Origin of the sequence: Chitinophaga sp. MM2321, from assembly GCF_964033635.1 — a bacterium.
Lineage (GTDB): Bacteria > Bacteroidota > Bacteroidia > Chitinophagales > Chitinophagaceae > Chitinophaga.
In genome coordinates this window covers 1,268,769-1,326,439 of the sequence record NZ_OZ035533.1, presented here as the reverse complement: position 1 = coordinate 1,326,439, position 57,671 = coordinate 1,268,769, and the positions used below count along the sequence as shown (strand labels likewise).

Genomic DNA, 57,671 nt, shown 5'->3' with positions numbered 1-57,671 from the left:
GAGCGGGAGGCAGAAGACCTGATCGCCAAGTTTATGCAGCACCGGAAGATCTGTTGTTTTGAGATCACCGAAGTAAACCCTACGCTGGACCGTGAAAACCTGATGGCAGAAATTGCCTTTAATATTCTGCAACGCAGTGTGAATGTGCTGATGATGAACTAGCGGATTTTGAAATAGGCGATCAGCCAGCCGGTTACTTCGCTATAACTGCGGATACCCTTATCCTGTTTGTTGGCTTTCAGATACCTGTCGTACAACACAGCGGAATAATCTTCTACTTTACCGGTATACTGTTCATAGAACGCGATGATGTTCTTGTAATCTGTTTTTACACCGGGTACCGCCCTGCTCCACATTTCTTTGGCCAGCGTAGTATCGCGGTATGCCAGCTGGCGAACACTGTACAAAAACATATCAAAGTTGGCGGCATAACGGAAATGGCTATCCGGAATACTGGTAGCGGCGAGGTATCCTACAAAATTGGCATCTTCTTCCGGCGCATATCCCAGCTGATGGGCTATTTCATGACAGATCACAAAAGGCTGCAATACGGGGGGAGCGGTAGTATTTACCTGGGCTTCGCCGGTAAACGGGTTGAGATAGCCGGTAACGCCGGGGTAGTTGAGCCATTCACCAAACATAGCAGGTTTTATACTGGGCACCTGGTAACGGAAAGCAGGCCATTTGACGGCAGCAGCAGCGTAGGCTGTTACCGCTTTTTTAAACAGCGGAGTTCCCGTGCTATCCGGAACAGTAGCCAGGATAGTATCACCGAGATTGGCCTTCTCTTTGTTGACAAGTTGCAGCAGGGTATCGGATAACTGGTAAAGTTGCCGGGTGCTAAAACTGCCGGTAACGAGGCCGGTATCAAAGAGGGGGGCGTTGCGCTCGTAGTTGAATCCCCAAAGGATCAGGAATGCCAGGTACAGTTTAAAAATGAAATGAACACCCCTCAGCAGCAACAGGCCGGCATCTGCCCAGGAGAAGCGAATCAGTTTATAACATAGTTTTAACAGAAAAAATACAATGGTTACAATCCAGGCAATATATATTACGTCGCCAACACTGAATGGCACTATACCTGTTACCTGACGAAATGCCACACTACTCCAGTTATACCACCTATGGAAGTAGAAATCGATGAAGCGAGTGCTCCAGGCGAATAATCCTTTCAACAACAGTATAGCCGCAAGTGTTAGTACAATACGGATAATCTTCTTTTTAATTTTGGCTTTCGTTTCCATATAAGCGGCGAAACATGATAGATGAAATTTTACAACAACAACTGAGCGCGGCACTTTCCGGACAATTAAAAGTGAAAATACAGATTAATGAGGCAAAAAGTGTGCACGGTGGCGATATTAACCAAACATTTCGTATAGCCACCAATGAAGGTTATTATTTCCTGAAGTTGAATGACGGTATCCGTTATCCTGATATGTTTTCGCAGGAATATGCAGGTCTTGAACTCCTGCGGTCCGCCCAGGCTTTGATGATACCCAGGCCCCTGGCTTACGGCACGGTGCAGGGCAAAGCCTACCTGGCGATGGAGTATGTGGTAAAAGGAAATGCCGTGAATAATTTCTGGGAAGACTTCGCCGCTTCGCTGGCGCGGCAACATCGCAATAGCCAGCCTCATTTTGGCAGTCCTGCCTCCAATTATATCGGTTCTTTAAAACAATTCAATACACCCTATAGCAACTGGCCGGTGTTCTATGCCTTTAACCGGTTGTTACCCTTGGCCAGGATGGCCTATGATCAGCAGCTTATTGAAAAAGGTATGGTGCAACAGGTAGAGCGGCTTTGCAAGCAGCTACCGCAGTTGTTTCCGATTGAAGTACCGGCATTGCTGCATGGAGATCTGTGGTCGGGCAATTTTATGATTGGTGCGCACGGGAAGGCCTGTGTGTTTGACCCTGCGGTATATTATGGTAACCGGGAGATGGACCTGGCAATGACGCGGCTTTTTGGCGGTTTCGACACCCGTTTTTATTATGCTTATCAGGCTGCCTATCCGCTGGCGCCGGGATGGCAACAGCGGATAGGCATCTGCCAGTTATATCCATTGCTGGTACATATGGTTTTATTTGGCGGCAATTACTACAATAGTGTCCGGGAAGTATTGCAGGCGTATTGATTATTGACCGGCAGCATCGGTAAATTCACGCATCCTTTTATATTCTGTTGCTACCAGGGGATAGAATTTATCTACATCAGCAGTTATTTCGCTAAACAAGGACATGATGATATCCATGTCCTGTGGCTGGCCGGTACGCAGTTCATTTTCCAGGGTCTGCATTTTATTGCTGATCCAGGTGAGACCAACCATGGCGAAATTCGGTTTGAGCTTATGTACCAGGAATTTCACTTTATCCCAGTCCTGGTTCATGAAAACTACCCTTAACTTTTCAACTTCATCCCTGATCGTCTTAACAAAAATTTCAAATAAGTCGGCTGCATAGGAGATATTGCTCTCATAGAGGGCGGTAAGGTATTTTACATCCAACTCAGGATGAAATTCATATCCGCTGACATTCTGTACTTCTTCCATTAGTAGTTCTGTTTCTTCTTCGTTGAGATATTTATTAAAAATCTGTAAGAGCTGATCGGGTGTGTATGGTTTTATCAGGACATCGGTTATGCCGGCAGCCCTGACTGTGCTGGCGGTACTTTCCATAGCAACGGCGGTGGTGGCGATAATTGGTGTGGCCACGTTGGGCTGCTCCTCATCAGCTCTTATTTTTTGTGCCAGTTCCAGGCCGTTCATCCCGGGAATGCGGATGTCCATGAGGATTAAGTCGTATTGCCGTGATTCCAGGAACCAGGTGGCATCTGGCCCATTGGTAGCCAGCTGGTAGTTGATCTTATATTTTTCGAGCAGGCTCATCATGTAGCGGAGGTTCATCGGATTGTCTTCCACTACCAGCACGCGGGCTGCTTCAAATGTACGTTGTTTAAGTTTCCGGTGTTGCTTCCCTCCTGCTGACAGTGGTTTCCGGCTGTCCATAAAGGGCAGGTTGAAGCTGAAACAGGTAGCGAATCCGGGCGTTTCTTCCACCTGGATGGTACCGCCCTGCAGTTCCACCAGCCGCTTTACGATGGCCAGTCCCAGGCCGCTGCCGCCATAATTCTGGCGGATATCGCCTGCTGCCTGTTTATAGTCGCCGAAGATGAGTTCCAGTTTATCCTTTTTGATTCCGATTCCGGTATCGCATACGTGGAAGCGGATCCAGAGTTTGTTATCCTGCCAGCTTTCCTGTACGGCTTTGAGGGCTATTTCCCCTTCTTCTGTGAATTTCTCTGCATTCCCCAACAGGTTAAGCAGGATCTGGTTCAGCAAAACATCATCGCCAATCAGCCAGGTATTGAGGTTGGCATCCAGTTCAACGGTAATTTTCACCGGTTTGCGGCCCAGTTTCAGTTCGAATGTTTGTCTTAACGACTGAATGAGTTCCCGCGGGTTAAATTCGCGTTGATTGATCTGTAGTTCACCGGCTTCAATCCGTGAAATATCAAGTATATCGCTGACGATGCCCAGCAGGATGCCGGAAGAGTGTTTGAGGATGTTGACGTATTCCTTTTGCTGTTTGTCCAGGTTGGTTTCATCGAGGAGATGGGCCATCCCGATAATCGCGTTCAGGGGGGTACGTATTTCGTGGCTCATGCTGGCCAGAAAGTCTTTTTGTGCGTGCCGGGCTTCTTCCGCGAGGCGGCGGGCTTCTTCGAGTTCTTTCTGTAGCATTTTCTGCCCGGTAATATCCATGTGGAGGCCGGCGCCACCAATGATTTTGCCGTTATGGTCAAACACGTTGGCCGAGCTGGCGAGCACCCATCTGCGGGAGCCGTCTTTCAGCCTTATTTCCATATCGTACAGGAGCGGAACGTTTTCGTCCATGCGTCGTTTGCGGAGGGCGTGGGCGTATTGCCGGTTTTCTTCCGGAACAAAGACGTCTGTAATATTTCTCCCTATTAATTCTTCTTCATTATAACCGGACAGGCGGCAGAAGCTTTCATAAACGCGGGTAATATTTCCATGCACATCTGTTTCGCACATGGCGGCGTTGAGATTGTTGAGGATTACCCGGAATGTTTCTTCATTTCTTCTGATAGCTTCCTGCATATGATGGCGGCGGGTCACGTCTACCAGTTGCCAGATACTGCCTTTGAAAGTTTCGCCGGCAAAAACGGGCATATAGGTTACTTCCCATACCCTTCCATCCTTAAAGGGCAATTCCCAGCCGAAATAAGGCTTTTTCTCTTTCCTGAGCGTTTTCATTCTTTCCACGAACAATTCCTGTTCAGCGGTGAGGGGTTTGACAAAACGGATAAGTTCGCTATATGTCGGTTTTTCCGGGAATGGTTGGGCGAGGTATTGGAGAAAAACATCATTTACCCAGCGGGTACGGTATTTTTCATCTGTGATGAGAATACCTGCGCTCGTATTGTTGAGCCAGCTGGTGATGGGCAATGAAAATATGTCCGGGGCGCCATTTTCCAGCATACCAGCTTCATCAGGAGTAACAATTTTCCTTGCATTCTTTCCTATGACTGTCATCTTTTTGATGGAATAGGGGACTAAGGGTTTTCTAATTTTCTAACGTCTTTCTAAAAACAGGTATGAGATAAAAGTTGAATTGATTACCTTTGCGCCTCACGCCTGCTACTTCTACAGCAGTATGGCAGATATTTTATTATATAAATATATATAATTTGATTATCGATGTGAACAAATTTATGAAATTTTTGCAATTGCAAATATTTAATTACCTTTGCATCCCTCTAAAAGTGAGGATATTATTGATATGAAACCACTCCGAGAATTTGATATTGCCTTTGTAGGATTAACACCAGGGGTGCATTCATTTCAGTATGAAATCGGGGATAGTTTCTTTGATAACTATGAAGGGCCGCAGGATTTCAACGATTGTGCGGCAACAGTGAAGCTCAATTTAGACAAGAAGAATAATTTTTTCCTGTTGAAATTTGAGATAGGCGGAAAGGTTACAGTAACATGTGACCGGTGCGGAGAGCCCTTCGACATGCAGTTGTGGGATGAATTTGACCAGATAGTTAAGCTGGTAGATAATCCGGATGAACTCAACAGCGAGGATGAAAATCCGGATGTAGCGTACATTTCAAAAACAGAAAGTCACCTGAGTGTGGCCAACTGGATATACGAATTTATTCTGCTGAGTATTCCAATGCAACGTATACATCCAGACAATGCCGATGGCAGCAGCGGATGTAACCCAAAGGTGATTGAAATGCTGGAACGAATGAACCAGCAGACTAAAGAAAACGATAACCCAATCTGGAAAGGATTGGATAAATTTAAGGACAATTAAAAATTAAATAAAATGCCAAATCCTAAACGCAGACATTCTCAGCAAAGATCAGCAAAGAGAAGAACGCATTATAAGGCGGTAGCGGATACATTAAGCACAGACAGTGCAACCGGAGAAGTGCACCTGAGACACCGCGCTCATTGGGTGGAAAACAAACTGTACTACAAAGGGAAAGTAGTGTTGGAAAAACAGAGCAACGCTAAATAATTTATTTTACTATTTTTACCCGAGCTAACAAGAACAAACTTGAGTTACATGAGAATCGGGCTTGATATGATGGGTGGCGACTTCGCCCCCGCAGAAGCAGTAAAAGGAGTAAAATTATATTTAGACACTGTTGCATCTGATGTGCACCTGGTGCTGATAGGGGACGAAGCGCAGCTTACTCCTTTATTGGCCGGAACGCAGCTGGACCAATCAAAATATTCAGTTGTTCATTCATCCCAGACCATTGGGATGAATGAACACCCTACCCGGGCACTGAAAGAGAAGCCAGAATCCTCTATCTCTATTGGTTTTCATTTATTGAAGAATGAGAAAATAGATGCTTTCATCAGTGCAGGTAATACCGGCGCCATGATGGTAGGTACCTATTATTCTATTAAGGCCATAGAGGGAGTGCAACGTCCTACAATTTCTACTCTCGTACCCCGTGAAAACGGATCGTACGGCCTCTTGCTTGATGTTGGTATCAATGCTGACTGCAAACCTGAAAACCTGGCGCAATTTGCCATTCTGGGAACCCTTTATTCCAAGCATATCCTGAAGATTGATAATCCGAAAGTAGGCTTGCTGAATATCGGCGAAGAAGAAGGCAAAGGCAACCTGCTCGCCATGGCTACTTATCCGCTATTAAAAGAAAGTAAACAAATTAATTTCGTTGGCAACATAGAAGGAAGAGATATCCTTTCTGAAAAAGCCGATGTAATTGTATGTGAAGGCTTCACCGGCAATATTGTGCTGAAGATGGCCGAATCATTCCAGGAAATAGCCACCAGGCGTAAGATCCAGGATGATTACATGCAGAAATTTGATTCTGAAACCTATGGCGGCACCCCTGTTTTAGGCGTTTCCAAACCCGTTATCATCGGTCATGGTATCTCCAAAGGCACTGCCTTTAAAAACATGGTATTGCTTGCCCAGCAAATGATTGAGAGCAAACTGCTGGAAAAGATCAAAGAGAGCTTTGTACAGCAGTAAAGAAGATATTAAAAAAGGAAACCCGTTTTAGCACAAGCTAAAACGGGTTTCCTTTTTTAATATCTTTCTTACTTACGATTGCTCCTCATAGATCGGTAGCTTCACATAAAAAGTGGTTCCTTCGTTGAGTTTTGTTTCAAACCATATTTCCCCCCTGGTTTGTTCTGCAATGTTTTTACACATAGCCAGTCCCAACCCCGTACCGGACGATTTGGTAGTGAAATTGGGCACAAATATTTTAGACTGCACCTCCGGTGAAATACCTCCCCCATTGTCGGCCACACTCACTATAACGTAACGATCGGCTGTAGCACGCAGCTGTACAATGATATGACCTTTTGTATTTTCCGGGATGGCCTGGATAGCATTCAGTAACAGGTTGGTAAAGAGGCGGTTCATCTGCGTCTTATCTGCAAAAATATAAAACGGCATACCGGGATCTATATATTCTACTTCGCAATCTTCATGACGCTGATACAACCCGGTGAGGGACTGCAATACTTCATTCAGTAATACCACCTCGTTACTCGGTTCTCCTATACGTGCAAATGTGGAAAAATCCGAAGCTATATTGGAGAGATGCTCGATCTGTTCTACCAACGTACCGGCTACGTTGCGGGAAAGCTCTTTCACATTGGGTGAGTCGCCGGCAATAGCCCTTTGCAGGTATTGAATACTGAGCTTCATGGGTGTAAGCGGGTTCTTGATCTCATGCGCCACCTGCCTCGCCATTTCGCGCCAGGCGCCCTCGCGCTCACTCTTGGCCAACCGGGCAGCACTCACTTCCAGCTTGCGCACCATCTTGTTATATTCTTTCACCAACGCACCAATCTCATCATCCTTATCCCACTCAATTTCATCGTTCCGTTGGCCCAGGTTTACGTGGCGCAGTTTCTCCGTTACCAGTGAAAATGAACGGGTAATAGAATTGGTAATCAGCAATGCCACCATACCCGCAATCAGGAAAATGAAAGCGTTGAAATTGATCAGCGCCACCAGGAAGTTGGAGATCTGCTGATTCAATTCTGTTTGTGTGGCAAAATAAGGAACGTTCAGATAGGCCATCACTTCTCCCAAAGGATTACGCAATGGCATATAACCTGATAAAAAGGGCATGGCCCCTATTTTCTCTGTTTGAATAAATTGGATATGCTCCTGCTGGAAAAGCTGGTAATAAGCCATGGGGTTCATTTTCCGGGAAATCAACCCTTTTTCTATCATCAACGGCTGGGTGGTCAGTTGCAGGTTTCCATCCCGGTCATAAACGTTGATATCCAGTGCTCTTTCATCGGCAATATCGGATAGCTGCGCAGACAACTTCTCCCTGAAATGCTGATCATACATATCTTCTATCTGATCAAAATCCTGTTGCTTCATGAATACTTTTTCCACATCATGCGCCACCTCTCCCATTGTCCGGCTAAGCCGTTCCCGGTTCTGCGTTTCGGAACGATAGATAAAGAACATGATGGTGGTGATACCCAGGATCACAAAAGAAAACACCACCACAAAGATGATCGTGCCATGTACTTTTTTGCGGATGCTCACATTAATCAGCGTACGCAGGGTGCTGATACGCATGCGTGCCTTGATGAGCAGGTCAAATACTTTATAGATCACAATGATGAGCAGGAACAGGCAGAACATGTAGGCAAACAAGGTGATAAACTCCACGAATGTCCTGCTTTCCTTTACTACAAGTACTACTTTGTCTGCCGAGGCGCGGTAGATCAACTGGGAGTGGCCATCCACATCCCGCGCACTCACTTCAGCAGCGGGCAGATCAGATTCATACAGGCGGATCGGAAAAGGGAAAGCGCCATAATTGCTCACCAGGATATTTTTATCGTATACCGCGTAGGAATAGTTGGCGGCGGATTCCCTGCTGCGGTCGTTCAGGTCGCCTTCCACCAGCAGTTCAGGATAAAGCCGTTCATTGCTGATCACTTTGGGTTTCAGCACATACACCAGCCAGCCGGTGCCGGAATGGTCTGTACTATTCCGGAACTCCTTTTTACCGATATAGCTATAGTCACTGAAACTACGCTCATAATAATATACATCGTTGCCATTTACATCAGAGGGTGATACATCCGATTCAAAGAACATGCGGCGGTTAAAGGAAATGAGGCTCGTGGTATCGCCAGGAAATAAGGGCTCCCCGTTTTCATCATAAGGATAAAATGATACATCAAAGCGGCTCAGGTATCCCTGGAAATACTTCTGTGTCAACACTTTCACCAATTCCGCTTTCGATCGTTTGCCGCGTTTATCCTCGAAGAAATACTGCATGTATTCATCATGCTCTATCTTCCTCCCCACATCATTCAGGAGCATTTCGAGATAAGGGTCCTTTTGTTTGGATACATCTGCGGCCAGTTTCTCGCGGGCAGATAATTCCTTTTGATCATTATAATAAATCAGCACACCGGAGGTGGTGATGGTTAGCAGGAAAAGCCAGAACAGGAAAGGCACTGTGGCAACGCTGCTCTCAAAACGGTCTGCCAGGAAATCCAGCATAACGGTATAGAGCAGCAACCATACCACCATGGTAACAGAGAATGGCAGCTCCGGATTATTGGTGCGGAACAGCAGCCAGATAATGCCTACAGCAGCCAGCCAGATATACTTGGTACGGTATTGAAAATTGGTAAGCTCATTCAGCAGGTAGTTAATGATCTGCGAGAAAAACAGAAAGCTGAAAGAGATGAAACCCAGTACCACAAAGCCGATCACACTATATTCCGTCAAACTGAAGGAATTGGTGACATCGAATGATATTTTGGAATCTATTACCAGGCTCTGAATGAGGTCTGCCAGGAATTGTTCTACTATATACAACACCAGGCTGGCAAAAATGATGACCACACTTTGCAGCCACTTCTTTTTGATCACCGGCGGGTTGATGGTTTTTACGTGTTCCCGGAAGAAAAGGATCATCCAGAAAGTGAGCAGCACGTTTAGCAGCAGATCGCCCAGGGAATAGAATATTTCATCTTTTGCATAGATAGCAGGATCAAAAACATTCAGCGCCCGCAGGTTAAACGGGAACGGATACACGTAGCTAAGCACCCGCAGCCCAAAAACGATCAGGAACAGGAACAGGAAACCGTATAGCGGGTTTGTTGTTTTAGCCAGCAGGGTAGCAAAAAGATTGAGGAAGATAAGTACGCAGATGGCGCCCAGCACCCGCAGTATTACACTGAGTGTATTTGGCGGATGCACATTAATGCTCCGGTTATAATCAAGATAAAAAAGCGTTTGTCCTTCTCCGTTAACGACCGGCAGGATACTATGTTCCGGCAGTACAAGTTGGGGCAATTCCATATGGATGGTATACTCCATACCCAGTTCCGCCTTATCGTAGAAATGGTTGACCAGGAAACTATTCTTGATAGCATATTCCATGCGTACCGGGATCGTCCCCACAAGGTATTGCTGATGCCCCTCCTCTGATGGCATCCTGCGGGTGATCACTTCATAGTAGCCGTTTTTCAACTTCATGAACTGTGCGCCCTCCCGGATGCCTTTGAGTTCTTCCGGCAATACCTGGCTGGTGCTCCAGAAGGTAAGCCAGGAGCCGGCATTACTGGAGTCATAAGCAAATACAAAGTAATCCCGTTTGGTAAGACGCTGCAGCGTACGTTCGTCATAAGTACGACGCAACAGGCTATACGAAACGGCTGTATCCTTCACCAGGTCTTCAAACGACTCCTCCCGCTGGTGCAAACTCTTCTCCAGGCTGCGCTTCACGCCCTGGGGAGAAGAATAGTATGACCAGTAATTACTGAACAGGAAGGCGAAGGTAAAGAGCCAGGCCGCAATGATCAGCAGATAACCGTGCCGGAGGAAGAAGAGGCGTATTTCTTTGATGTCGATCAATCCATTATATTTTGGGATTTCCTGATTTTGGAATTTTGGAATTTTGTTTCCGTGGAAGATATAACACGGAAACAAAATCACTACATCCGTAAATCAAGAAATCTATAAATGTTCAGTGGTTTTCACTTTATTCCAGAGTGTGTCCATTTCCGTTAGGTTCATATCATTGAGGGTACGGCCCTGTTCCAATGCAAGGGCTTCCATGTGCTGGAAGCGGCGCTGGAATTTTTTGTTGGTGCGTTCCAGTGCATTTTCCGCATCAATATTCAGGAAGCGGGAATAGTTGACCAGGGAGAACATCACATCACCAAATTCTGCTTCTATTTCATCCTGGTTGCTTTCCTTTACGGCTTCTTCCAGTTCGGCCACTTCTTCTTTCACTTTATCCCATACCTGACCGGTATTATCCCATTCGAAGCCGGTTTGTTTTGCTTTTTCCTGGAGGCGCATGGCTTTTACGAGGGCAGGGAGGGAAACGGGGACCCCGCTGAGAACGGATTTTTTTCCTTCTTTCAGTTTCAGTTTTTCCCAGTTCAGTTTCACCTGTTCTTCCGTTTCTGCTACTACATCTCCATAAATATGCGGGTGACGGGTGATCAGTTTATCGCAAACGCCATTGATTACATCGTTGATATCGAATTGTTGCTGCTCCGCTCCTATTTTCGCATAGAATACGATGTGCAGGAGGATATCGCCCAGTTCTTCCTTGATGGATTTCCAGTCTTGCTCCGTAATGGCATCCGCCAGTTCGTAGGTTTCCTCGATGGTAAGCTGCCGGAGTGTCTGGATGGTTTGTTTGCGGTCCCAGGGACATTTCTCCCTCAAATCTTCCATAATCTGTAGCAATCGGTCGAATGTAGCTGTCTTTTCCATATTCCGTAAAAATACAGAGAGATTTTGTCATTTTGCTATTTTGAACGGCCTGTCATCACCCCGGGTTAAAACCGGCAAAATATCCAAATCTCTCCATAAAAAATATCCTAATGTTTAAAAGGCATTTTAATTACATTTGCGGGCTGTATAAAAATGTAGCGATTTAGGATTTTTAGGATATAGCAGGTTTGTTTCCAGGTGGGTTATCTGCCGGGGCCAAATCAGGAAATCAAAAAATCGAAAATCCCAAAATGTATTGATATGAATCCGAAACACATTACGCTTATTTCATCGGAATTAGGTATATCAGCGAAACAAGCTGAGAATACCATGAACCTGTTGTCTGAAGGATCAACGGTGCCTTTTATCAGCCGTTACCGTAAAGAGGTGACGGGTAGTCTGGATGAAGTGCAGATAGGTCGCATTGAGGACCTGCAAAAGCGTTACAAGGAGGTGGATGACCGCCGTGAGTTTATCATCAAAACGATTACGGAACAGGATAAAATGACGCCGGAGCTGCTGGCAAAACTGGAAGCATCCTGGGTATTGGCAGAACTGGAAGATATGTATCTGCCATATAAGCCCAAGCGTAAAACCCGTGCTACGATTGCTATTGAGAAAGGACTGGAACCTTTGGCGCAACTGTTATTTGATCAGCAGGATGGTGATACAGTCGCCGCCGAAACATTCCTCAATGAGCAGGTAGCCACTTCAGAAGAAGCATTGAAAGGCGCCAGGGATATCATAGCAGAATGGATCAATGAAAATGCAGAATGCCGTGACAAGCTGCGTAAACTGTTTACACATACCGGCAAGCTGACCTCCAAAGTAGCAGAAGGAAAAGAAGAAGAAGGCAATAAATACAAAGATTATTTCGCATTTTCAGAAGACCTCCGCGAGGTGCCTTCACACCGGGTGCTGGCCATCCTGCGTGCAGAAGCAGAAGGTATTTTGTTCAGTACCATTGCGCCGGAAGAAGCGGATGCATTTGAAGTAATCAACAAACAATTTGTGAGTGGTCATGGTGCAGCTGCTGAACAGGTTGCCAAAGCCGCTACAGATGCCTATAAACGTTTGCTGCGTCCATCCCTGGAAAATGAATTCAGGGCGGTAGCAAAAGAAAAAGCAGATACAGAAGCGATAGATGTATTCGCTGAAAACCTGCGTCAGTTGCTGCTGGCAGCTCCACTGGGGCCTAAAGCCGTGATTGCCATAGATCCCGGATACAGAACAGGTTGCAAGATAGTAGCACTGGATAACCAGGGTAATATGCTGGACAATGATGTGATCTATCCGCTGGAAAAAAACTATAAAAGTGAGCATGCCGAAGCCCTGCTGAAGAAATGGGCTGAACGCTATGATACTGCTGCCATCGCCGTAGGTAATGGTACCGCCGGCCGCGAAACAGAAGAATTTGTGAAGAAGATTGATTTCGGTAAGAAGATCAACGTGTTCATGGTGAATGAAAGTGGCGCGTCCGTTTATTCTGCCTCCGAAGTAGCCCGGGAAGAATTTCCTGACTTTGATGTAACCGTGCGTGGATCTGTATCTATAGGCCGCAGACTGATTGATCCGCTGGCAGAACTGGTGAAGATCGATCCTAAATCTATCGGCGTAGGACAATACCAGCATGATGTAAACCAGTCGTCGCTGAAACAGAGCCTCGACCGTGTGGTGGTTAGCTGTGTAAATAATGTGGGGGTAAATCTGAATACGGCATCCAAACATTTACTGGCGTATATATCCGGTCTGGGCCCCTCTTTGGCCGAGAACATTGTTAAATACCGCAAAGAAAACGGCGCTTTCAGCAACCGTATGCAACTGAAGAAAGTACACCGGCTGGGTGAAAAAGCATTTGAGCAATGCGCAGGATTTTTACGTATTGAGAATGGCGATAACCCGCTGGACAATTCGGCGGTACATCCGGAGCGTTACAACCTTGTAGAGGAAATTGCCAGCAAACAACACTGTACTATCCAGGAACTCATGGGACAGGAAGATCTGCGCAAGAAGGTGAACCCGAAAGATTATGTAAAGGAAGACGCCGGCCTGTTGACAGTAGAAGATATTCTGAAAGAACTTTCAAAACCCAGCCGCGATCCGCGCGATGAAATATCCATCTTTGAATATGCCGAAGGCATTCATAAAATGGAAGACGTGAAAACCGGTATGGTGCTGCCTGGCGTGGTAACCAATATCACTGCTTTCGGTGCATTCGTAGACATCGGCGTGAAACAGGATGGCCTGGTTCACATCTCCCATATGTCAAACAAATTTATCAGCAATCCTAACGAGGCGGTGAAACTGAATCAGAAGGTAATGGTAACTGTACTGGAAATAGATATTGCCCGTAAGCGTATTTCATTGTCCATGAAAGATAATGAGAAAGGCGGTGGTAGTAGCAACAGTCATTCAAATCAGCATGGACCGCGCAAAGAACCGCGTAAAGATAAACCGGCAGCTAAAGAAGCGCCACTGAATGATTTCCAGGCGAAACTGGCAGCGTTACGAAACAAATTCGACCAAGATTAAAGGATTATAGGATTAACAGGATGGGTGTTTTGTTGTTTGATTTTTTTGATTATTTATTGTTTGATTATTTATTGTTTGATGATCTATTGTTGATGATCCATTAAACATGATTAAACAACAAAACACCCATCCTGTTAATCCTATAATCCTTCAATCCTGGTCAGCCACTGAAGAAATTTTTCCGGATAATCGGTATCTCCTTTTTCGCTGAAAAGCAGGAGTTTTTTGTTGATGGTGAAACCAACATAAATGATATCCCGGTCCATATCAATAGCGATGGCGGCATCATCATATCCTGACTTTCCCGGCATATAGCCTTCATTAAAAAGTATTTTATTTTCCACTTCTATAGGCGGTGTTACTTTTAATCTTTCCATAAAAGTTTTTCTTGCTTTACCCAACAGGTTTTCAAAGCGGGTTTTCAGCGGTGCTACTTCGAAGATGTTAATATCTGAAGCATATTTCCCATCGTATTCAACGAAAGCGTTCCAGGAAGCGATCCTGTCTATCTGAATAGTATCGCCGGTGGCGATCATGGTGTCAGTAGGTGGTTTATGCTGCTTGTTGGCCGATACGACGGCGCTTACCTCCGGTGCCGGGCTATTGCACGCAAGAGTATAAAAAGTCACTAATACGCATGCTATAGGCGTCATCTTCACGGTCATGGTTAAATATTTACTTTTCATAGAATGGGTTCCCAAAGGCTGACAGGTCCCACTTTCCTGTTAAATCAGCTGCAATAAGAATGTTTATATACTATGCCTGGGGTTACAAGTCAAATAGTAAAATGCTCAATGGTTTCTCAATTTACAATAAATTATCCTTGATTATTTCCCTTTAAAGACGGGAGGTCTTTTCTCCATAAATGCCTGCATGCCTTCTTTCTGATCTTCGGAGGCGAAGAGCAGGTAAAAGTTTTTCCGTTCAAAATGCAGGCCCTCTTCCAGGGAGGTATCGAATGCCTTGAGTACGGCCTCTTTGGCCATTTTCAGGGCCAGGGGGCTCATGGCAGCCACTTCCTGTGCCAGCTTGATAGCTTCCTGTAAGAAGAGTTCTACCGGCACCACCCGGTTGATCAGGCCGGCTTGCAGGGCTTCTGCTGCGGTGATGAAGCGACCGGCGAGCACCATTTCCATAGCGAGGGCTTTCCCCACAGCACGGGTAAGGCGCTGTGTGCCGCCAGCACCGGGCATTACACCCAGTTTTATTTCCGGCTGACCGAAGCGGGCCGTTTCGCTGGCTACGATCATATCACATAACATGGTCAGCTCGCAACCGCCACCCAGGGCGAAACCGCTTACTGCTGCAATGATTGGCTTCTTTATTTTTTTGATGGTATCCCAGGTACTGAACTGGTCGGTATTATACATATCAATGGCCGATTTATCTGCCATCTGTTTAATATCCGCGCCAGCGGCAAAAGCTTTTTCGTTGCCACTCAGTACAATAACCCTTACGCTATCATCTGCATCCAGGCTTTTGAGCGCATCGCGCAGTTCTCCCATCAGTTGCAGATTGAGTGCATTAAGTTCCCTGGGCCGGTTCAATTGTATATGGGCTACAAAGGGCGCCACTTGCGGGTGTATGATGATGTATCCGGGTTGCATCATTTAAAGTTACAGAAATATGCCAAAAATAAGCGCCAGTAAAACAAGGAATGCGATAATAGTAGAGATCCCGTAGCTCACGGTGAGCAGGATCCCTTTGAGCAGGGACTTACCAAATGACTGGTGATAAGTATTTCTGAGGGCCAATACCAGGTACCCAAAAATGATCCAGGAAGCGATATCCATAAACGGTGGTTTATGAAAATAATATTGAAGGATTGCTCCCAGCAGCAACAGGATAAACGCAAAGGCATGGATATGGATGGCAAAGATGGCGTGATCCACATACAGCCAGCGTTTTTTGTCGTATATCATTTTTACGAAGAGTGCAAAGAGTGGCAGCAGCAGGAACATCAGTTTGGGCAGGTTATGCCTGAACATTTCCACCAAAGCTTTCTGTTTATCCCCCCGATACTTCTGTTCCAATTCGATCATTCTCCTGGTAAGGAATTTCTCGCTTCCGGTTGCGCGGTTTGCGGGAGGAAGCTTTAACTGGGCGGAGTCGTATGCTGCTACTGACTTATATCTCCCGATGTCGTCTGATAGTCCGCTCAGTTTCCGGGCGGCTTCAGAGCTGTCATTTGCCACGGCTTTTTTTGCTGCTTCCGGGGTGGCTATCAGCCGGAGAGAATCATTGAGTACCTTTGTTTTAAAGAGCGGTTTTTCAGCAGCCGATTCCGTTTCGTCCTGGCCGGTGTTTAGCTCTACTACATCATTGGCATAGAAGGCAAAAAACCCCAGGAAGAAAACAAAGGAGATAAAAACATATAATTTTATGGGATTGACATATTTCACTCTCCTGCCCGCCAGATATTCTTTGGTCAGAAATCCGGGGCGAAACAACAGGTATTTCAGGGTAGAGAGGAATTGTGAATCATAATGGAGGATATCTGCTGTAAAATGTTTGAGCAGATGGCCAAATGTTTCATGTTGTATGGTGTTTTCCTGTCCGCAGTGGGTACAGAACCTTTCCGGCACTTCTGTACCACAGTTCAGGCAGTGTTTGTCTGTACGAAGGGGTTGCACTTTCAAGGGTAAATCTGTTCTGCAGATAAAGGTAGATAAAAAGGCGTTTCAAATGATGAATTACGGAAGATAGCAGAAGATACAGACAGGAGATTACGTTCAACAAAATCATATATTTGAAAAATTTTAAAATGATTTTTACGTTTTACTTTTGTAACAATTAAAAATCAGCGATTTTACCTTCATGAAGAAAACGATCTTACTGGCATTAGGGTTACTGGCACTAACAGGGAAAGCACAGGCCCAATATTACTTTCAGGATATTTGCAATACCCGGCAAACCGCTGCCAACATGGCTTTATTGAAAGCAAACAAAGTAAAGGCACAGATGGTGCAGACGCTGGATGCCAATATGGATACAGATAATGACTTCCGCTGTGAACGCACACTGAGTCCTACTTACCACCAGATGCGCTCACAAACACAATCGCGTGCCACGGGTTATTCTTCCATGCTGTCCTCCTTTTCTTCAAAGGGACTGCTTACAAAGACGGTAGACAGTACCGGTTCCAGCGTTACCACAACCTTATATCGTTACGATAGCGAAGGACGGCTGCAATATATCAGCAGCACCTCCATAGCAACCGCCCTGGGCAGCAAAATGCGTTTTGATGAAACCAGGAGCTATAGCTATGATACCGCAGGGCAATTACAACGCATGATCCAGAAAAAAGGCAACAATAACGATTCTACCATTTTTGTGTTTAAGACCGACAGTACCGGCCATATCACCGAAGAACAGGAACAACGCAACGGCAAAGCAGTGAAGCGCACGTATTACAACTACGACCAGCAAGGGCGCCTGACAGATATCTTCCGTTATCAGCCGGCAAAGAAACGGATGCTGCCCGATTATATTTTTGAATACGATACCCAGGGGAAATTGCTTAAAATGACGACTGTTAATGCACAAACCTCCTCATATACCATATGGCAATATACTTACCAGCCTAATGGGTTGCCACTGAAAGAAGTGTGTTATGGCAAAGGCAAAGAATTGCTGGGTACAGTGAAGTATGGTTATGTAATGAATCCTTAATTGCAGGTGAAAATAATGAGATGCATAAAATATTTTGATTCAACGCGAGAAAAATTTTGTTGCTTCAGAAAGATTCCTATCTTTGCAATCCCAACAAAAAAAGCCGGTGGCTTTTAAGTTCTTACAATAATGCGAAAGTAGCTCATTTGGTAGAGCACGACCTTGCCAAGGTCGGGGTGGCCGGTTCGAGCCCGGTCTTTCGCTCTCGTTCTTTACAACGCCCTGATGGTGGAATTGGTAGACACGAGGGACTTAAAATCCCTTCCTCAGCAATGGGGGTGCAGGTTCAACTCCTGTTCGGGGCACAACTGGGGAGCGTCGCTCCCAAATTAAAAAAGGCATCGTTTCAAAACGATGCCTTTTTTATTTATAATCAATGTGTTGCAATCTACCTACCTTTTGCTTTTATTGGTTACTGAGTTCTTCCCGCTCCATAAAAGCATAACAAATCATATGACAGATATGCATGTGGCAATCTTCTACCCGTCCATAATGTGTGGAATCAACAACGATGACCTGACTGGCCAATTCTGCCAGTTTCCCCTTCTTTCCACCCACTAATGCTACCGTGAAGATATTGTGCTGATTACACCATTCAATCGCTTTTACCAGGTTAGGGGAATTACCGCTTACACTCATTACCATGACGGTATCACCCGGCCTGGCATAATTTTCAAGCTGCCGGAGAAATATATCTTCATAAGCGTAATCGTTTCCGATGGCGGTTAACCAACTTACATTATCGTTTAAAGAAAGACAGCGAAAACGCCGGTATGTTTTATCGGATGAACCTTTTCCAAGGTCTGTAATAAAGTGGGAAGCATTTGCAGCACTACCGCCATTGCCAAATACAAATATTTGCCGGTCTTCTTCCAATGCTTTCCTGAAATGAAGGATAAGTTTCTCCACCTCTTCAACTGGTATGGAATCCAATGCCGATTTGTGTGCTGTAATATAATTTTCCAGATAATCTTTCATAAAACATTCAATTTTCTCTGTTTATTTTAAAGCAGTTTTTGCCAGTTCCAATGCACCCATCGGGACAACATTTTCACGCAATGCGGAAATTTGTACAGGAGGTGCAGGTAAAAAAGCATTCATCAGGTAACCAGATAATGCAGTTGCGATGGGTGAACTCAGGTATTCATCCAGGAAAGACAGGCCTCCTCCGATGATGATAATTTCAGGATGAAAAAGATGCGTTACATGAGAGAGCGCAAATGCAATATCATCTGTAACTTCCTTCAGTATTTCCCTGGCAGCAGCATCCTCTTTTTCCAGTGCAGGTTTAAGCAATCCTGCTTCAGGTATAGTATGCTCCTTTGCCAGTTGTGCAAGCAGGCTATCGGGATGCTGATGTATATATGCGCTCACTTTTTTGTTTACAGCCCAGCCCGAACATTTTGATTCCAGGGTAGCGCCGCTTTTATCCAAACGGAGATGCCCTACTTCTACTTCACCGGGCGCCTTGCCGTGATAAATACTTCCATCGAGTATCATTCCACCTCCAATACCGCTGCCGATGGTCATATAAAACACCTGCCGGTATCCCTTACCACCGCCATACACGCTTTCACCTAAAGCCGCCACATTGGCGTCATTATCAATCATCACCGGCTTTCCGGTACGCTCTTCCAGCCAGGTCTTTAAATTAAATTGCGCCCAGCCGGCTATCTGATGGGAAACCTGGATGGTGCCGGTATGCCAGTTCACGGGACCTCCAAATCCTACTCCGATGGCAGCTATATCACTGAGATCTCCCCAGGTACCAAAGCAATCCATTATTTTAGCCTGGATTCCTGCAGCGCCTTCTGCTGGATCAATGGTATAGCGCATATGCTGCTCAATACTTCCTGCCGCCGTTCCTGTGATTAACTGAAGTTTGGTACCCCCAATTTCAATACCGATGAATTTCTTTCCCATCATAAAAATCCATGAATTCGTCTAAAAAAATGTTTTAAGGACGCGCTATTATCTTTCTAAAATAAATTACGCCTGCCTTGATATCGGGCACACTATTATACCAGTTATACTCATATTCAGCAGAAATCTGCCCATTAAAATGCTGTCTTTTCAATTCCTTTATTATACCGGCTATATCTACCACACCTGTTCCCCAGGGTACACTACGCGCTTCCTTGTTATTCTTTTCATTCAGATCAGCCAGGTGCGAATGTAATACATGTCCTTCTAATTTTTTCAAACACTCGATGGGATCCAGGCCGGATTCTACCCAATGCGCTATATCGGCACAGGCTCCAAGGCGTTTACTTTGTCCTTGTATAGCTTTCAGCACAATATCCGGACTCCAGTAATGTGTAGGATAGGAATGGTTATGGATGGCTACATTGATCTGGTATTCATCACAAAGCTTTGATATCAGCGGAAGATCTTTTTCGTCAGGTTCCGAAGTAAAGGTTTTTATACCCATTGCTTTCCCAAATTCAAACAGCTGCCGCCAATCAGCTTCGCTTTTAGGGGTAACAACGCCGTAAGCAGCCATCACCGCTCCTTTCTTCTTTAATCTTTGCAGTACTTGTTTCCTGGTAGCTTCATTCATATGGTAATCCAGCTTTCCTTCCACCCCTTCGCCAATAACATGTCCCGGAAAACCTTCTATATATATCAGCTTACAACTATCAAATTTATCAATCGCCTCCCAGAATGTAAAATTCTTAAAGTTATAAGACACGGCTCCCAGCTTCCAGCCCAGTTTTGTTTCAGGATATTGCCTGGATGAGGAAGACTGACCATTACAATATGTAACGATGGCAAGCATGGTTAACGATAATACGAAATGCTTCATTTTACAGAATTTATTTTATTCAAACGTGTTTAAAATATTTACTTCACCTGTTACCATTGCACTACAAATTACCTTTCTTCAATTCCTGTATCGCATAATCTGCCGCCCTGGCTGTTAACGCCATATAAGTAAGCGAAGGATTTTGTGTAGATGTAGACGTCATACATGCGCCGTCTGTTACAAACACATTATTACAGGCATGTAACTGATTCCATTTATTCAATAAGGATGTTTCCCGAGATTTGCCCATTCTTACACCGCCCATTTCATGAATATCAAGCCCTGGGGCCATGTCTACCTTATCAGTACCAATATTTTTGAAGCCAGCTGCGGTAAACATTTCCGACAGCTGTTCAAAATAATCATTCCGCATCTTTTCATCATTATCATCATAGTCTACAGCTACTTTCAGTAAAGGAACACCCCAGTCATCTTTCAGACTGCCATCCAGGCTCACGGTATTATGCTCTTTGGGAATCGTTTCTCCCATCATATGAGAGCCTACCCGCCATGGTCCTAATGAAGGATGTAACAGGTTCTCTTTTAACCCGCTTCCTACACCGTTTGTATCACGGTCATTACTTCTGTAAGCAGAAAATCCTGCGGCATATCCCCTAAGAAAATTTGTTTCCTGTTTAAATACATTTCTAAACCGCGGAATGTATCCGCCGGTTGGCCTTCTCCCGTCAGTAGTAAATTCTTTTAATCCATCAAATTCTGCATGAATACGGGCGCTATAATTATGGAAAGCCACAAACTTTCCAAGCAGGCCGTTATCATTCCCTATGCCATTTGGAAACCGATGAGAAGTGGAATTAAGCAATATAAGGTTCGTATTCAAAGCGGCAGCATTCACAAAAATAACTTTTGCGAAATATTCAATTTCCTCTTTGGTATTTGTATCAATAACTTTCACACCGGTGGCTTTCCCTTTTTGCTCATCGTAAATAACGGAATGAACGACAGAAAACGGACGAAGTGTCATATTACCGGTTTTTGCCGCCCAGGGAAGTGTAGAAGAATTACTGCTGAAGTAGCCGCCAAACGGGCATCCCCGTTGGCACAAGGTTCTGTTCTGGCATTGCGCACGCCCCTGCTCCAGGTGTATAGGCTGCACCTGGGATATATGTGCACAACGACCGCTGATAATATGACGGTTACTATATTTACTGCTCACCTGTTTGCTGAAATAATCTTCCACCGCATTGAGTGGATAGCCGGGCAGGAATTCTCCATCCGGCAGCTCTTTCAATCCGTCTTTGTTTCCTGCAATCCCGGCAAACTTCTCCACATAACTATACCAGGGTGCGAGATCATTATAGCGGATAGGCCAGTCTACTGCGAAACCGTCCCTGGCAGGCCCTTCAAAATCAAAATTGCTCCAGCGTTGCGTTTGCCTCGCCCATATCAATGACTTGCCACCCACCTGGTATCCACGTATCCAGTCAAAAGGCTTTTCCTGCACATAAGGATGCTCCTGATCTTTCACAAAGAAATGCGCGGTATCTTCTTTAAAAGCATAGCAACGGCCAGCAATAGGATTCTCTTTGCGAACGTCCAGCTTTAATTCTCCCCGGTGTTCCAGTTCATAGGGATACATATTGGTGGTAGGATAATCAACGTTATGTTTTACATCCCTCCCCCTTTCCAGCACTAATGTTTTAAGTCCTTTTCCTGTCAACTCTTTAGCGGCCCATCCACCGCTGATACCGGAACCTATCACGATTGCATCAAAAGTGCGTTCTTTAACGCTATCAATATTTAAGTTTGCCATGCCTGTTCGTTTATGTGTTTTTTACCGGGAAATAACCATCGTACCTGCCTGGAACCAATTCATAGATCACCAGATTTGTCATCACATATTTTGAGTTTAAATATCCCTGGATGGTCTTTTGCTTCATGATCTTATAGAAGGTAGAAACATCACCGGCATCTTTCATAGTGGTTTCAATGTTTTTAAGCACTGCTTCTCTATCGACCTTGTCACAAGCCATAAAAGAATCACCATATTGCTTTTTTGTAATTTTCTCCAACTGTTTCAGCCCTTTTATAAAAGCTTCCTGCTGATCTTTCTCATAACAGTCGTTCAGCATTTTTAATACGAAAAGATGCACACCCAATGCTTTTGCTCCGGGTGTATCCGTAGCGGGAATAATGGTTTCAGCAATTTCAGCCAACAGTTTTTCCTGATCGGCACTTATATCCAGATTACTGAATCCGGCAGAAACCTGCTTTTTCTGCGTTCCCAGGCAGGAGGGCAACAATGTTATTCCTCCTGATATAATTAATAGGTTTCTTATAGCTGCACGCCTTTCCATGGGTAATATCTTTTAAGTAAGTTGTCTTTTATGCCATCTCAATATCCGGGATTCTGTTTTAAATAGGGTTGTCCGTCTTCGGCATTGCCCATACTTAATATTTGTGTTTCAGGAATAGGGAAAACCATTTTGTATTCAGAGAAGGCAGGTACCGCGGCAAACTTGCTGAGATGCTCCTTTTCTTTCAATATATAGTAGCCCAGTTCTTCCTTGGCTACGGCATAGCCCCAACGTTGTAAATCAAAGAAACGTGTTCCTTCCATACCAAACTCCAGTTTACGTTCGAAGCGTATTGCTTTCAGTGCTTTTTCCTTGCTGTCGAAATAGCTGGCAGGGTACTCACTCACTTTGTAATTAGCTGCGGGCTGTCCGTTTAACATCACCAGGTCATTGGCAGCACGCGCCCTCACTATATTCACATACATACGCCCATCTGCGGGCTTATCTGTTTCAGCTAATGCCTCCGCATACCACAACAACACATCTGCGAAACGGATCAGATTTGTATTCAGCGCCGAAAGTTTGCTGGTATAATAAACATCCGTTTTTCTCCATACATTTTTCTTTGGCAGAAAAAAACCTCCGTTCGCCGCATCCCTTACCCAATCTTCTTTCATCATGCCCCAATCATAATAGGGTACACCCCGGCGACCAACAGTATGATCCAGACGGGGATCAACCGGCATCGTTTTGTCTGCTATATCAGTAACACCATTCGCCCCCGCAACGTTGCAGCCCGGGATGACGCTGTTCATATAAGAGCCATCCAGTTTTGGCAATCCGGCTGCATCCACCTGGAATGAATTAACCAGTGAGAAAGAGGGTTGGAATAAACCCCAGCCGGCAATAACACCTGCAGAGCCATAAGGCTGATTGCCAATCATTCCCGGATCTGCATTACCACCAGCCGGATCATCGGTTGAATGCTGGATAGCAAATACGGTTTCACTGTTATTCTCCGTAGCGATATTGAAGTTGTCGCTATACTTTGGTGTTAACTGATACTTCACCCCCCTGGAATTCATGCCGAGATCTATTATTCCCTTTAACAACGGTGCTGCGGCAGAGAACTTGTTTTCATACATATACACCTTGCATAAAAGCGCCTGCGCAGCCCACTTGTTGACACGGCCAACATTATCCTGCACTTCCGGCAGCAGCCCTATAGCCTCCACCAGGTCCGCTTCTATCTTCGGATAGATGTCTGTATCATTCTTTACCTTGGGATTATTGTCAGTAGCTTCCAGCACATCGTCAACATAAGGCACCATTTTGAAGAACCGGCGTAATTCAAAATATCCCAAAGCACGTAAAAATAATAATTCTCCCTTTCTTTTCTTTTTTAAATCGGCATTCACATTATCGCCTGCGGAATTAACAAAATTCATCGCGTGATTGGCGTTTTTAATCAGCTGATAATTGAAGTTCCACTTTTCAAGACACCATTCATTATTTGAAAGGATATTATAGAATTCAATCTGGATCATTGCGGCAGGTCCATCACCGGGGGTGGATCCTTTATTGGCATCTCCACCATAAATGGAACCAAAAGACCAGTTAGCAGGTGTACCTCCTCTCAGGCTCTGGGTTAAAGAAGCATAAGCATTGGTCACTATCAGGTCAATACCATTTGCATCAGACAATGCTACTTTATCAATACTCCCTTGCGGCCGTAAATCCAGCGCCTTATTACATGAAGTAAAGATTAGCATCCATGTGGCGATCGAAAAAATCAATGATGTATTTCTCATCTTTATTTTTTTTATCATTAAAAAAAGGGAGATTAAAAAGTCACGTTAAGTCCTAGCAGGAACTGTCTCGATTGAGGCCAACGACCATAATCAACACCTTTTGTTATATCCCCGGTATCACCCATACTGTTATTCATAACTTCAGGATCCAGGCCGGTATATTTTGTGAGTGTAAATAAATTGACTGCCTGCAGGTAGAGCCGGAAATTTTGAATACCGATTTTTGTTAGTACGGTTTTAGGAAGTGTATATCCTAAACTCAATGTTTGCATGCGGAGAAAAGTACCATCTTCTACAAAATAGGAATTGGCATCTCCATTGGAGAAAATATCTCCTTCATCCAGAATGGGCAGTACAGCATCTTTCTTTCCAGGTTCCCATGATTTATCACGCATGGTGGCGGAGCGGTTGCCATCCTGCGACTGGAAATCAGTCCACCATTTCACCTGGTTGTAAATATCATTTCCTACAGAAGCATACAAAAAAGCACTCAGGTCGAAATTTTTATAATTTAATCCAAGACTTACCCCTCCTGTGAAATCGGGGTTTGGATTACCGATAATGGTTTTATCGTCTGCATTAATTCTGCCGTCACCATTTACATCTTCAAAAATGTATTTACCTACCCATTCCTTTGCAACCAGGTTACCATCACCGGCCACGCTGATAGGCAGTACCGGTAATCCTTTTCTGTCGCCGGTAGTTCCTTTATATGCCAATACATCTTCTTCACTGGTATAAAACCCTTTGATGTTGTAGCCATAAAACTGTGAAATGGGGCTTCCCTGTTGTGTAACGGTTACATTGCCATAACGGGTGGCGCCGCCAAAAATCCGGGTACCGGCAGCCCTGTTTAATCTGAGTACTTTATTCTGATAGGTGGAAATATTGAAGCCAACGTTATAGCCTACTTTACCCATATTCCCTTTATGATTTAAGGCAATATCCCAACCTTTGTTTTCCATATTACCCAGGTTCACATAGGGTGGTGTAGCCGTTCCGGCTAATGAAGAGTAATTGTCCACTACCAGCATATCAGATGTTTTCTTCACATAGTATTCGATATTAGCTTCCAGTTTACCATGAAACAAGGTAGCATCGAAACCCACATTCAGCATTTTGGTTGTCTCCCATTTGGTATCTGAATTTCCATACCTGGATAATGCAAACCCTGTAAAAGCAGAACCCTGGGTTCCATCAAAATCGTAGTTTGTTTGCGGAGGATTAGTGATATACTCATCCGCCCAGTTTGTAACGCGGGGAATCTCGGAGTTGCCTGTTACGCCGTATCCTGCGCGGAGTTTCAGGTCATCCACCCAATCAACTTCTTTCATGAAATTTTCCTGGGAGATACGCCATCCTACAGATGCTGATGGGAAAACCCCGTAACGGTTAGATGGTGAGAAACGGGATGAACCATCGCGGCGAATGATACCTGTAAATAAATAACGGTTATTGTATTCATAATCCACACGGCCGAAGATGCCGAATAAGGCCATTTCACCATTCCATGCTGAAAGATTACTTAAATCTTTTGAACCACCGTTGCTAAGCGTCCAGGTATTCACATTGTCTTCAAATAAATATCCATAACGGCTGCCACTCAGGTTCCGGCCAATACCATCTTTAATGAATTCGGCGCCAACCAGCCCTTTAATGCTATGAACGCTGTTGATGGTCTTTTCATAATTCAATGTATTGCTCCAAACGTATCTGTAATTATAATTGGCGCTCTCGGTAAACTGGTTACGGTTTGTTGTTTCGGAAAATTCAGGGTCCAGTTTAGTCATCGAGTAGGAATTGGATCTTCCATGATCCAATCCGAAGCTCGTGCGAAATTTCAAACCGGAAATTATATCTGCTTCTGCAAAAATATTACCCAGGATACGGAGGTTGGTGTTAAAATTGTCTTTCCCACGGTTCAGTATCGCCACGGGGTTTTGGCCGTTGCCCGAACCATTTGCCTTTGTGCCGGCAAACCTTCCGGTGATATCATACACAGGTACCCAGGGCACCATACGGTACGACCAGGACAATGGATTACTCTCGCTCTGATCGGTGAAGCGGTTATCATTGGAGAAGTTCAATGTTACATTTTCTCCGACACGTAACCATTTCCGCACATTAAACTGTGTGTTGATACGGGCAGAATAACGTTTATAATAAGAATTAAGGAAGATACCTTTCTGATCAAAATAGTTTAGTCCCAATAAATACTGGGCTGATTCGCTGGCGCCGGATAATGTTAACTGATGACTTTGCGTAGGTGCGTTCTGGGTAGATTCTTTGTACCAGTCGGTTCCATCAGAAAGTTCTGTGATGCGGTTCTTTTCTGTCCAGTCAGCTGCCGTAAAAGGGCCGTTGCTGGCCTGCGGTGTGATATATTTGGGGAAGGTTGGTGTAGGTCCCGTTCCGAATTGCGGATGTGAAGGAACATTTGAAGTGCCCCGGATTTGTGCGGCATTTAATTTTCCTTTCCACATAAGATCAACGCGGTCGCGTGTATCTAACAGGTCCAGAAATTTAGCCGGGGAAGTGACGGAATAATAGGCGTCATAAGTAATACGCGGACGGCCCAGTTTTCCTTTTTTGGTGGTGATGATAATTACGCCATTGGATGCCTGAGCGCCATAAATAGAAGCGGAAGAAGCATCTTTCAGAATTTGCATGGACTCAATATCATTGGGGTTGATTGAATTTAAATCCTGGTTACGGGTGGATACGCCATCAATTATATAAAGCGGTCCGTTACTGTTTACCGTTCCGATACCACGGATACGGATCGTTGAGCTGGCGCCCGGAGCGCCTTGTGTACCAATCGTTACACCGGCTGCTTTACCTTGTAGCTGCTGTCCGAAATTGGAAGAAGGCGTTGCTTTCAACTGATCAATATCCACCACGGTAACTGACCCGGTGATATCCCTTTTCCTTTGGGTAGAATAACCTGTAATAACTACTCTCTCCAGGTTCTGAATGCCCTCTGCCAAAGCAACGTTGATGGAACTTCTACCGTTTATTTCAACTTCCTGCGCACTGTATCCGATAAAAGAAAATACCAGGGTATTGTTCGCATCGGGAAATGTGAGCGTGTAGTTTCCTTCCACATCTGTGGCCGTTCCCTTTACAGTACCTTTCACCAAAACACTCACGCCAATTAAAGGGGTACCATCTTTTGCAGATGTAACTTTTCCCTTTACTGTAACATCCGCTGTAATGACTGGTTGCTTCACGGCGGAACCGGAATAACGATCAGCATCCGGTGTTTTGCTGTTCTTTTCCGTTTTGTTTTCAACAGGCTGTATTACATAATGGACCCCGTCTAATTTTTTATACTGCAATCCCAAAGGAGACAACAAGGCGTTCAGTGTATTTTCAAGATCATTGGGAATAACCTTGCTTTGACTTACCAATTTCTTATCAACAACGCTCAATTCGAATGCGAAGCTCACTTTATATTGAGATTCGAGTTCATTCAATACAATTTGCAACGGCCTTTGCTTCTCTGCTTTCTTACCTGAATACTGCAATTCCCCGGGTACTTTTGCAGATGCAAGATCCTGCGCCATGGAATTAAACTGCAGGAAGAAGAGCAATGTTATAAACAGCGCCAGCGCCTTTCCATTGATGGAAAATGATGATCGGTGCGGCATGTTTCCATTTTTGAAAAAGAGGAATTGTAAAGGATAACTCATAAATATAAATTTAGAAGCCTATGTTATATAAGATCATTTGCTAGTAATTCTCAATGACGATTTGTTGACCTTTCTTTATCACTTTCACACGGAATGATTCTGATAAAGCCGTTAACAGGATATCCGGATCGTTTGCAGGAAAGCTACCATTGAACCTTCTTTCGGAAATGCCTTCGTTTTTTATTACCACCTTATACCCGTAATTATCTTCCAGCAATCTGCTAATCTCACCAATCGTATTTCCATTAAATATCAGTTCATTATTTCTCCATGAAGTATAAGCATCCGTTTTCACTACCCTGGTAGCAAATCCACTTTTTTTATCCGCAAATTCTGTTAGTTCTCCCGGATGCATAATCAATGAATCCGCATTTGAATGCAGTGTTTTTAATTTTACTTTACCCGTGCTTAAAACCACCCTGGTGCGGTTCCGGCGGTTGTTGACATCAAACGTGGTTCCTAATACTTCTACATCCAGGTTGTCCGAATGAACAATAAATACTTTGCTGGCCGCATTCGCCCCTTTGTGTACGTCGAAAAAGGCCTGGCCTTTAATCCAGACCTCGCGATTTGTTTTGGTACTCCAGTTGGTTTCAAAACTTAAAACAGAATTGGCATTCAGCGTTACAACAGAGCCATCAGGTAAGGTAACAGTCTTGATCTCCCCATAATTTGTTACATACTTAACTGTATTTTTTTCCTGGAGAAAATAATAAACAGCGCCCGACAACAATACTCCCACAAGTATTGCCGCCGCCCTGAATATGATTTTACGGCCGGAAATCCGTTTAAAAAATTTGTCTTTCTTTGTTGTTTGCTGAGCCGGCAGATCATCGTACTCAACCGGGTCTTCGTTTATTTTATTGTTTAATCTTTCCCAGGCTGTAACATTCTTTTCTTCGTAGATTTTTACATCATCAAATTCCGCGGCCAGTATGATGTTTCGGGCTTCCGCTACCAAACCTGGTCTTTCATCATTTTCAGCCATCCATTTTTCCCAAAAGAGATGATTTGCCCGGTCAGGGGATAACACCCATCTCCTGAAATCATCGCTCATAAGAAGAAATTCTACTGTATTATTATCATGCTTCATGCGGATGCACTGCTTAGTTTTCAATGAGAAACAATATTGTTCCCCCTATTAAGAACACATAAACCTGGTTTTGTAGCCCTCTTGTCAAAAAAATATTTAAAGAAAATAAAAAGATCCGGATCTTTTTGCTGGAAGGGCCGATCAGCGGGCGCTGACGAAGGGTCTGGCATTAACGCTATACTGGAAAAGTGCCAGCCGGTTTTTGTTTGAGAGAGAGATGAATAAATACTTTTATTAAAAATTATCAGGTAAACAATTTTTGAAAAACAGAAAAACTTAACTATTTTGGGAGGAATGTTCCTTTTTTTCCATTTTTAATATCTCCCGGATTTATTTAAAAATGAAGTTTAAAATTCCGCGTCAGCTCCCCACAAGCTGAACATTTAAAAGTTGGCAGGAACGTTAACTTTAAATGAATAATCCACCTTTCGAAAGTTCCTTATAAAAAATAATGCTTTTAGCTGACCAAAATCCAGGGAAACAAACATCCTTACCACGAAGCATCCACTACGAAGAACGCAACATAAAAAATTAAACATGCTGTCTAAAGCAAATACAGACCATACATATATTAGTGCTGAAAAATTTGAAAGCATTTCCGTTGAAGGGGCATGGACAAAATTCAAGCAAGGTGACAAGAAAGCATTTGAATTTATTTTCAAAAAATATAATCCCGTATTATATCATATCGGCATAAAATTCTTTTATGCGCCGGATGTTGTTGAAGACTGTATCCAGGAACTGTTTCTGAAATTATGGAAAGACCGGGAAACGTTACCGGAAGTAAATACCGTTAAATATTACCTGATCACATCCCTTAGAAGATTATTGCTGCGGAAGCTGGTGGTATTAAGAAGACAGCTTGATAAGGATAGAATAATGACTGCTGAATTGAATGATCAATATACTTCTTCTCATGAGAATCATATGATAGTAACGCAGTTACTAAAAGAAAAGACTGACAAGTTAACCCTGGCCATAGAACAACTACCCCCAAGGCAGAAACAGGCAATCTATCTGAAATTCTATGAAGAAAAAACATACGAAGAAATCACTTCGATCATGTCTATCAACTATCAAACCGCCCGTAAATTTATTTATAAAGCCATCAGATCCCTGCGGAAAAACCTGGATATAGCAACCACTCCTGCCCCACCGGTAACTTAAACCTGAGACAGAAAGCATCCTTCCAAAGAAAGCGCAGGTAGGAGTTAATAAAGCTACAACTCCGCGAAATAAAAGCCCCAGCCACCTTTAAGTTGATTCACTTTTACAAGGATCGTATTTTCTCCTTTTTTCAAATTAACATCGATAATATCCTCATTGGGTTTCGCTTTGCGGGCAACAGGCCGGTCCAGCACCAGTTTTCCATTGATCCAGACCCTTACCCCATCATTACTTCCCACACCGAATTTCATTGGTTTCGCTGTTGCTGTTGTAATAGTTCGCTGTGCATATGCCACTACCTTTTCTGTTGGCGTAAATATGCTGGTGAAATCAATATATCCCGATGCCTTGTTTTCATGTTTTATCCAGGTCGTTTTGCTGCCATTGCCGGGATAGACCTTCCTGATGTCCAGGGAGTTTTCCGGCAGAAAAGATGTTTGCAGCCCTTTGCTATCTGTATCATTAAAGGGACCGATCAACCACCAGTCTGTATAAAATGTAGCACTGCTCTCCACATTCTTCATAAATCCAGCCAGGCCTCCATAAGACTTTTCGTCTTCGCTGGTCGCCTTAATCTGATGGCGGGCAATAATTTTCTTAAATCGGTCAAAAGTATAAGGCACCTCTTTCTTGTTCAGATATGCGGTACCACCAGTGGAATAGAAATAGAGTTTGATATATAAAACAGGCAAGTAAGCCAGTTCTACCCGGTTGATCAGATCCGTATCGCCGGCAGCTGCTTTCAGCGCCTGCCCGAACAGGCTATCTGCTTTCTGCATAACTGGTACGCTTAAATATTTAACCTCCTCTGGCCGCAGCCATATACTGAAATGAAGATTATCTTTTTTAACCTCATCATGTAGCAGCTTGATATAGCCGGATATAAACGGAGCAGCATCGCCATATACATTGTTCACATATTCATCCACGAGTGCCTGCGGATCACGGTTTGCATTCCACAATAATTGTGAAATGACCCAGGCGCGTAACTCAGAAAATTCTCCGCCTCCATTATCGGGAACGTTGTTTCCCTGAGCGAAAATGCTTTCCACGCCATGGTCTGCATACCATTTAATGTCGTGTTTAAAACTTTCAAAATTGGGAAAGGGCATCAGGAATTGGGCAAAGTCTGTATAGTAATCCCAGATCGAAATGTGTTTGGCAATTTTTTTCCACGCATTAAACCGCTCAATGAACGGTTTATGATCATCACATCCTGTCAGTGGATGCGCCGAACAATACTGGTAATGGCAAAGGCGGATGGTCACGTTATCGGCAGGACGGATATTTCTGGGCGGCACTTCTGTATAGGCATAGGCAAAGGTGCGGAGATTAACAGCAGGATACACTTTTCCAACAGTATCAGCAATCTGGTTTACAAAAGTTAATAAGGAGCCGGATGGACTTCCTTCCGCATCGTCTATTTTTTTACAATCTTTACATGTACAGTTTCCTTCTCCGTCATTTTGATCGATAGAAAAAATATTGGCTTCCGGATGTTCTTTTATCCATTCAAAAACCTGTGCGGTTGCTATCTTTACTACTGCCGGATTAGTCAGGCAAAGCTGTGGATTCGGGCCATTGAGCCGCTTTCCGTTGACCTCTGCAAAATATTCCGGGTGTGTGGAAAAATGCTTTTCCGATGGCACCAACTGGCTGAAGGTATGGGCAAACGGGTAAGCAATGTAACTGCCACCCATTGAATCGGGCAGCGGAACGATGGTAGGATTCAGCCGGTTATGCATGGCCCATTCAGGATTATAGGCTTCGCGGTACCAGGCTTCGCGGTTTACAAAGACAGGCTTCTGACGGTCTTCAATTTGGGATAGGGTAATGGTTGTTTGTTTAGGTGTTTTGATTACTTCGCGGGTATACCAACGGCAATCCAGGTAATCAGATAAATAACCAATCACGCCATATAAAGTTCCCCGGGGCGCTCCGCCGGCAATCAGCAACTGGTCCCCATCCGAGCGGATGATATACTCTTCTTTACCAAACTCCTTTGGTTGCAGATTTTTAAGTAATGTTTCCGGCGCACCTGTAAAACCAATATAGATCAATTTGGCGTCCGGTTTTGTTTCATGGGTAATTTCCATAAAACAACCACTCACCTTTTGAAGATACTTTTGTAGTTCCCTTGCCGCACGCTGCTCAGGATCTGAGGCGCTTTCCGAAACAAAGATTTTATAATCACTTTTACCTTCAGTAATTAATTTACCTGGCGGGTTTCCCCAAAGAGAACTAGTTGCGAACAAACAAACAACTAAAAACAGCGACTTCATGCAGTATAGTTTCAATTAATTATTCAATGACCTTATTTTACAAGATATAAAATTCCATTAAATAAATAAGATAATATCAACATGCATGAAAGGGAATCAGGATCACTATTTACAGCGAACAAGACACTAGATTAGTTTAACGCCCAGATTCCTGTAAGTATCCAGTCTGCTGTCATCGCTTGGAAGATCTGTGATGAGTGCATCAATGTCTTCGATACCACATACTTTAAAATGATCTGTGCTCCCCAGCTTTTCGCTGTTGCTCAGGGCAATTGTTTTCATAGAAGCATGCAGCATCGCTTGTTTTACTTCTCCATCCTGTTGTAAAGCTGCTGTAATACCGAATTTACGTTCAACCGCGCAAGTACCCATCAGGTAAAGGTCAGCGACATGTTTCTTCACCTCTTCGCAGGTTCTGACACCGGTAGTTGTTTCCGTATTGCGGTCATAAGTCCCGCCTAAAACAATCATTTCAACCTGTTTATATTTTGTAAGAATGGGAATAAGCGCCTGGTTGTTGGTGACTACCCGGATACTGATATCAGGTAAAAAATAAGCCGCAATAGCGCATACGGTGGTACCACCATCCATAAACAGGGTTTGTCCGTTCTTTATAAATTGCAGTGCTTTTAAAGCAATGATTTCTTTTCCTGCCGACAGGTAATCAGAACGGTCCTGAAAATTTAAAGGGTTGCCGGATCGTGGAATAGCACCTCCGCGTACTTTCGACAGCAATCCGTTACTATGAAGAATTTCAATATCCCTCCTGATGGTATCTTCTGATACCTTCAGATCACTGGCCAGGAATTCATACGTGACCTTGCCGTCTTGTTTCAGCAGGCCCAGAATATGATCAAAGCGTTCTTCCTTTAGCATAATATCAATCAGATTAAACCATTTTAAACATTCCTTCTAAAGGCATATGCAGCGGCTACTACTATCAATAAAAGACCACTAAAACTGAGTGCTATCGGAAGGGAAAAATGGTATGCTATAAAACCCAGTATCGCAGGTCCTGCCAATTGGCCGGCATAGCCTATTGTGGTAATCGCCGGAATAGCAACCGTCGCCGGTACGTCTTTTAACCGGCCTCCTTCACTAATAAAAACAGGAACTATATTGGCAGCGCCTAATCCCAGTAATACAAAACCCAGTAAAGCTGTTATCATCCACGGAGTAGAAACAGCCAAAAACATACCGGCAGCAGCCACCAGGCTTCCGGCAACAACTACCGTTCTGCTGTCCAAACGGGCAACAAGTTTATCTCCCAACAAACGCATGGTAGCCATGGCGATTGAAAAGGCCGCATAACCAACACCCGCCAGCTCTTCTTCGATGCCCCTGTTTTCACGAAGAAAAACGGCGCTCCAATCCAGCATCGTTCCTTCCGCAAGAAAGACTGCGAAGCACATCGCTCCTAAAAAAAGAACCCCGCCTGTCAACCAGGAGAAAGAAGTAGTGGCTGTATCGCCATTATCTGAAGAGAATTCGCTGATGACCGCCTTTTCTGTGGCGTGATCAAACAGGGAAGTATATTTCCATGATACAATTAAAACCAGTAAAACAGCGATGCTGATAGCTGCTGTAATTGGCTCCAGGCCAAGCTTCATCAGGAAACCCAGCCCTAAAGAACCAAACAATCCGCCAACACTGAAAAGTCCGTGAAGAGAAGACATAACAGGCTTGCCGTACCTGTTCTGTACCTGTACGCCATGCGTATTCATGGCTACATCCACGGTACCAACAGCGGAACCAAAAACAAATAACACAACGCCCATCCACACTACGGAAGTCATGATTAATAATAAGGGTAGTGTAACTGCCATGAGCAATGCGGAAAAAAGGATAACGACCCGGCTTCCATATCGATGTGCAAGCACACCACTGAGTGGCATCATGGTGATGGCCCCGCCACCCAATAACAAGAGCAGCAGCCCTAAATTGGCATCATTCAGGTGCAACCTGTCTTTCGCATAAGGAACCATAGGCGCCCAGCTGGATATCCCCAGACCGCATACCAGGAAAATAGCTTTTGTTGCTTTACTTGCTTTTATTGTGCTGTCCGTTATTCCCATTTGCTGATAATTTATATAAATTACAATGCAAATAAATGCGATTTCGCACAATATCGCAAATAAATAACTTTTTCATCGGGGCATTAAGCCTATTCTATCCCTTCAACAGGAAGCCAATGAGGTATCATAGCGTACAATTGGATACCTTTGTCCCTTAGCGCACCCTCCATGCTCAACGCTTCGGGAACCCAATAATGAGCCAAAGGAGATATATGATCACACTACTCCGCACAGCTGCAGTACCCGTTACAGGAGTTAAATAAAACGAGAAGATGAACGATATGGATTATGAGGAAATGATTAAGTTCGATAAATGTATTGATTTTTTGCACACCATTGGTATTCAAACCACCTTCAGAACAATCGGCGATGATGGCTTTCTACCGGGGCTTTTAATAAAGAATGGCGTCATCATCATTGACAGGGATGGCCTTCAGCATCCGGGAGATATTTTACATGAGGCAGGGCATATTGCGGTAGTTCCCGCAGGAGACCGTCATAATCTGACAGAAAAATGCATCATACAGAGAACTGATAGAGAAGCCGAGGAAATGATGGCCATTGCCTGGTCCTATGCAGCTTCCATTTATTTAGAGATAGATCCCGGCTTTGTTTTTCATGAAGAGGGGTACAGGGATGGTAGCAGCTATATCACAGAAAGTTGCAGCAAGAAAGAATATATCGGCCTGGCAATGCTGCAAAGAATTGGACTCACCTTCAACGAGAAAAGGGCACAACGTTTAAAAGTACCCGCTTATCCACATATGGTAAAGTGGTTGCGGGATTAAAAACAGTACAAACAAATAAAAAATATCCGCTAACGATTACCCATAAACGAAAAGCCTCAATATAAAATTGAGGCTCTAAAAAATACTTGTTTATCTTTTAATTATGTGATATCAATATCCCCATTTTTTCATAACGGCCAGGTCTTGTTTTACAGATTCCAGTGGGGTTATATCCTGGTAAGATTCCTGTTCAATAATGAAATATTTCGTACCGCCGGATTTTCTGCCAAGGTCTATTATTTCTTTTACCGGGATGATACCTTTGCCCAGCACCGTACTTTCATATGCTCCTCCCATCTCTCCTTTTGTAGCTGCTTTGATTTCATCTTTCACGTGCATCAGTTCAAATCTGCCCGGATATTTCTTCATGACATCCAGCGCCATACCGCCGGCATGATACATATTGCCAATATCCAGCTGCTGGGCTACCAGTGAAGGGTCTGTATTTTCCAGGATAAGATCAAAAAGCTTATGCCCGTTCAATTCTTCGCTGAACTCAAAATCATGGTTATGATAACCAAATTTCATCCCCGATTTTTTGCACAGTTCACCGCTTTTATTGAAAACGTTCATATAGCCCATAAAGTCGTCGTAATTTTTGCGCATGCTCCCATCCAGCGAGGGGCTGATCACAAACTTCTGACCCATGATGGCCGCATCTTCAACAGTGTACTTCCACTCATCCGTAAAATCCTTTTTTGCAGCATCCCAGTGCTGTTTGCCCATGACGGTGTGGCCGCTGGGCATGGTCAGTCCAAGATCATTCAGGATTCTTTTAAAATCTTTGGCGCCATAACCGTAAAACTTCCTGTTTACATAATTGGCATGTTCCACGTTTTTATATCCCATCTCTGCCAGTAGCTTTAAGGTAGGCAGCGGCGCTTTACTCATATCGTCCCGGATAGAATACAACTGGATACCCATAACTTCCCTTTTCCGCTCCATAGCAAAAAGTTGCCGCGACAAAAGGGTGGTGCCAGCCAGCGCAAATGTGCTTTTCATCAAAAAGCTCCTCCTGGAAATATTCATGGTAGTAATATTTAGTAATAATGACGATAAGAAATCAATTCTTTCCTAAAATAATACATTTATTCGTTTTCCGGTAGGGTTATTCATTTCTGTAAAATTTCTCACCCAAAGTAAAATCTTGCTGAACAAGCATTCAGCCTCACATATTCTTCCATTCGAATAAGCCATTTCAAAAAAATATTTGGGCAACCAGATGATTGCATATATATTTGCAACGAAATGATTGCATAATGATAATAAGACGAGACGTATACCAGGCCATTGCCGATCCGACCAGGCGCGAAATAATAGCGCAGATAGCGCAACAGCCATTAAACCTGAATGCGATAGCAGAAACCTTTGACATCAGCCGGCAGGCCGTTTCCAGGCATATAAAAATACTGACCGAGTGTGAACTCATCGTTATCAGGCAGAAAGGCAGGGAAAGATATTGTGAAGCAAAGCTTGAAAAACTCCACGAGGTGGCCGACTGGGTAGCACAGTACTCAGAGCATTGGAAATCCAGGTTTAATGCGCTTGATAATTACCTGAATGAAGTACAAACCAAAACCAAAAAAGATGGAAAAAAGTAACACCAAAAATGAAGTAAACATCACGCATATTTTCAATGCGCCGAGAGAACTTGTATTCAAAGCGTGGACAGAACCCGAGCAATTATTGCGTTGGTTCGCTCCCGACGATTGCACCATCTCTTTTAAAAGTATTGATGTACAAAAAGGAGGCACTTTCCATTCCTGCATCCACTCCCCTATACATGGTGATTGCTGGTGCAAAGGCGTCTACCTGGAAGTTGTTGCGCCTGAACGGCTGGTATATACCATCGTTATTACGGATGAACAAGGCAACACCGTGGAGCCTGTTGATGTTGGTAAAAGTGCTGCGTTGCCGGCAGCAACTATTTTAACAGTCACGTTTACCGAATACGGCAATAAAACTGAACTTACCCTGCATCAGACCATGTCAGAAAAAGATGCAAAACAAACAGGTGCTTACCAGGGTTGGCTCCTCATGCTAAACCGGCTGGAAGCACTCATTTCAAACCAATCAGCATAGTAATGAAAAAAACATCCGGGAAAACAACACTCACCGTTTTATTGCTATTCTTTTCATTTATCATAGCAACCTGCATGATGGGATGTAACGCACCAAATGAATCAGCCAGTCAAAAAAAGCAGGAAAGTACGGATAGTACCAGCGGTTATGCGACGATTAACGGTCTGAAAATGTATTACGAAATCCATGGCAAAGGCAATCCGTTGGTACTCATTCATGGTGGCGGTTCTACCATTACCACCACCTTCGGAAAGGTATTACCCTTATTCGCAAAAAGCAGACAGGTCATTGCAGTTGAACTACAGGCGCATGGGCATACCGCCGACATAGATCGGCCATTGAGTTTTGAACAGGATGCGGATGATGTGGCTGCCTTATTACAACAACTGCATATCAAAAACGCCGATTTTTTTGGCTTCAGTAATGGCGGGAGTACGGCCATGCAAATAGGTATTCGTCATCCGGACATTGTACGTAAACTGGTAGTAGCATCTGCTTTTTATAAGAGGGATGGAGCTTATCCACAATTGTGGACGTTTATGCAACAGGCTACCCTTGACAATATGCCACAACAATTAAAAGATGCTTACCTCCGCATTAATCCTGACACCAAAGGCTTATCAGCCATGCATGATAAGGACCGGCAACGCGTGTTATCGTTTAAGGATTGGCCGGATAGTGATATCCGCTCCATCAAAGCGCCGACAATGATACTCATAGGTGATCAGGATATCGTCCGCCCGGAACACGCCGTGGAAATGTACAGATTGCTGCCACATGGCCGGCTTGCTATTTTGCCAGGTGGTCATGGTGCTTATATCGGTGAAATAACTGTAGCGGAAAAAGACAGTCAGCTACGCACCTTGACTGTTGCGATGATTGAAGCGTTCCTGGACTCAACGCAATAAAGTGCTATACATTAATTTTTAGTTGTGTGACCAGGTCATGGAAGTACTGCGTTGACCATATATCCAGTACTTCCGGATCTGGAATAAAACGACTGATATCTGCTTTTACCCGATTAAGATTAACCGTATCTATTTTAACACTTAATAGCTCCCTGAACTCCTCTTCTGTAATCGTATCCTTATTCCAGTCACCACTATCCTTTGCTCTTAACAGAAAGTGCTTCAGGTTTAAGGAAATACCTTTTTTGATGTACCATTCCATATCGTACCAGTCCCGGCCCTTTACATTGTTCTTCCATTTACGAAATAACAATGCATGCATTTTACCGGCAAAAAGATCTGCAACAGTAAAGCACTTTACATAAAAAGAGAAAGGTTTCAACAATAACCTTTCTTCCGTTTCAAAGCCTAAAGGAGGCGCAGTATCAACTTCAAGTTTTATTTTGATATTTGCTTTCTGATCAAGCCCGTTCTGAGGAATAATGTCTTCCAGAATCAATTCCTTCCAAATGGTTTCAGATTTTAAAAATGCCGATTCAATATTATTATGCTGATTTGTTTTTTGTTTCTCTCTGACAGACACATTCATCCCTAAAGCTGCAAATTCAATAACGATGGCATCAAGATATTTATCCAGAGAAAAGCCGGGATTCACTTCCAGGAGCGAAAAATCAAGATCTTCTGAAAAACGATTCAGACCATAAAAGATACGTAGTGCAGTTCCCCCATAGAAAGCTGCTTTCTCAAAAAAGCCGGCACGCTGCAAACCTGCAAGGGCAATTTCCTGCATGATTTCACGCAGGGCCTGCAAAGCTTCTTCTTTGTTTGCAGGCTTATATGATTCCAGCCACTCTTTTATCATAAGCTGTTGATTGTTTTAATCATCATCAATAAACTATCCTTTTTAGGAGCATCTGGTAACCAATCCTGTATGCTATTTGTATTTAGTTCTTTGACACTATCTTCCTCCATTCTCAGATCTTCCAGTAAATAATTAAGCACATTGATCCGGCTTCTTAATTTTACCCCGGGGGTTGTAACTATTTTATCACACAGTGCTTTTTCCGGTGATGCTACCAGTGCGTATTGATCGTCTGATAATTTTACCCGCTGGATACCAAAAGCATAATAGGGTAATGACAACCGGTAATAGGCAAACATACCTGCTGGTGTTGTAAATTTCCTGGCAGCTTTAGTAGTCATAGAAGAAATCTCAAATACACGTTCAGGAATTAATCCGTAATAAGACAATGCAGTATCTAAAGAAACATAGCTGGGACCTAAAATATGATTGGCTAAAAGAAATGATTCCGGCTTTTTCGATTGTAATGCCGGTCCCACAATATAGACGCCTCTTTTAACAGATGTTAAAACACCCTCATCAAGTAGTGCATGAATCTTATCATTAGGCCTTTTGTAATCCTTTAATATGGACATCAATAGCTGATGTGTCAAAAGTTGTCCGGTATAAGATTGTATGGCCTGGTTTGTAGTCATACTAAAATGTCTAATTTTAATAAGATAATCGAACAAAAACCAATTATCTTGTTAAAATTAGACAAAAATAATACCAAAATCATTATTTCTGTCTAATTTCCATAAGATAATCGAATAAAAACAGATTATCCTATTAAAATTAGACACTTTTAAGCTCTCAATCACCTGATCTTCTCGCTCAGCACCTTCCCGGCTTTAAAACTGGCGACCTTCTTAGCTTTAATCCTGATCGTTTGCCCGGTTTGCGGATTCCGGCCATTGCGGGCAGCTCTTTTTGAAACGGAGAAGGTGCCTAAACCAGGTAAAGTAACGCTTTCACCCTTCTTTAGGGTGGATGCAACCGCACTCACCACCGCATCAATGACCAGGGCTGCTGCGCTCTTTGTAATGCCGGCTTCTGTTGCCATCTTTAATATCAGGGCGCCTTTATTAGTGGAAGTAGGACTTCGGGTAACAACTGATTTATCCGAAAGAAGTGTTACTATTTTTTGGGTATCTATATCCTCGGGGATATGATTTAAGCGCAGAAAATTCCGGAACTCATCCACCGTTATATCCGGGAAAAGGCTTTCCAGGAGATGCAGGTCCACCTCCCTGGCCGCTTCAATTTGCTGAAGTATGGCGTATGTCTTCTCAGAAATCTGAATTTCGTCACTCATAAATTTCAAAGTTAAACCTTAACCCTTCCGGATTTTTTACTGATTCCTTTTGAAAATGATGCAACGCAAACCGCATCAACAACGTTTTCATTTTGTCTATTTTCTTATTCTTTTTGTTATAAAAAAAGATATCTGAAGGGGCAACAAAAAAAGTTCCCTGTTTCTCTTTAATATTCCATTTTATGGTAGCCGAAAATGGTATGTTTCCCAATAAATAATCACGCACCACATGATTACCTTCGGGGAGGTCTATTCTCCACTCCACCTGATCTTCATATTTAATCGCTTCAATCCACATCTCTGTAAATGGATAGCTACTTGTTGAGGCACTCTCTTTATCCCTCGACTTCTCCACTTCTGCCACCGATGCTTTTACATGGTGGGCTTCTATTTCCGGTTTAATCTTCAGACTGATTTTACCGATACTTTTCTTCGTCTCTGTATGATTTACCTCCAATGGCTTCCCTTTTGAGTATTGCTGTACAGCGCCATCTGTAACATCCAACCGGAGGGTAGCGCCCGGAGCGCCTACATAATATTTTTTGGTGCGGGAAAAACCCAGCACACTCACTTTAATCGACCTGATGATCAGGTCCAGATCAGCAGTCCATTCACCGGCAGCATTAATTTTACCGTCCAGGCCAAGTACCAGGATATTTTTCATCCGCTCCTCTTTGGAAAGTAGCTGTGAAACCAGGTGGGGACTCGAGATTCTAACTTCCGCCATAAATAATAGCTATAAAGTGATCAATGGGGTACTAAGATCGGACTGGAATTGGAGTAAACACTTCTTACACTACTAATATATCAAAAAAAGCGCAATTTTACAAGCTAAATTCCCGCCGGTGTGCTGCTACTAAATGTGAAAAGTGCGCTCAAGATTTTGCCCTCTTTTCAACCTGAAATGCACAAAGAACAATACAATACTTACAGGAACAGTACAGGCAGCCACAATGATGCTCCAATCAAGATGAAAGCTGCCATTTCTATAAAAAGATAAGATCCCTTCAATACAAATACATAAGATAGCCGATCCAAGAAAGGAATATGCGATCAGGTTGATGCCCTTATACTTTGCCACACGGATAACGGCTATCAGTAATGCCATCACCAGATTACTGGCCAGCAGCAAGGGGATTCCCAGTTTTACTTCCCAACTGATATTGCGGGTGAGCGTATCAAGCATGACTAAAAAAAAACAGGATACAATGAATCCAGCGGCCATCCTCGGGATGGTTTTTTGATTCCAGAATGTAAATATAGATACGTAAGAAAAAATAGTAAGAGAAATAGCAAGCGGATATTCAGACCACGTAATTTTTTTGCTGATGATAAGATTAATAGCGATAGATGCAATGGCCCCGGAGAGCAGAATGATAGAGGCAATTTCCCATGTAAATTTTCTTTGCGGCCGGCTCATCTTAACATGACCACCCGTAAATTGCGGTCCCTCTCCAGTTAAATGAAAATGGGTATGCTCACTCCCTGCTTGTCCGTTTACCGGCACGCCACATAAGGGACAAAATGCTATTCCCTCCTCCAGTTCCACGCCGCAATTTTTACAAATGATCATAGCTGTTACTTGAAATTAACAATTTTAACCGGGATGCCCTGGGCTGTCAGGAATGTGAGGAACTGTCTTTCCAGCTCCCTCGATACGGTGATATTGCCAAAGCTCAACACCAATTTATTATCAAATCCAACGACACCACAATTAACTTTTAAGATCTTGTTGGGCGGCGGTGGAATAAACTGGAATGTATCGATCAGGTTATTTATACCGGGACTTAAATCTATTCTTCCAAGATTGGTAACCACGCCGCTGTATTGTCTTGTACCCGCTGCATAGAGCCGGGAAAGAATGAAAGATTTAACAAATAACGGCACACCTCTTATATACGGATTCTTCTCCCCGCCAACGTTGCGGGAAATCATTTTACTGATCAGTTTTTTATCTGTTTCCAGTTGCATCTGATGATATACTACTTTCACGATCTCTTCAAAGGTATAATCACCCAGTCCCAGGTCAATGCCGGGCATCACATACAGCGAAAAATTCCTCATGGTACGGGAAGGCAGCATCCTGCGCAGGTTTACCGGTACTTCAATGCGGATTATTTTATGGCTGCTTCGCTTTTTAAAGGCTGACTGGTGATTATAGATATGCTGAAGTGAATAGATGTAAACCGCCGTCAGAAATTCGGTGAGACTGACTTCATATTCTTTCGCCTTTTTGACGATTGCGCCGGTTGGTACAATGGCCGTTAATACCGCAAAACGTGGCGCCTTTTTTAAATGGAAAGGAACATGGAATGCCCTTGGTATTTTGGCGGGGCCTCCTTCGATCTTTTTAAAATACCTCCCATAGGCATCTTCATATTCTTCTTTTGCAGGGGCTTCTCCGGGGTGATAAAACGGAAGGTTAACAGGAATCGTCAAGCCGCATTTTTCAAAATAAATCAGTAACAATGTTTTTAAAAATTCAAATGCTCCCGTTCCATCTGTCAGGATATGAGAGAATTCAACACTGATCCTGTTTTCTTTAGCGAGCACCCTGAACATCAGTTCTTCCCGGTAAAAAGCGCGGCAAGGGGTTTCCTGGTCGGGCGATATGGTTACAGGCAAATCCTGCGGCTCCAGGTAGTACCAGAAAAAACCGGTTTTCAGTTTCACTTTATAATAGGGAAAACGCGCTTCAATAGCACGCACCGCCTCCAGGAACTGCTTTGCTTTTACCCGCTGTTTTAATTTCACGCCTATCCTGAATACAGAAGTAAGCTCTTTATCCTTTATGGCGGGATATATCTTCGCAGCATTATCAAGCCGAAGCCAGAAATCATCCTTCTCCTGCATATCTCTATCCATAGCTTTGCAATATTTTGTGCTTTTAAAATACCGCTCTACCCGAACTGCAAACCTCCGGGTATTGCTGACAATTAAATAGCTACCTTTATGCCATCATTTCCTACCGTAGAGCCTGGCCCGATTGCTATTTACCGAAATTATCTAAAACATTCATATTGGCAAGTCCCCAAAGCAGATTATTCAATATCTTTCTCCGGCTGATCAATAAGAAAGCCTTACCGGTGAAATTGGCAGCTTCCAGGTTTAATTTTTACAATCGTCCCGAACCTCCTTTAAAGATTTCAAAGATTTGTGATATTCATCAGTCAAAGATCGATGGTTTTAATGTATTCACCTTAAAACCAAAGCATAAAAACAGCGGAAAACACATCCTTTATTTACACGGCGGCGCCTATACTCAGAATTTCCAGCTCTTCCACTGGGAGTTCCTGTCGGAACTGGTAGCGCAAACCCATTGCACCATTACAGCGCCGGATTATCCGCTTGCTCCTGCTTACACATACAAAGAATCCTTTGCGATGGTAACACCACTTTACAAGCAACTAACCGAAACGGTTAGTCCGGCTGACCTGGTACTGATGGGCGATTCTGCGGGTGGTGGCTTTGCGCTGGCCCTGGCACAACAAATGAAGCTGGAGCAGGTAAGCCAGCCTGATCAGATTATCCTGCTTTCTCCGTGGCTGGACATTACATTGTCAAATCCTGCAATAGAAGAAACGGAGCCCATAGATCCCTTTTTAGGGAAAAAGAAACTACAACAGGCCGGCCTATTGTATGCAGGTGGTACTGCATTGGATAATCCTTTACTCAGTCCAATTAACGGCACATTAGAGGGCCTGGGTAAAATATCTGTTTTTGTTGGCTCAAAAGAAATCCTGGTAGCGGATGCCAGAAAATTAAAATCCATGGCCCAGGCGAAAGGGGTTGCACTTAATTACTACGAATATGAAGATATGATCCATGCCTGGATGCTTTTAAATTTCCCCGAATCTAAAAAAGCAAGACAGCAGATTACAGCGATCATATTAAGGGCATAATTCAGCGAACGCCACACACGCCCACCGAATAAATACCGCGAAAATCTAAAGCATTATTTTGCTGTAGAGAAAACAACCGAAACGGTAAAATAAAATATCAGGCAGATTCCAGCGCCGCAAAAATAGCGGAGTCATTGAAAGCCTGCGCGGCAAATGCCTGATCCAGCTGCGCTGTATTGCGACCACCCACGAGTACAGACGTTACGCCCGGCTGGTGCATCGCCCAGGCCAATGCGAGATGCACCGGTGAATGACCAGTACTTGCCGCCACTTTCTGAAGGGTATCCAACCGCCGGCAAGCAGCCTCCTGAAAATAAATATCCTGGTGACCCGGTATCACAGAGAAACGGGTACTACCCGGCATCCCCTGCTGATATTTGCCCGTAAGAAAGCCCGCGCCGAGCGGACTGTAAGTAACCAACGCTATGTTATGTTCCGCAGCAATGTTGAATATTGCTTCATCGATATCACTCACGGCGAGGTTGTGGTTATTCTGAAATGACCCGAGACGTGCATATCCGAGTGCTGCCTGTCGGCGCAATGTTTCACTGATTTGTGCTGCATTGAAATTACTGGCGCCAAGCATGCGTATTTTTCCACTTTGTATTAGCGCCTGAAAAGTTTCGAGAGCAGCCGTTGTTTCAATGGAAGGGTCCCAGCGATGCAAGTACAACAGGTCGATGGTATCGGTTCCAAGGCGCTGCAGACTTTGATCTACCGCCGCCATGATTTGCACCGGTTCATAAGGTGGCAGTAGTTTTGTGGCGATAATAAGTGTATCTCTTGCAGGCCGGCGTGCAGTCAGCCAGGCTCCTACAATCGTTTCAGAGGCGCCGCCGCCATAGGCGGAAGCCGTATCGAACAAAGTAATCCCATGGGCCAGTGCATGATCCATCATAACAAAGGAAGCCCCCTGATCTATTTCCCGGCCAAAAGTTACACACCCCAATCCGAGGGCGCTGAATGGTATTGTCAGTGGATCAATGAGCGTATGATTCATAAAATATTGCTGTTTCAGTTACAAATTACCTAATACCTCTCTCGCCGTTGCAATGGCATGATCAATATTTGCTTCCGTATGTGCCGTGCTGATATACCATAACCCTCTTCCGATGATCCTTACTTTCCTGTCGTGCATAGCGGCCATAAACTTACCCAATTTAGCGCGGTCGTAATGTAAGGTGTCCCTGTAATCTTTTACAGCGTCCAGTTGCGTAAACCCTATATGTACCATGGGACCAGGGCCTTGCACCAGTAAGTTCTGATTGGTTTCCTTGGCGGCATTCCTCAAACCATCCATTAATTTTTTACCATACCGAAACAAGCGGTCGTAAGGCATTTCAGCCTCCAGTACCTGAACAGTGGCTAGTGCCGCTGCCACAGTGGCATTCCCTGCATTCATTGTGCCTGCATGAATAACGGTTGCTTCTTCAATTACTTTCATCCACTCCCTTTTGCCTACCACTGCGCTGATCGGATATCCGCTTGCCAGTGCTTTCGCAAAAACAGAAATATCAGGAGTAATACCAAAGTATTGCTGGGCGCCGCCCAGTCCCAGTCTGAACCCGGTAATCACCTCATCAAATATCAGGGCGATACCGTATTGGTCACAGACCTTCCGGAGTCCTTCCAGGAAGCCTTCAACGGGCATAATACACCCGTTGTTGCACATCACCGGTTCTGTAATGATCGCTGCAATATCTTCATAATGTGTAGCCACTGTTTTCTCCAGCAATGCCAGATCATTCCACGGCAGGATGATAAATTCCTCCCGGGCGCGTTCCGGTATTCCGGCTGTCCAGGGAAATACGTGCGGGTCTTCTTTGCTGCCAAGAGCTTCTTCTGAAGGAGTAGAGATACCCCAGCATACATTGTCCAGCCAGCCATGATAATGCCCCTCAAAACGCAGGAATTTTTTTCTGCCGGTAGTGGCCCTGGCAATCCGGAGAGCGGTTTGCACAGCTTCAGAACCATCCAGGCAAAACCGCATTAGTTCCGCCGAAGGAATGAGGTTGTTCAACTTCTCCGCCAGTTCAAGTTCCTGCAAATGTTGCCCGGCGAAAAGCTGTCCATGAGCCGTATATTCATTCACAGCTTTTATAACAGCGGGATGGGAATGTCCCAGGATCAAAGGTCCCTGGCTCAGTGTAAAATCCAGGTAGTCATTTCCATCCACATCATAAATGTGGGCTCCTTCGCCATGCGTATAAAACAGCGCATGCGGATGGCCATATTTTCTGAATTCGGATGAAACACCACCCGCCATTACCTTCTTCGCTCTTTCCAGGAGCTGTGCCGATTTTTTGTATGCTATATTTTCCATTCCGGTATCGTTATTTGCAGTTGTTCAGATTAATTTATTTATCGCCCGTTTTTGTATGTGGTCGTACCAGCGCCAACAACACGATGCTGGCTATCATAACCAAGGCAGCCACCTGGTATATTTTGCTGAGATTGATTTGTGCATCGCGTAAAACACCGCCCGCATATAGCCCCACACCACCGATAATACAGGCAACCAGGTTCAGTATACCATAGCCCGTAGCCAGGTAACGCGGATTTGCCGCCATAGAAAGTATGGGCATCATGTTGGTATCTATAAATGCTTTGGTCAGCGAGAAAAGCATAAAGCATCCTACTGCAATGGCTAAAAAAGGTGTAGAACTGGCAATAAAAATACAGGGCGCCCCAATGCTGAGGCCAATAACGGGAACGAGTAAACGCGCACGCGGATTGGTGCGGCTCCACCTGTCTGCCCAATACCCCCCCAACAATAAACCGATGAATGCTGCGGGATAGTAAAACCCGGTAGCATAAAGCCCGGCCATACTTTGTGTGAGGTGAAAATTTTCTTGCAGATAAGTAGGCAACCAACCCACTACCAGCCAGGTAACCGTGCCCAATAATCCCCAGGCTGCCAGCATCAGGTTAAATGAGCGCAGCCCGAACAAATCTTTCAGAGCGGTAAAGAAACTGATCTTTTCTTCCAATGGTGCGGTAGTCGATTCGTTTGTTTGTTTCGGTACATCCCGAAGTGTATAAACAAGTATCACGGCATAGATGACACCTACAATTCCCAGCAGGATAAAACTGGTGCTCCAATGGTGTTTTTCCGCTACCCATCCGCCAATAAATCCCATCCCCGATCCACACATAATGCCTACCATATGAATGCCGGTAGCCAGCGAGCGGGTATTGGTGCGGTGATAATCCATAATCAATGCCAGCGCAGCAGGAATATAACAGGCTTCACTTACACCCATCAGGATGCGTGTTGCCAGCAAGCCTTCGAATGTAGTGGTGTAAGCAGTCATCCAAGTGACGATAGACCACAAAAATAAGCTACAGATGATCACACGGCTGCGGTTAAACCGGTCAGCCAGAAACCCCGCAAACGGACTTAACAAGCCATACACCCACAGGAAGCTGGAAGTAAGCAGCCCAAACTGTGAATCAGTCATGGGAATAGCTGTTATAATTGATTCCCGCATCGTGGTGATCATGGTGCGGTCCAGGTAATTCAAACATCCCACGATGGAGAGTAGTGCTACCACCAGCCAGGCACGTGCCGGCAATTTTGTTTTTACCGGAATAGTAGCTGTTTCCATCATACGCCAATTTTTTTATTTTTTAGAATCCGTTACCAGTTTGTCCAGCCACCATCTACCAACAGGTTATGCCCTGTTATGTAAGCAGCCGCAGGGGAAGCCAGAAAAACCACCGGCCCCTTTATATCATCATCTTCCGCAAATCTTCCCAGGGGGGTCAACCGCTTATAATTCTCTATAAATTCTTCTCTTCCTTCACTGCCACGTACCCCTGGTCCGTAACCGCCAGGACTGATACAATTAGCCCTGATATTAAACTTCCCGTAATAATTGGCCAGCCATTTTGTAAATCCTACCATCCCCCATTTATCATAGGTGTAATTAACAGGACTTGACATGCCCGTATCGCCATACACCGGAAAGTTAGGCCCAACAACGCCCTGAATGGAACCAATATTGATAATATTGCCGGATTGCTGCACACGCATCACTTTAACAACAGCCTTCGTCAATAAAAAAAGACCGGTTGTATTAATGAGTTGCGCATTTTCAATATCTGCTTTGCTCAATGCTTCCAGGTCTTTTACCCCTTCGCGGGATACCGCATTATTTACCAGGATATCTATCTGTCCATATTTCGCTACTACCCCTGCTGTAAAAGCATCGATAGATGCTTCCTCTCCCTGATCAAGCGCCCATCCTTCCGCTTTCCATCCTGCAGCCCTCAGCTTCGCTGCATAAGCGTCACATTTCGCAACATCCCTGGAGGCAATGATCACCTGTGCGCCGGCTTCGGCCAATGCCAATGACAGCGGCTTACCGAAATAACCCGCCCCTCCCGTAACAATAGCAATCTTCCCATCTAATCTGAACATACTCATGATAGCCTTATTTTAAATGAATATTTATTTAGACCAAAGGGCCGGAATCAATATATCTTCCGGCATCTCCGCAAACAAGATGCGGATATTTTCTCTTAATGCCATACTGATAGTACCGCCTTGCAACAGACCCGCATTCTGCATAACCTGCCCCACGCTTACCGCACCGAAAACGATACTGGTAATTCCCGGCAGGTCTCTCACATACGAAAAAGCCAGTTGCGCGATACTCATATCCGCCTGACCCGCCAGGTCATGCAACGCATTGATATACGCCTTCGCCTTTACCAGGTTCCCTGTTAATTGATCAGCAGACATAAAAAAAAGCCCCTGTAGAAATACACTGCGGGCGAATACAATTTTATTCTTCTGCTGCATGCGTTGTAACAAGCCGTTATTGATCAACCTGTGATCAAATATATTTACAGGCACCTGGAAAGCCTGTATCTCCGGATGATCTAAAAAAAATGATACTTCATCAGGATGATCCACAGAAACGCCACCAATATCGATCAGGCCCTCCGCTTTTAAATCATGTAAAAGCGAAGGCAGTATTGCAGCCACCTGATCCATCGGCAACGAGCTGTCCATATGCAGCAAACAAACCGATATGCGCTGCAATTTCAGCTGGTGAAGAGATGAGCGCACACTGTGTATTATTTCCCGGTTTAATTCGTTGCGGTTAAGCAGGTGTTCCGGTTTAATTTTGAATTTGGTCACCACATTCACCGGTGATCTGTTCTCCCATTGATCCAGGAAACTACCGATCAACTGTTCTGCATTTCCATAGCTGCCTGCCGTGTCCAGTGTATTGATTCCTGCCGCCAATGCGCAGGACATAATTTCAAAACTTTCCTGCGGTGCAGGCTTCCCTTTATTGTTAGAGATGCCGTAATCCAGTCCGAGAGCAACCGTACCCAGTGTAAGCCTGGATATAGTATATCCGTGTACGTTAATATATTCCATAGTATTGATTCAGATAACCGCACAAATATTCATTCAAGGCAACAAATGGATCTTATGTAATGAACCCGGTCCGGGTTCTCCATGTCCGCCGGTAACAATCAAGGTATATTCATCCACGAAAACCAGGTTACTGGTTAATGGAATAGCGGTGTTGATGGATAATAATAGCTGTCCATCCGGTGATAACTGATGTACTGCCTGCATGCCGTAATGCGCTACCCACAGGTTTCCCCCTGCATCCAGGGTCAGGCCATCAGGCAGGTTATTTTCCGGTTTGCCAGCAGGATGAACGGGCAATGCTGCAAAAACTTTGATGTCACTCATGGCTACACCAGGCTGTTTCAGATCAATCCTGATGATCCTGTTCTTATAACTTTCTGCGATATAAAGCCATTGCTGATCAGGCGAAACAACGAGACCATTGGGATAATCCAGGCCCGAAGCCAATATGCGCTGCGTTCCATCTATACCCACAAAACAAATCTTCCCTTCTTCTCTGATGGAGTCTGTAAAATAAATATTGCCACTTGCGTCTACCACAAGATCGTTTGGTGTATGAATGGGAATATCGTCGCAAAACTTTTCAATATCATTCCGGATAAACTGCCCCTCGGCATCAAACCGCCGGATGGCAGCCTGTCCAATATCACATATCAGGTGTTCATCATTAGGTAAAATAATCTGTCCATTGGGACAGTCTGAAGATGCCCAATGGGTGATCCTTTGCGCACGATCCACTTTCAGGATGCTTCCTCCGGTGAGGGTGGTGCAATAAATATTACCCTGGCTATCAATGGCAGGACCTTCTGTATAGAACGGGAAATCTGCGATCTTTTCCACACGGCTGTTTATCACTTTTTCGGTTCCCATGGTCATGAATAAGTGTCATTTTTCAAACGGAAACAAGGGTTTACGCCTGTTATGATAAGTAAAAAGTGTCATATCGGCCCGGGTTACACCAGGTGTATCCACTTGTATGATAGTAGCACAAACCGGCGCATACGCCGCAATGGGTGCATTCACCCCTTTTGCTACCAGCACATCCACATCTTCCGGGTTAATATTAAAGGCAAGTAATTGTTGCAGGCTAAATGGTGGCATGCGAAGGGAAGTAAACATGATGATACTTCCCTGTGCCGTTGAAACGATGGCAATATTTCCCATGTCAAAGTTCACTTGTCCCCCATGCCTGGGATTCGACTCCATAAACTTTCCATCGGCGAGTTGAAGCAACGTAACATCAATCTCCAGTTTCTTGGCATTGGTATCATCGGCTGTTATGATCAGCTGATAAGTCTCCCCGATTTTGTATGCCGATGCCGATGCAACCGCTTCAGGATCACACAAACAAATAAAGTAACTGCATTTCCCATGCGCTTCCAATGCTTCCAATAAGCAGGTACTGTTTCCCGGTGATCCACCGCCGATATTATCTCCCATATCCAGCATCAGTACTGGTTTCGGACTATCTTCCAATAAAGCTAATGCGTGGGCCACGTCTATTTTCCTGCCACTAAAATCTTTGAGATGCTCCCGGATATAGGCTTCTATTTTTTGTCCTGTTGACAAGGCCAGTGCTATATCCTGATCCGCTATCACGATCACAGACGATCCCATTTCGGTTACATCTGCATACGGAAATCCAAGTGAAATGCTGAGTGACAGGATTCCTTCCTGCTCACGCAACTGATGCGCGTATGCGTATAAGCTCAGACAGGGTTCACTCTCCGTATGTTGTTGTTCAATACTGATGGCTAAAGGCAATGCCTGCAAGATCTGCTGTGGCTGTATCTTTCCCTTTAAATGATTGACCATTAGCAACGCTGCTTCTTTCCCGGTCTGCCGCTGATCAACATGCGGATTTGTTTTATAGGTAACCAGTGCATCGGTGGCAGCCACCATACTTTGACTGATATTGCAATGCGGATCCAACGTACCGATGATTGGAATTTTTGTACCCACACGCGCTCTCAACTGGCTTAACCAATGTCCGTCCATATCTGCAAAAGCTTCGCTCACACCTGCCCCATGCGGCACCACCAGGCAGCCATCTACCGGTAATATTTCTTCCAACAGGTCCATCATTTCCTGTAACAGAACAGCATATGTTTCCGCTGTGATCATTCCTCCCGGCGTAGCTTCCGCGTACATGACAGGGATCACTTCAATACCTTCGCGGTCCAGTATTTCCAGCATGCCGCCGATCTCATGAAAAGCATCCTGGTATTCCTTCCTGATAGCCTCTCCTTTCAGCCAATGCCCCTTCCTGAAATCCGATAGTGTTGTCGGCTTGTCCAGGAAGGTATTTGACTCATGATAAATCCCTAATAAAGCAACCCTATGCGACATGATTTTTATTTTAATAAGATGCTACTGCATCCACTTCAAATTTGAGCAAATCGCCCAAACAACCTATCAGCGTAGTTCTGGCAGGAAATGGTTCGCTGAAATATTCCCTGTAGATCTGATTAAAGGCGGCCAGGTCTTCCTGCCTGCCCACATAATTACGCACCTGCACAACATCCTTAAACCCGAGACCGGCTGCTTCCAGTATAGCTTTCAGGTTATCAAAAGAACGTCTGCATTCTTCTTCAAAAGTTCCTTTTACAATATTTCCCCCGGCATCAACAGAAGCCTGTCCGGAGATAAAAAGATACTCCCCTGACCGTATCCCCGGTGAAAAAGGGAGGTGACTGGCAGGAACATTTTTTCCTGTTATAACTTTTTTATCTGTCATCATATTTTTAATAAGTTACCACTCAGCTTTTTACTACCGATTCATTAAACACGTCTATCTTTTCTATAAGTGCCAGTACATCTTTGTCATTCCATGGCTGGTTTGTATTTCCCAATGGCGCTTTAGCCTGACCTATATCAATCTTATATTTCAATAACATTGCCTGCCTGAGAAAAGTCCAGAGATTGGGTAAGATCTGCTGTATCACGGTTTGGAAGGAAAGCATGAACTGTTTGGTTTGTTCGTAATCGCCATTCGTAAATTCTGTCAGGATATGTTTACAAGCTTCTCCCCAGAGATTGTACATGGTTCCGATAGCGCCTACGGTACCGCAAAGAGATGCATGACACACCAGTTCATCCGAGCCACTGAACAATTTTAATTTGTCGCCGGCATAATTATGAATCGCACTAATTTCCAACAGGTTGTTGGTGGTTAGTTTCATACCGGTAACATGAGGGATCTCCATTAGCTTCCGGACGAAACTAATCGTATCACCGGGGATGGAATTATTTCCCAATTGGTAAGGAAAGAAAGGTAGTTCTGTTGCACGGGCAATAGAGCTGTAATGTTGCAATGCCATATCCGCTGATCCGGAAAAATAAATAGGACCGACAGAAGAGATACCATCTGCACCGCACTTTTCCGCATGCCGGGCCAATCTCACAGATTCGTCTGTTGTTAATGCGCCTACCTGTACAATCACGGGAACCCGCTTCTTTGCAATATCGCATACCACTTCCGTCACCTTTCTTCTTTCCGCTTCGGTAAAAAGAACGCCCTGCCCCGTGGAGCCGAGGATATACAACCCATCCAGCTTTTGTGAAATCAGTAATTCAGTCAACTTTCCCACCTCATCCAAGGCTGGCTCACCGTTGTCATGTACCGGGGTAAACATGGCCGGCCATAATCCCTTAAATTTTTCTTTCATCTTATAGTAGTTTTATTTCTTGTTTTTTATTGTTGATTTCAGATATAAAAAAGCGTCGCCAGTATTATTGAAATATAGTCCTGCCGATTTATCCGCCATTTTTTGTGCTGCCACCGGATCTTTAAATCCATGACCGGTAACCAGGCACACCACATGATCTTCCCGGTTTATTTCCCCACGCTCCAATGCGAGTTGTAATCCCGCCAATGCAACAGCTCCCGCAGGTTCGCAATAAATACCTTCCATGGCAGACAGGCTACTTTGACAAGCATAGATCAACTCATCGGTGACAGCATAGCCTGTGCCACCCGTAGCCCTGCAAGCGGCTATTACCTCATTGCCATCCATCACGCCGGGAACCTGCAAGCCACTGATGGTAGTGCTGCTTTTATCCACTTCCTGCGCCATTGCTGCTCCCGCATGCAACGGACCGGCAATGGTATTGTTACCAACAGGTTGCACACAGTGTACCTTCGGTAGCATGTATGGTGCGTGTTGTTCTTTCCATAGCTGGAAACCTTTTGCCACCGCCAGGGTTAGACCACCGCCGCCAGCAGGTGAAAATACATGTGCATTTACAGCGCCCAATTCTTCCGCAATTTCATAAGCAATGGTCTGTACACCGGCCATGCCCAACGGGCTATAGCAATAAGCACTTATCTGAACAGGACTGCCGTACTTATCGGCCAGGTCATTTAATCCGGAGAATACGGCGCCGGTTACATGCAGATCTTTTCCAAAGTCCTTAATCATCATGGTGGTGGCGCCGTATACCTGCATCTGTTGCAATTTACCGGAAGGCGCGCCATCTACGATAGCCAGAAAACAGGGAATACCCGCCGCCGCGCTATAAGCCGCCAATGCAGCACCTGTATTGCCGCTTGAAGTGGCCAGGCAAAATGACACATCCTGTTGCTTCAAATGGGAAACAGCTGCCGCCGCAAAGCGATCTTTATAAGATCCCGACGGATTTAATATTTCCAGTTTGAAATACAGGTTATCCAGGCCGATGGAAGGCCCTATACGTTTGGACTTCACCAATGGTGTATGTCCTTCTCCCAGCGTTAGTTTGCAGTCCTCCTGCACGCCCGGAAGCAAATGGCTATATGTCCAGATTCCTTTCAAAATTCTTTTGGGAATTGAAGTTTTTTAATTTGATACGGATTGAAATTGTGTAACAGGCCACCATCTACCAGTATAGACGTACCCGTTATAAAAGAAGCTTCGGGAGAGGATAGCCAATAACAAACATTCGCCACTTCTTCCGGGCTTCCTGCCCGCTGAAGGGGTGTAAGATCATTAACGCAGTCTACCAGTTTTTCACTGATATTTTCTCCGGATACATTTCTGTAATCGTTGCTTAAACCGGTTTGAATATTACCGGGATTTACCGCCACTACCCTGATACCCTGGGGGCCGTATAAAACGGCCAGTTCATAAGTAAGACTTTCTATACCACCTTTACAGGCGATATAGGCCGGACTGTTGCCACCCGCTCTTTGCGACATGACACTGGAGATATTAATGATCACGCCCGGCAGTCCTCTTTCTTCCATCACGGCGGCAACATTCCTGGATAAAAATGCGGGCGCTGTTAAACAAATACGGATCGTTTTGTCCCAATCTTCCAGCGAGATGGTACGCATGGTTTCCAGTGTTCTCCAGGCGGCATTGTTGATCAGTACATCTATGCGGTTCCACTTTGCCACGGTTTCAGTAATCATGTGATCGATGAAACTGTTGTCTGCCACATCACCGGGCATACATACATATTCGCTATGTAATGCATCCAATGCTGTTTTAAGCAGATGTAATCCTTCCCCGTCAATATCTGCTAAAACAAGCGCGTAGCCACTGGCCGCATATTTCAAGGCAAGGGCCTTTCCTATGCCCTGGGCAGCACCTGTTATGATCACTACTTTTTTACTTTCCATTGATCACCAGTTTTCCGGGTTTTGTAATGGGTAAGATGCCGCCTAATGCATCACCGGTTTTAACAAAAGGAGCCGTTCTCAAAAACAGTACAATGCCATTTGTATCTGCGTATACCTGTTGTTGTATGTTATCCGTTGGATGGGTGATAGTTCCCCATAGTTCTCCTTTTTTCACTTCAGCACCCAATGCCACGGAGGGTTCAAAGATACCCTCCACAGGTGCGGGCATCTTGCCCTGTAAATAACCACCATCGGGTGTATAGTCTTCCACCCAGTAAGGGGTGGCCTGCTCCTCGGTACCTGCATCACCCATCATCTGCAATTGTTTTAAAACACCGATGCATCCCGTTGTATAAGCCTGTACGATTTTCTTTTGCGGAACACCGCTGCCACCATACTCTGCATAGATAGCAGGAACATTTGCATCTCTTGCTACCGATAACGTTCTGCCATCCGGCGTGCTATCTGTACCCCAGATCACCGGCAGGTTAAAGGCTTTTGCCATAGCTTGTTGCTTTTCCAGTACAGCGGGTGATGCATGTAACATATATCCCGCCAAAGGAAAAATATCATACAGGCATCCGCCCGTATGCAGATCGATATAATAATCCGCCTGTCTGATCAGCTGACTAATTGCTGCAGCAGCTATCTCCGATTCCGTTCCCTGCGGGTTGCCCGGACAAATCCTCGCGAGATCCAGTCCATCTTTTCCCCGGCGGGTTCCCTGCCGGAACGCACTTGTATTCACTACCGGTACAAGGGTAACTGTGCCGGATTGCAGTGTGGCCGGTAATAATTTAATTAACTCCAGGACGGAGAGCATAGGTTCATATTCATCGCCATGTACCCCTGCGGATATCAATACGCGCGGGCCACTTTTCTTTCCTGTTATTTGATACGTTTTGCTCATCTCAATGTTCTCCTTCATAATAGGCTGCCCTGCAGGTTGACGCAGCCGGATCAAAAATTGCTAACCGTTTACTACGCTCATTTATAAATCCAATCCAGGCTTAGTCTTTTTATATCCGTTTGCGACAGGATACCGGCACCACTGCCACTGGCCTGACTGCCGGCGCAATATCCCAGTAACACATGTTTGCTGGTGAAGTGAATGGCGGTGTAACAATACCCCCTGCTTTTATCATCTTCCAATGTTTTTATATTTCCCCAGGTTTTACCTTCATCTTTGGAAATAGCAATATTTAAAGGTGTTCTGTATTTGGTCAATCCATTGTTATTCCATACTACCAGTAAATCTCCCGTACCCGGTACCCTTGCTATGGTAGCCGGAGAAAGTGGTGAAACAAGGGTGCTCTTTTCTATAGTACTCCAGGTAGCGCCTTTATCGCTTGAATAGCTGAGGCATTGTACACCGGCGCCCGCACGGATATACATCAGGAGGTTCCCGTTTTTCAGTTCCACTAATCCGGGTTCCTGTGTAACTATCTTTTCGGGATTAGGCACTTCCGCGCTGTTAGTCCAGGTACGGCCATTATCATCTGAATAGTAGCTATACAACTTTCCACTATTAGACCATGTTTTATCTGTAGGTACCTTATGAAGTGCTACCGCCATCACCAGTCTGCCATTCTTTAACTGAATAACCCGATTGTTATTCAACACGAAATAGCCTACCCTATCCGTGATACATGTTGTGGGTTCACTCCAGGTTTTAGCTTCATCATCAGAGATCCGCATCAATGGGATACAGTCAGCCATAGAATTTTTCTTCAGATAGAATAAAGCGATTTTACCATTCTGTAAGCGCAGCAGAGATACCGACATCACGTTCATATCTCCTTCCTGTTTCACGACCAGCTTATCTTCCTTACTCCATGTTTTTCCCTGATCCGAAGAAGACCTGCTAACGAGGTAAGCATGCCCATGGTCATCTCCGTTATCTCCGGAAAAATAGGTATACACAAAAAGTATATTTCCGTTCTTTAAAGTAATAAAGTCGCCTTCACTATTGCGGGGGTTATCAGGTCCGGGATTCAGTTGCAATACAGTTGCGGTATCCGGTGATATTGCCCCGGTATTCTTTTTTGCGGCATTACAACCAAACAGGGTTGATGCAGCTATAAAAAAAACAGCCATGCTCCACATCTTTCTCTCCGGGCAAAAAATATTTATTACACTATACTGCCGTT

The 57,671-nt window shown here is 44.5% G+C and carries 51 protein-coding genes and 2 tRNA genes (2 of these 53 cut by a window edge); 15 read left to right on the top strand and 38 right to left on the bottom strand.

Annotation, left to right across the window (positions count from 1 at the left end; genetic code table 11):
• Positions 1-162, top strand: partial view of an arginase gene (locus ABQ275_RS04985; protein WP_349317171.1) — the final stretch only. It extends 786 nt beyond the left edge of the window; 162 of the gene's 948 nt are visible here — the last part of the coding sequence; the start codon falls outside the window, past its left edge; it ends in the stop codon at positions 160-162.
• On the opposite strand, the gene ABQ275_RS04980 is transcribed toward ABQ275_RS04985, so the two are convergent.
• On the bottom strand, positions 159-1,244 hold the full coding sequence (locus tag ABQ275_RS04980; RefSeq protein WP_349317170.1) for a DUF3810 domain-containing protein: 1,086 nt from the start codon (positions 1,242-1,244) through the stop codon (positions 159-161). The genes ABQ275_RS04985 and ABQ275_RS04980 overlap by 4 nt on opposite strands.
• Positions 1,245-1,258: 14 nt before the next feature.
• Here ABQ275_RS04980 and ABQ275_RS04975 point away from each other — a divergent pair, with 14 nt between their 5' ends.
• Positions 1,259-2,137 carry a fructosamine kinase family protein gene (locus tag ABQ275_RS04975; RefSeq protein WP_349317169.1) on the top strand — a complete coding sequence of 293 codons (879 nt, stop codon included), beginning with the start codon at positions 1,259-1,261 and terminating at the stop codon, positions 2,135-2,137.
• Here the strand turns inward: ABQ275_RS04975 and ABQ275_RS04970 are convergent, their stop codons facing one another.
• Positions 2,138-4,555 carry a PAS domain S-box protein gene (locus tag ABQ275_RS04970; protein WP_349317168.1) on the bottom strand — a complete coding sequence of 806 codons (2,418 nt, stop codon included), beginning with the start codon at positions 4,553-4,555 and terminating at the stop codon, positions 2,138-2,140.
• A 247-nt stretch (positions 4,556-4,802) separates the two neighbouring features.
• Here ABQ275_RS04970 and ABQ275_RS04965 point away from each other — a divergent pair, with 247 nt between their 5' ends.
• The 3 genes from ABQ275_RS04965 to plsX are packed head-to-tail and all read left to right on the top strand — an operon-like array spanning position 4,803 to position 6,545.
• On the top strand, positions 4,803-5,345 hold the full coding sequence (locus ABQ275_RS04965; protein WP_349317167.1) for a DUF177 domain-containing protein: 543 nt from the start codon (positions 4,803-4,805) through the stop codon (positions 5,343-5,345).
• Positions 5,346-5,357: 12 nt separating this feature from the next.
• Positions 5,358-5,552, top strand: coding sequence for a 50S ribosomal protein L32 (rpmF, locus tag ABQ275_RS04960; RefSeq protein WP_143307284.1), 195 nt, complete (start codon positions 5,358-5,360; stop codon positions 5,550-5,552).
• A 48-nt stretch (positions 5,553-5,600) separates the two neighbouring features.
• The gene (gene plsX, locus ABQ275_RS04955; protein WP_349317166.1) at positions 5,601-6,545 is read left to right on the top strand and encodes a phosphate acyltransferase PlsX; all 945 of its coding nucleotides are present in this window, start codon (positions 5,601-5,603) and stop codon (positions 6,543-6,545) included.
• Between the two features lie 72 nt (positions 6,546-6,617).
• Here the strand turns inward: plsX and ABQ275_RS04950 are convergent, their stop codons facing one another.
• Both ABQ275_RS04950 and mazG read right to left on the bottom strand, forming a co-directional pair.
• Entirely contained in the window at positions 6,618-10,427 is a 3,810-nt protein-coding gene (locus ABQ275_RS04950; protein ID WP_349317165.1) for a HAMP domain-containing sensor histidine kinase, read from the bottom strand.
• A 102-nt stretch (positions 10,428-10,529) separates the two neighbouring features.
• Positions 10,530-11,300, bottom strand: coding sequence for a nucleoside triphosphate pyrophosphohydrolase (gene mazG / locus ABQ275_RS04945; RefSeq protein WP_349317164.1), 771 nt, complete (start codon positions 11,298-11,300; stop codon positions 10,530-10,532).
• Between the two features lie 261 nt (positions 11,301-11,561).
• Between mazG and ABQ275_RS04940 the strand changes: the two genes are divergently transcribed.
• Complete coding sequence (locus ABQ275_RS04940) at positions 11,562-13,832, top strand: Tex family protein (protein WP_349317163.1); 2,271 nt, start codon at positions 11,562-11,564, stop codon at positions 13,830-13,832.
• A 140-nt stretch (positions 13,833-13,972) separates the two neighbouring features.
• Here ABQ275_RS04940 and ABQ275_RS04935 read toward each other — a convergent pair whose 3' ends face one another.
• The 3 genes from ABQ275_RS04935 to ABQ275_RS04925 form a co-directional block, all read right to left on the bottom strand.
• Positions 13,973-14,518 (bottom strand): hypothetical protein, encoded by a 546-nt coding sequence (locus tag ABQ275_RS04935; protein WP_349317162.1) that lies wholly within the window; start codon positions 14,516-14,518, stop codon positions 13,973-13,975.
• Between the two features lie 141 nt (positions 14,519-14,659).
• Positions 14,660-15,442, bottom strand: coding sequence for an enoyl-CoA hydratase-related protein (locus tag ABQ275_RS04930; protein ID WP_349317161.1), 783 nt, complete (start codon positions 15,440-15,442; stop codon positions 14,660-14,662).
• Positions 15,443-15,448: 6 nt separating this feature from the next.
• Entirely contained in the window at positions 15,449-16,465 is a 1,017-nt protein-coding gene (locus ABQ275_RS04925; protein WP_349318785.1) for a DUF3667 domain-containing protein, read from the bottom strand.
• Positions 16,466-16,649: 184 nt separating this feature from the next.
• Here ABQ275_RS04925 and ABQ275_RS04920 point away from each other — a divergent pair, with 184 nt between their 5' ends.
• The 3 genes from ABQ275_RS04920 to ABQ275_RS04910 all read left to right on the top strand — a co-directional run bounded on the left by ABQ275_RS04920 (position 16,650) and on the right by ABQ275_RS04910 (position 17,809).
• Positions 16,650-17,504, top strand: a complete 855-nt coding sequence (locus ABQ275_RS04920) for a hypothetical protein (protein WP_349317160.1) — start codon at positions 16,650-16,652, stop codon at positions 17,502-17,504.
• A 131-nt stretch (positions 17,505-17,635) separates the two neighbouring features.
• Positions 17,636-17,708: transfer RNA gene (locus ABQ275_RS04915), tRNA-Gly, on the top strand.
• Between the two features lie 15 nt (positions 17,709-17,723).
• Positions 17,724-17,809, top strand: a tRNA-Leu gene (locus tag ABQ275_RS04910).
• A gap of 100 nt (positions 17,810-17,909) precedes the next feature.
• Here ABQ275_RS04910 and ABQ275_RS04905 read toward each other — a convergent pair.
• From ABQ275_RS04905 to ABQ275_RS04870, 8 genes are all read right to left on the bottom strand, one after another.
• Positions 17,910-18,482: an SIS domain-containing protein gene (locus ABQ275_RS04905; RefSeq protein ID WP_349317159.1), complete on the bottom strand. Its 573-nt coding sequence runs from the start codon at positions 18,480-18,482 to the stop codon at positions 17,910-17,912.
• Between the two features lie 21 nt (positions 18,483-18,503).
• Positions 18,504-19,430 carry an ROK family protein gene (locus ABQ275_RS04900; protein WP_349317158.1) on the bottom strand — a complete coding sequence of 309 codons (927 nt, stop codon included), beginning with the start codon at positions 19,428-19,430 and terminating at the stop codon, positions 18,504-18,506.
• Positions 19,431-19,461: 31 nt separating this feature from the next.
• A complete protein-coding gene (locus ABQ275_RS04895) occupies positions 19,462-20,310 on the bottom strand; it encodes a sugar phosphate isomerase/epimerase (protein ID WP_349317157.1) in 849 nt (282 codons plus the stop codon).
• Positions 20,311-20,371: 61 nt separating this feature from the next.
• On the bottom strand, positions 20,372-22,084 hold the full coding sequence (locus ABQ275_RS04890; protein ID WP_349317156.1) for a GMC family oxidoreductase: 1,713 nt from the start codon (positions 22,082-22,084) through the stop codon (positions 20,372-20,374).
• 10 nt (positions 22,085-22,094) lie between these two features.
• A complete protein-coding gene (locus ABQ275_RS04885) occupies positions 22,095-22,628 on the bottom strand; it encodes a gluconate 2-dehydrogenase subunit 3 family protein (RefSeq protein ID WP_349317155.1) in 534 nt (177 codons plus the stop codon).
• 38 nt (positions 22,629-22,666) lie between these two features.
• Positions 22,667-24,379 carry a RagB/SusD family nutrient uptake outer membrane protein gene (locus tag ABQ275_RS04880; protein ID WP_349317154.1) on the bottom strand — a complete coding sequence of 571 codons (1,713 nt, stop codon included), beginning with the start codon at positions 24,377-24,379 and terminating at the stop codon, positions 22,667-22,669.
• 32 nt (positions 24,380-24,411) lie between these two features.
• Complete coding sequence (locus tag ABQ275_RS04875; RefSeq protein WP_349317153.1) at positions 24,412-28,029, bottom strand: TonB-dependent receptor; 3,618 nt, start codon at positions 28,027-28,029, stop codon at positions 24,412-24,414.
• 82 nt (positions 28,030-28,111) lie between these two features.
• Complete coding sequence (locus ABQ275_RS04870; protein WP_349317152.1) at positions 28,112-29,164, bottom strand: FecR domain-containing protein; 1,053 nt, start codon at positions 29,162-29,164, stop codon at positions 28,112-28,114.
• A 537-nt stretch (positions 29,165-29,701) separates the two neighbouring features.
• On the opposite strand from ABQ275_RS04870, the gene ABQ275_RS04865 reads away from it, so the two are divergent.
• Entirely contained in the window at positions 29,702-30,331 is a 630-nt protein-coding gene (locus tag ABQ275_RS04865) for a sigma-70 family RNA polymerase sigma factor (RefSeq protein ID WP_349317151.1), read from the top strand.
• Positions 30,332-30,384: 53 nt separating this feature from the next.
• Here ABQ275_RS04865 and ABQ275_RS04860 read toward each other — a convergent pair whose 3' ends face one another.
• The 3 genes from ABQ275_RS04860 to ABQ275_RS04850 all read right to left on the bottom strand — a co-directional run bounded on the left by ABQ275_RS04860 (position 30,385) and on the right by ABQ275_RS04850 (position 34,688).
• On the bottom strand, positions 30,385-32,613 hold the full coding sequence (locus tag ABQ275_RS04860; RefSeq protein WP_349317150.1) for a DUF4838 domain-containing protein: 2,229 nt from the start codon (positions 32,611-32,613) through the stop codon (positions 30,385-30,387).
• Between the two features lie 126 nt (positions 32,614-32,739).
• Positions 32,740-33,489 (bottom strand): DeoR/GlpR family DNA-binding transcription regulator, encoded by a 750-nt coding sequence (locus ABQ275_RS04855; RefSeq protein WP_349317149.1) that lies wholly within the window; start codon positions 33,487-33,489, stop codon positions 32,740-32,742.
• 23 nt (positions 33,490-33,512) lie between these two features.
• Positions 33,513-34,688: an MFS transporter gene (locus ABQ275_RS04850; RefSeq protein WP_349317148.1), complete on the bottom strand. Its 1,176-nt coding sequence runs from the start codon at positions 34,686-34,688 to the stop codon at positions 33,513-33,515.
• A gap of 272 nt (positions 34,689-34,960) precedes the next feature.
• Between ABQ275_RS04850 and ABQ275_RS04845 the strand changes: the two genes are divergently transcribed.
• A complete protein-coding gene (locus tag ABQ275_RS04845; protein WP_349317147.1) occupies positions 34,961-35,476 on the top strand; it encodes a hypothetical protein in 516 nt (171 codons plus the stop codon).
• A gap of 111 nt (positions 35,477-35,587) precedes the next feature.
• Here ABQ275_RS04845 and ABQ275_RS04840 read toward each other — a convergent pair whose 3' ends face one another.
• Entirely contained in the window at positions 35,588-36,505 is a 918-nt protein-coding gene (locus tag ABQ275_RS04840) for a sugar phosphate isomerase/epimerase family protein (RefSeq protein WP_349317146.1), read from the bottom strand.
• Positions 36,506-36,741: 236 nt separating this feature from the next.
• Here ABQ275_RS04840 and ABQ275_RS04835 point away from each other — a divergent pair, with 236 nt between their 5' ends.
• Genes ABQ275_RS04835 through ABQ275_RS04825 form a run of 3 tightly spaced genes read left to right on the top strand, consistent with a single transcriptional unit; the run spans position 36,742 to position 38,466 of the window.
• The gene (locus ABQ275_RS04835) at positions 36,742-37,077 is read left to right on the top strand and encodes a metalloregulator ArsR/SmtB family transcription factor (protein WP_349318784.1); all 336 of its coding nucleotides are present in this window, start codon (positions 36,742-36,744) and stop codon (positions 37,075-37,077) included.
• Complete coding sequence (locus ABQ275_RS04830) at positions 37,064-37,558, top strand: SRPBCC domain-containing protein (protein ID WP_349317145.1); 495 nt, start codon at positions 37,064-37,066, stop codon at positions 37,556-37,558. Before ABQ275_RS04835 ends, ABQ275_RS04830 begins: the two co-directional genes overlap by 14 nt.
• Before the next feature lie 2 nt (positions 37,559-37,560).
• On the top strand, positions 37,561-38,466 hold the full coding sequence (locus ABQ275_RS04825; RefSeq protein WP_349317144.1) for an alpha/beta hydrolase: 906 nt from the start codon (positions 37,561-37,563) through the stop codon (positions 38,464-38,466).
• 4 nt (positions 38,467-38,470) lie between these two features.
• Here ABQ275_RS04825 and ABQ275_RS04820 read toward each other — a convergent pair whose 3' ends face one another.
• The 6 genes from ABQ275_RS04820 to ABQ275_RS04795 form a co-directional block, all read right to left on the bottom strand.
• On the bottom strand, positions 38,471-39,328 hold the full coding sequence (locus ABQ275_RS04820) for a nucleotidyl transferase AbiEii/AbiGii toxin family protein (protein ID WP_349317143.1): 858 nt from the start codon (positions 39,326-39,328) through the stop codon (positions 38,471-38,473).
• On the bottom strand, positions 39,325-39,903 hold the full coding sequence (locus tag ABQ275_RS04815) for a hypothetical protein (protein WP_349317142.1): 579 nt from the start codon (positions 39,901-39,903) through the stop codon (positions 39,325-39,327). The genes ABQ275_RS04820 and ABQ275_RS04815 overlap by 4 nt, the downstream gene beginning before the upstream one ends.
• 221 nt (positions 39,904-40,124) lie before the next feature.
• The gene (locus ABQ275_RS04810; RefSeq protein WP_349318783.1) at positions 40,125-40,370 is read right to left on the bottom strand and encodes an HU family DNA-binding protein; all 246 of its coding nucleotides are present in this window, start codon (positions 40,368-40,370) and stop codon (positions 40,125-40,127) included.
• Positions 40,371-40,614: 244 nt separating this feature from the next.
• Positions 40,615-41,349 (bottom strand): hypothetical protein, encoded by a 735-nt coding sequence (locus ABQ275_RS04805; protein WP_349317141.1) that lies wholly within the window; start codon positions 41,347-41,349, stop codon positions 40,615-40,617.
• A 129-nt stretch (positions 41,350-41,478) separates the two neighbouring features.
• Positions 41,479-42,195, bottom strand: coding sequence for a DUF6320 domain-containing protein (locus tag ABQ275_RS04800; protein ID WP_349317140.1), 717 nt, complete (start codon positions 42,193-42,195; stop codon positions 41,479-41,481).
• Positions 42,196-42,200: 5 nt separating this feature from the next.
• Positions 42,201-43,487, bottom strand: coding sequence for a hypothetical protein (locus tag ABQ275_RS04795; RefSeq protein ID WP_349317139.1), 1,287 nt, complete (start codon positions 43,485-43,487; stop codon positions 42,201-42,203).
• 155 nt (positions 43,488-43,642) lie between these two features.
• Here ABQ275_RS04795 and ABQ275_RS04790 point away from each other — a divergent pair, with 155 nt between their 5' ends.
• The gene (locus ABQ275_RS04790) at positions 43,643-44,524 is read left to right on the top strand and encodes an alpha/beta hydrolase (RefSeq protein ID WP_349317138.1); all 882 of its coding nucleotides are present in this window, start codon (positions 43,643-43,645) and stop codon (positions 44,522-44,524) included.
• 97 nt (positions 44,525-44,621) lie between these two features.
• On the opposite strand, the gene ABQ275_RS04785 is transcribed toward ABQ275_RS04790, so the two are convergent.
• The 13 genes in view from ABQ275_RS04785 to ABQ275_RS04725 are tightly spaced (at most 59 nt apart) and all read right to left on the bottom strand, a layout consistent with a single transcriptional unit that may run on beyond the window.
• Complete coding sequence (locus tag ABQ275_RS04785; RefSeq protein ID WP_349317137.1) at positions 44,622-45,524, bottom strand: aldo/keto reductase; 903 nt, start codon at positions 45,522-45,524, stop codon at positions 44,622-44,624.
• 18 nt (positions 45,525-45,542) lie between these two features.
• The gene (locus ABQ275_RS04780) at positions 45,543-46,847 is read right to left on the bottom strand and encodes an aspartate aminotransferase family protein (RefSeq protein ID WP_349317136.1); all 1,305 of its coding nucleotides are present in this window, start codon (positions 46,845-46,847) and stop codon (positions 45,543-45,545) included.
• Positions 46,848-46,881: 34 nt separating this feature from the next.
• A complete protein-coding gene (locus ABQ275_RS04775; RefSeq protein ID WP_349317135.1) occupies positions 46,882-48,135 on the bottom strand; it encodes an MFS transporter in 1,254 nt (417 codons plus the stop codon).
• 29 nt (positions 48,136-48,164) lie between these two features.
• The gene (locus tag ABQ275_RS04770) at positions 48,165-48,953 is read right to left on the bottom strand and encodes an SDR family oxidoreductase (protein WP_349317134.1); all 789 of its coding nucleotides are present in this window, start codon (positions 48,951-48,953) and stop codon (positions 48,165-48,167) included.
• A 24-nt stretch (positions 48,954-48,977) separates the two neighbouring features.
• A complete protein-coding gene (locus tag ABQ275_RS04765) occupies positions 48,978-49,919 on the bottom strand; it encodes an aldo/keto reductase (RefSeq protein ID WP_349317133.1) in 942 nt (313 codons plus the stop codon).
• Positions 49,920-49,952: 33 nt separating this feature from the next.
• Positions 49,953-50,795, bottom strand: coding sequence for an SMP-30/gluconolactonase/LRE family protein (locus ABQ275_RS04760; protein WP_349317132.1), 843 nt, complete (start codon positions 50,793-50,795; stop codon positions 49,953-49,955).
• 9 nt (positions 50,796-50,804) lie between these two features.
• Complete coding sequence (locus ABQ275_RS04755; protein WP_349317131.1) at positions 50,805-52,268, bottom strand: M81 family metallopeptidase; 1,464 nt, start codon at positions 52,266-52,268, stop codon at positions 50,805-50,807.
• A 10-nt stretch (positions 52,269-52,278) separates the two neighbouring features.
• Positions 52,279-52,659 carry a RidA family protein gene (locus tag ABQ275_RS04750; protein ID WP_349317130.1) on the bottom strand — a complete coding sequence of 127 codons (381 nt, stop codon included), beginning with the start codon at positions 52,657-52,659 and terminating at the stop codon, positions 52,279-52,281.
• A 19-nt stretch (positions 52,660-52,678) separates the two neighbouring features.
• On the bottom strand, positions 52,679-53,587 hold the full coding sequence (locus ABQ275_RS04745) for a dihydrodipicolinate synthase family protein (RefSeq protein ID WP_349317129.1): 909 nt from the start codon (positions 53,585-53,587) through the stop codon (positions 52,679-52,681).
• 12 nt (positions 53,588-53,599) lie between these two features.
• Complete coding sequence (locus tag ABQ275_RS04740; protein ID WP_349317128.1) at positions 53,600-54,712, bottom strand: pyridoxal-phosphate dependent enzyme; 1,113 nt, start codon at positions 54,710-54,712, stop codon at positions 53,600-53,602.
• Entirely contained in the window at positions 54,709-55,521 is an 813-nt protein-coding gene (locus ABQ275_RS04735; RefSeq protein WP_349317127.1) for an SDR family oxidoreductase, read from the bottom strand. Before ABQ275_RS04735 ends, ABQ275_RS04740 begins: the two co-directional genes overlap by 4 nt.
• Positions 55,511-56,449 carry a succinylglutamate desuccinylase/aspartoacylase family protein gene (locus tag ABQ275_RS04730; RefSeq protein WP_349317126.1) on the bottom strand — a complete coding sequence of 313 codons (939 nt, stop codon included), beginning with the start codon at positions 56,447-56,449 and terminating at the stop codon, positions 55,511-55,513. The genes ABQ275_RS04735 and ABQ275_RS04730 overlap by 11 nt, the downstream gene beginning before the upstream one ends.
• Before the next feature lie 59 nt (positions 56,450-56,508).
• Positions 56,509-57,671, bottom strand: partial view of a sialidase family protein gene (locus tag ABQ275_RS04725; protein WP_349317125.1) — the 3' portion only. Its footprint extends 19 nt past the window's final position; the window shows 1,163 of its 1,182 coding nt (coding positions 20-1,182); the start codon falls outside the window, past its right edge; the stop codon is at positions 56,509-56,511.

Bases quoted from the DNA above. Each gene is read 5' to 3' on its own strand.
- ABQ275_RS04970 (WP_349317168.1), bottom strand. From the start codon at position 4,555: ATGACAGTCATAGGAAAGAATGCAAGGAAAATTGTTACTCCTGATGAA.
- ABQ275_RS04860 (WP_349317150.1), bottom strand. From the start codon at position 32,613: ATGAAGTCGCTGTTTTTAGTTGTTTGTTTGTTCGCAACTAGTTCTCTT.
- ABQ275_RS04755 (WP_349317131.1), bottom strand. From the start codon at position 52,268: ATGTCGCATAGGGTTGCTTTATTAGGGATTTATCATGAGTCAAATACC.
- mazG (WP_349317164.1), bottom strand. From the start codon at position 11,300: ATGGAAAAGACAGCTACATTCGACCGATTGCTACAGATTATGGAAGAT.
- ABQ275_RS04935 (WP_349317162.1), bottom strand. From the start codon at position 14,518: ATGAAAAGTAAATATTTAACCATGACCGTGAAGATGACGCCTATAGCA.
- ABQ275_RS04855 (WP_349317149.1), bottom strand. From the start codon at position 33,489: ATGCTAAAGGAAGAACGCTTTGATCATATTCTGGGCCTGCTGAAACAA.
- ABQ275_RS04780 (WP_349317136.1), bottom strand. From the start codon at position 46,847: ATGGAAAATATAGCATACAAAAAATCGGCACAGCTCCTGGAAAGAGCG.
- ABQ275_RS04765 (WP_349317133.1), bottom strand. From the start codon at position 49,919: ATGGAATATATTAACGTACACGGATATACTATATCCAGGCTTACACTG.
- ABQ275_RS04905 (WP_349317159.1), bottom strand. From the start codon at position 18,482: ATGAAAGATTATCTGGAAAATTATATTACAGCACACAAATCGGCATTG.
- ABQ275_RS04875 (WP_349317153.1), bottom strand. From the start codon at position 28,029: ATGCCGCACCGATCATCATTTTCCATCAATGGAAAGGCGCTGGCGCTG.
- ABQ275_RS04825 (WP_349317144.1), top strand. From the start codon at position 37,561: ATGAAAAAAACATCCGGGAAAACAACACTCACCGTTTTATTGCTATTC.
- ABQ275_RS04830 (WP_349317145.1), top strand. From the start codon at position 37,064: ATGGAAAAAAGTAACACCAAAAATGAAGTAAACATCACGCATATTTTC.
- ABQ275_RS04810 (WP_349318783.1), bottom strand. From the start codon at position 40,370: ATGGCAACAGAAGCCGGCATTACAAAGAGCGCAGCAGCCCTGGTCATT.
- ABQ275_RS04850 (WP_349317148.1), bottom strand. From the start codon at position 34,688: ATGGGAATAACGGACAGCACAATAAAAGCAAGTAAAGCAACAAAAGCT.
- ABQ275_RS04750 (WP_349317130.1), bottom strand. From the start codon at position 52,659: ATGATGACAGATAAAAAAGTTATAACAGGAAAAAATGTTCCTGCCAGT.
- ABQ275_RS04840 (WP_349317146.1), bottom strand. From the start codon at position 36,505: ATGAATATTTCCAGGAGGAGCTTTTTGATGAAAAGCACATTTGCGCTG.
- ABQ275_RS04885 (WP_349317155.1), bottom strand. From the start codon at position 22,628: ATGGAAAGGCGTGCAGCTATAAGAAACCTATTAATTATATCAGGAGGA.
- ABQ275_RS04805 (WP_349317141.1), bottom strand. From the start codon at position 41,349: ATGGCGGAAGTTAGAATCTCGAGTCCCCACCTGGTTTCACAGCTACTT.
- ABQ275_RS04870 (WP_349317152.1), bottom strand. From the start codon at position 29,164: ATGAAGCATGATAATAATACAGTAGAATTTCTTCTTATGAGCGATGAT.
- ABQ275_RS04900 (WP_349317158.1), bottom strand. From the start codon at position 19,430: ATGATGGGAAAGAAATTCATCGGTATTGAAATTGGGGGTACCAAACTT.
- plsX (WP_349317166.1), top strand. From the start codon at position 5,601: ATGAGAATCGGGCTTGATATGATGGGTGGCGACTTCGCCCCCGCAGAA.
- ABQ275_RS04745 (WP_349317129.1), bottom strand. From the start codon at position 53,587: ATGAAAGAAAAATTTAAGGGATTATGGCCGGCCATGTTTACCCCGGTA.
- ABQ275_RS04795 (WP_349317139.1), bottom strand. From the start codon at position 43,487: ATGGATAGAGATATGCAGGAGAAGGATGATTTCTGGCTTCGGCTTGAT.
- ABQ275_RS04820 (WP_349317143.1), bottom strand. From the start codon at position 39,328: ATGATAAAAGAGTGGCTGGAATCATATAAGCCTGCAAACAAAGAAGAA.
- ABQ275_RS04730 (WP_349317126.1), bottom strand. From the start codon at position 56,449: ATGAAGGAGAACATTGAGATGAGCAAAACGTATCAAATAACAGGAAAG.
- ABQ275_RS04880 (WP_349317154.1), bottom strand. From the start codon at position 24,379: ATGAGAAATACATCATTGATTTTTTCGATCGCCACATGGATGCTAATC.
- rpmF (WP_143307284.1), top strand. From the start codon at position 5,358: ATGCCAAATCCTAAACGCAGACATTCTCAGCAAAGATCAGCAAAGAGA.
- ABQ275_RS04890 (WP_349317156.1), bottom strand. From the start codon at position 22,084: ATGGCAAACTTAAATATTGATAGCGTTAAAGAACGCACTTTTGATGCA.
- ABQ275_RS04785 (WP_349317137.1), bottom strand. From the start codon at position 45,524: ATGAATCATACGCTCATTGATCCACTGACAATACCATTCAGCGCCCTC.
- ABQ275_RS04965 (WP_349317167.1), top strand. From the start codon at position 4,803: ATGAAACCACTCCGAGAATTTGATATTGCCTTTGTAGGATTAACACCA.
- ABQ275_RS04800 (WP_349317140.1), bottom strand. From the start codon at position 42,195: ATGATCATTTGTAAAAATTGCGGCGTGGAACTGGAGGAGGGAATAGCA.
- ABQ275_RS04770 (WP_349317134.1), bottom strand. From the start codon at position 48,953: ATGAGTATGTTCAGATTAGATGGGAAGATTGCTATTGTTACGGGAGGG.
- ABQ275_RS04895 (WP_349317157.1), bottom strand. From the start codon at position 20,310: ATGAAGCATTTCGTATTATCGTTAACCATGCTTGCCATCGTTACATAT.
- ABQ275_RS04975 (WP_349317169.1), top strand. From the start codon at position 1,259: ATGATAGATGAAATTTTACAACAACAACTGAGCGCGGCACTTTCCGGA.
- ABQ275_RS04940 (WP_349317163.1), top strand. From the start codon at position 11,562: ATGAATCCGAAACACATTACGCTTATTTCATCGGAATTAGGTATATCA.
- ABQ275_RS04760 (WP_349317132.1), bottom strand. From the start codon at position 50,795: ATGACCATGGGAACCGAAAAAGTGATAAACAGCCGTGTGGAAAAGATC.
- ABQ275_RS04930 (WP_349317161.1), bottom strand. From the start codon at position 15,442: ATGATGCAACCCGGATACATCATCATACACCCGCAAGTGGCGCCCTTT.
- ABQ275_RS04815 (WP_349317142.1), bottom strand. From the start codon at position 39,903: ATGTCCATATTAAAGGATTACAAAAGGCCTAATGATAAGATTCATGCA.
- ABQ275_RS04865 (WP_349317151.1), top strand. From the start codon at position 29,702: ATGCTGTCTAAAGCAAATACAGACCATACATATATTAGTGCTGAAAAA.
- ABQ275_RS04980 (WP_349317170.1), bottom strand. From the start codon at position 1,244: ATGGAAACGAAAGCCAAAATTAAAAAGAAGATTATCCGTATTGTACTA.
- ABQ275_RS04735 (WP_349317127.1), bottom strand. From the start codon at position 55,521: ATGGAAAGTAAAAAAGTAGTGATCATAACAGGTGCTGCCCAGGGCATA.
- ABQ275_RS04920 (WP_349317160.1), top strand. From the start codon at position 16,650: ATGAAGAAAACGATCTTACTGGCATTAGGGTTACTGGCACTAACAGGG.
- ABQ275_RS04845 (WP_349317147.1), top strand. From the start codon at position 34,961: ATGAACGATATGGATTATGAGGAAATGATTAAGTTCGATAAATGTATT.
- ABQ275_RS04775 (WP_349317135.1), bottom strand. From the start codon at position 48,135: ATGATGGAAACAGCTACTATTCCGGTAAAAACAAAATTGCCGGCACGT.